54 protein-coding genes, 1 tRNA gene, 1 pseudogene and 1 riboswitch (1 of these 57 cut by a window edge) are annotated in these 55,418 nt (G+C 73.9%); of the genes and pseudogenes, 21 read left to right on the top strand and 35 right to left on the bottom strand.

What is annotated here, in order from left to right:
• Positions 1-53, top strand: partial view of a cryptochrome/photolyase family protein gene (locus ACVMYR_RS03220; protein WP_457121078.1) — the end only. 1,237 nt of this gene lie to the left of the window's left edge; the window shows 53 of its 1,290 coding nt (coding positions 1,238-1,290); the start codon falls outside the window, past its left edge; it ends in the stop codon at positions 51-53.
• Positions 54-113: 60 nt separating this feature from the next.
• Here ACVMYR_RS03220 and ACVMYR_RS03215 read toward each other — a convergent pair whose 3' ends face one another.
• Complete coding sequence (locus ACVMYR_RS03215; RefSeq protein WP_457121077.1) at positions 114-1,214, bottom strand: serine hydrolase domain-containing protein; 1,101 nt, start codon at positions 1,212-1,214, stop codon at positions 114-116.
• 157 nt (positions 1,215-1,371) lie between these two features.
• Here ACVMYR_RS03215 and ACVMYR_RS03210 point away from each other — a divergent pair, with 157 nt between their 5' ends.
• Positions 1,372-2,826 carry a dihydrolipoyl dehydrogenase family protein gene (locus tag ACVMYR_RS03210; RefSeq protein WP_077935532.1) on the top strand — a complete coding sequence of 485 codons (1,455 nt, stop codon included), beginning with the start codon at positions 1,372-1,374 and terminating at the stop codon, positions 2,824-2,826.
• Positions 2,827-2,839: 13 nt separating this feature from the next.
• On the opposite strand, the gene ACVMYR_RS03205 is transcribed toward ACVMYR_RS03210, so the two are convergent.
• Entirely contained in the window at positions 2,840-3,601 is a 762-nt protein-coding gene (locus tag ACVMYR_RS03205) for a crotonase/enoyl-CoA hydratase family protein (protein ID WP_077935533.1), read from the bottom strand.
• 285 nt (positions 3,602-3,886) lie between these two features.
• Here ACVMYR_RS03205 and ACVMYR_RS03200 point away from each other — a divergent pair, with 285 nt between their 5' ends.
• From ACVMYR_RS03200 to ACVMYR_RS03180, 5 genes are all read left to right on the top strand, one after another.
• Complete coding sequence (locus ACVMYR_RS03200) at positions 3,887-4,918, top strand: AraC family transcriptional regulator (protein WP_431895371.1); 1,032 nt, start codon at positions 3,887-3,889, stop codon at positions 4,916-4,918.
• 107 nt (positions 4,919-5,025) lie between these two features.
• Positions 5,026-6,003, top strand: coding sequence for an AraC family transcriptional regulator (locus ACVMYR_RS03195; RefSeq protein WP_158229361.1), 978 nt, complete (start codon positions 5,026-5,028; stop codon positions 6,001-6,003).
• A 17-nt stretch (positions 6,004-6,020) separates the two neighbouring features.
• Positions 6,021-6,219, top strand: a riboswitch (cobalamin riboswitch).
• A gap of 35 nt (positions 6,220-6,254) precedes the next feature.
• Entirely contained in the window at positions 6,255-6,899 is a 645-nt protein-coding gene (gene bluB / locus ACVMYR_RS03190) for a 5,6-dimethylbenzimidazole synthase (RefSeq protein ID WP_457121076.1), read from the top strand.
• Between the two features lie 73 nt (positions 6,900-6,972).
• Positions 6,973-7,299: a hypothetical protein gene (locus ACVMYR_RS03185; protein WP_457121075.1), complete on the top strand. Its 327-nt coding sequence runs from the start codon at positions 6,973-6,975 to the stop codon at positions 7,297-7,299.
• A gap of 99 nt (positions 7,300-7,398) precedes the next feature.
• The gene (locus tag ACVMYR_RS03180; RefSeq protein WP_077935538.1) at positions 7,399-8,250 is read left to right on the top strand and encodes a Rieske 2Fe-2S domain-containing protein; all 852 of its coding nucleotides are present in this window, start codon (positions 7,399-7,401) and stop codon (positions 8,248-8,250) included.
• 250 nt (positions 8,251-8,500) lie between these two features.
• On the opposite strand, the gene ACVMYR_RS03175 is transcribed toward ACVMYR_RS03180, so the two are convergent.
• The 12 genes from ACVMYR_RS03175 to ACVMYR_RS03120 form a co-directional block, all read right to left on the bottom strand.
• Positions 8,501-9,706, bottom strand: a complete 1,206-nt coding sequence (locus ACVMYR_RS03175) for a LysM peptidoglycan-binding domain-containing protein (protein ID WP_457121074.1) — start codon at positions 9,704-9,706, stop codon at positions 8,501-8,503.
• 16 nt (positions 9,707-9,722) lie between these two features.
• Complete coding sequence (locus tag ACVMYR_RS03170) at positions 9,723-10,094, bottom strand: hypothetical protein (protein ID WP_256092041.1); 372 nt, start codon at positions 10,092-10,094, stop codon at positions 9,723-9,725.
• 140 nt (positions 10,095-10,234) lie between these two features.
• Positions 10,235-10,714: a TadE/TadG family type IV pilus assembly protein gene (locus ACVMYR_RS03165; RefSeq protein ID WP_077935545.1), complete on the bottom strand. Its 480-nt coding sequence runs from the start codon at positions 10,712-10,714 to the stop codon at positions 10,235-10,237.
• Positions 10,711-11,304: a TadE/TadG family type IV pilus assembly protein gene (locus ACVMYR_RS03160; protein ID WP_457121073.1), complete on the bottom strand. Its 594-nt coding sequence runs from the start codon at positions 11,302-11,304 to the stop codon at positions 10,711-10,713. The genes ACVMYR_RS03165 and ACVMYR_RS03160 overlap by 4 nt, the downstream gene beginning before the upstream one ends.
• The gene (locus ACVMYR_RS03155) at positions 11,304-11,513 is read right to left on the bottom strand and encodes a hypothetical protein (RefSeq protein ID WP_077935539.1); all 210 of its coding nucleotides are present in this window, start codon (positions 11,511-11,513) and stop codon (positions 11,304-11,306) included. Before ACVMYR_RS03155 ends, ACVMYR_RS03160 begins: the two co-directional genes overlap by 1 nt.
• A gap of 28 nt (positions 11,514-11,541) precedes the next feature.
• Positions 11,542-12,405 (bottom strand): type II secretion system F family protein, encoded by an 864-nt coding sequence (locus ACVMYR_RS03150; RefSeq protein WP_457121290.1) that lies wholly within the window; start codon positions 12,403-12,405, stop codon positions 11,542-11,544.
• Positions 12,405-13,358, bottom strand: a complete 954-nt coding sequence (locus ACVMYR_RS03145) for a type II secretion system F family protein (protein ID WP_457121072.1) — start codon at positions 13,356-13,358, stop codon at positions 12,405-12,407. Before ACVMYR_RS03145 ends, ACVMYR_RS03150 begins: the two co-directional genes overlap by 1 nt.
• Entirely contained in the window at positions 13,307-14,893 is a 1,587-nt protein-coding gene (locus ACVMYR_RS03140; protein ID WP_228986631.1) for a CpaF family protein, read from the bottom strand. Before ACVMYR_RS03140 ends, ACVMYR_RS03145 begins: the two co-directional genes overlap by 52 nt.
• Positions 14,883-15,683 carry a P-loop NTPase family protein gene (locus ACVMYR_RS03135; RefSeq protein ID WP_077935546.1) on the bottom strand — a complete coding sequence of 267 codons (801 nt, stop codon included), beginning with the start codon at positions 15,681-15,683 and terminating at the stop codon, positions 14,883-14,885. Before ACVMYR_RS03135 ends, ACVMYR_RS03140 begins: the two co-directional genes overlap by 11 nt.
• Positions 15,684-15,685: 2 nt before the next feature.
• Positions 15,686-16,345 carry an SAF domain-containing protein gene (locus ACVMYR_RS03130; protein WP_457121071.1) on the bottom strand — a complete coding sequence of 220 codons (660 nt, stop codon included), beginning with the start codon at positions 16,343-16,345 and terminating at the stop codon, positions 15,686-15,688.
• Positions 16,342-17,337 (bottom strand): hypothetical protein, encoded by a 996-nt coding sequence (locus ACVMYR_RS03125; protein WP_457121289.1) that lies wholly within the window; start codon positions 17,335-17,337, stop codon positions 16,342-16,344. Before ACVMYR_RS03125 ends, ACVMYR_RS03130 begins: the two co-directional genes overlap by 4 nt.
• Entirely contained in the window at positions 17,334-17,873 is a 540-nt protein-coding gene (locus tag ACVMYR_RS03120; protein ID WP_228986630.1) for a hypothetical protein, read from the bottom strand. The genes ACVMYR_RS03125 and ACVMYR_RS03120 overlap by 4 nt, the downstream gene beginning before the upstream one ends.
• Before the next feature lie 642 nt (positions 17,874-18,515).
• On the opposite strand from ACVMYR_RS03120, the gene ACVMYR_RS03115 reads away from it, so the two are divergent.
• Positions 18,516-19,262: a prepilin peptidase gene (locus tag ACVMYR_RS03115; RefSeq protein ID WP_457121288.1), complete on the top strand. Its 747-nt coding sequence runs from the start codon at positions 18,516-18,518 to the stop codon at positions 19,260-19,262.
• Positions 19,263-19,277: 15 nt separating this feature from the next.
• Here ACVMYR_RS03115 and ACVMYR_RS03110 read toward each other — a convergent pair whose 3' ends face one another.
• Complete coding sequence (locus tag ACVMYR_RS03110; protein ID WP_091282417.1) at positions 19,278-19,901, bottom strand: phosphatase PAP2 family protein; 624 nt, start codon at positions 19,899-19,901, stop codon at positions 19,278-19,280.
• A gap of 79 nt (positions 19,902-19,980) precedes the next feature.
• A complete protein-coding gene (locus ACVMYR_RS03105; RefSeq protein WP_091282413.1) occupies positions 19,981-20,472 on the bottom strand; it encodes a hypothetical protein in 492 nt (163 codons plus the stop codon).
• 189 nt (positions 20,473-20,661) lie between these two features.
• Here ACVMYR_RS03105 and ACVMYR_RS03100 point away from each other — a divergent pair, with 189 nt between their 5' ends.
• Positions 20,662-21,504: an SAM-dependent methyltransferase gene (locus ACVMYR_RS03100; protein WP_228986629.1), complete on the top strand. Its 843-nt coding sequence runs from the start codon at positions 20,662-20,664 to the stop codon at positions 21,502-21,504.
• Positions 21,505-21,573: 69 nt separating this feature from the next.
• On the opposite strand, the gene ACVMYR_RS03095 is transcribed toward ACVMYR_RS03100, so the two are convergent.
• Complete coding sequence (locus ACVMYR_RS03095) at positions 21,574-21,831, bottom strand: hypothetical protein (RefSeq protein ID WP_077935551.1); 258 nt, start codon at positions 21,829-21,831, stop codon at positions 21,574-21,576.
• A 170-nt stretch (positions 21,832-22,001) separates the two neighbouring features.
• Here ACVMYR_RS03095 and ACVMYR_RS03090 point away from each other — a divergent pair, with 170 nt between their 5' ends.
• The gene (locus ACVMYR_RS03090; RefSeq protein ID WP_431895385.1) at positions 22,002-22,538 is read left to right on the top strand and encodes a hypothetical protein; all 537 of its coding nucleotides are present in this window, start codon (positions 22,002-22,004) and stop codon (positions 22,536-22,538) included.
• Between the two features lie 18 nt (positions 22,539-22,556).
• On the opposite strand, the gene ACVMYR_RS03085 is transcribed toward ACVMYR_RS03090, so the two are convergent.
• The 9 genes from ACVMYR_RS03085 to ACVMYR_RS03045 all read right to left on the bottom strand — a co-directional run bounded on the left by ACVMYR_RS03085 (position 22,557) and on the right by ACVMYR_RS03045 (position 33,249).
• Complete coding sequence (locus tag ACVMYR_RS03085; protein ID WP_457121070.1) at positions 22,557-24,089, bottom strand: serine/threonine protein kinase; 1,533 nt, start codon at positions 24,087-24,089, stop codon at positions 22,557-22,559.
• A 244-nt stretch (positions 24,090-24,333) separates the two neighbouring features.
• Positions 24,334-26,106 (bottom strand): hypothetical protein, encoded by a 1,773-nt coding sequence (locus tag ACVMYR_RS03080; protein ID WP_144082513.1) that lies wholly within the window; start codon positions 26,104-26,106, stop codon positions 24,334-24,336.
• A gap of 184 nt (positions 26,107-26,290) precedes the next feature.
• Positions 26,291-27,010, bottom strand: coding sequence for a cupin domain-containing protein (locus tag ACVMYR_RS03075; protein ID WP_091282400.1), 720 nt, complete (start codon positions 27,008-27,010; stop codon positions 26,291-26,293).
• Positions 27,004-27,924 carry a DUF6807 domain-containing protein gene (locus ACVMYR_RS03070; RefSeq protein WP_457121069.1) on the bottom strand — a complete coding sequence of 307 codons (921 nt, stop codon included), beginning with the start codon at positions 27,922-27,924 and terminating at the stop codon, positions 27,004-27,006. The genes ACVMYR_RS03075 and ACVMYR_RS03070 overlap by 7 nt, the downstream gene beginning before the upstream one ends.
• Positions 27,921-29,036 (bottom strand): Gfo/Idh/MocA family protein, encoded by a 1,116-nt coding sequence (locus ACVMYR_RS03065; protein WP_457121068.1) that lies wholly within the window; start codon positions 29,034-29,036, stop codon positions 27,921-27,923. The genes ACVMYR_RS03070 and ACVMYR_RS03065 overlap by 4 nt, the downstream gene beginning before the upstream one ends.
• A gap of 67 nt (positions 29,037-29,103) precedes the next feature.
• Complete coding sequence (locus ACVMYR_RS03060) at positions 29,104-29,994, bottom strand: ABC transporter permease (protein ID WP_077935557.1); 891 nt, start codon at positions 29,992-29,994, stop codon at positions 29,104-29,106.
• Positions 29,991-30,932: an ABC transporter permease gene (locus ACVMYR_RS03055; protein ID WP_457121067.1), complete on the bottom strand. Its 942-nt coding sequence runs from the start codon at positions 30,930-30,932 to the stop codon at positions 29,991-29,993. Before ACVMYR_RS03055 ends, ACVMYR_RS03060 begins: the two co-directional genes overlap by 4 nt.
• The gene (locus ACVMYR_RS03050) at positions 30,929-32,053 is read right to left on the bottom strand and encodes an ABC transporter ATP-binding protein (RefSeq protein WP_077935558.1); all 1,125 of its coding nucleotides are present in this window, start codon (positions 32,051-32,053) and stop codon (positions 30,929-30,931) included. The genes ACVMYR_RS03055 and ACVMYR_RS03050 overlap by 4 nt, the downstream gene beginning before the upstream one ends.
• Positions 32,050-33,249, bottom strand: a complete 1,200-nt coding sequence (locus ACVMYR_RS03045; RefSeq protein ID WP_431895388.1) for an extracellular solute-binding protein — start codon at positions 33,247-33,249, stop codon at positions 32,050-32,052. Before ACVMYR_RS03045 ends, ACVMYR_RS03050 begins: the two co-directional genes overlap by 4 nt.
• A gap of 442 nt (positions 33,250-33,691) precedes the next feature.
• Here ACVMYR_RS03045 and ACVMYR_RS03040 point away from each other — a divergent pair, with 442 nt between their 5' ends.
• A complete protein-coding gene (locus ACVMYR_RS03040) occupies positions 33,692-34,735 on the top strand; it encodes a LacI family DNA-binding transcriptional regulator (RefSeq protein WP_457121066.1) in 1,044 nt (347 codons plus the stop codon).
• 81 nt (positions 34,736-34,816) lie between these two features.
• Here the strand turns inward: ACVMYR_RS03040 and ACVMYR_RS03035 are convergent, their stop codons facing one another.
• The gene (locus ACVMYR_RS03035; RefSeq protein ID WP_158229363.1) at positions 34,817-35,209 is read right to left on the bottom strand and encodes a helix-turn-helix domain-containing protein; all 393 of its coding nucleotides are present in this window, start codon (positions 35,207-35,209) and stop codon (positions 34,817-34,819) included.
• A gap of 169 nt (positions 35,210-35,378) precedes the next feature.
• Between ACVMYR_RS03035 and ACVMYR_RS03030 the strand changes: the two genes are divergently transcribed.
• Entirely contained in the window at positions 35,379-35,669 is a 291-nt protein-coding gene (locus ACVMYR_RS03030; protein WP_457121065.1) for a helix-turn-helix domain-containing protein, read from the top strand.
• Between the two features lie 1,199 nt (positions 35,670-36,868).
• Here the strand turns inward: ACVMYR_RS03030 and ACVMYR_RS03025 are convergent.
• Positions 36,869-36,940: transfer RNA gene (locus ACVMYR_RS03025), tRNA-Lys, on the bottom strand.
• 483 nt (positions 36,941-37,423) lie between these two features.
• On the bottom strand, positions 37,424-37,951 hold the full coding sequence (locus tag ACVMYR_RS03020) for a DUF6244 family protein (protein ID WP_396788651.1): 528 nt from the start codon (positions 37,949-37,951) through the stop codon (positions 37,424-37,426).
• A 672-nt stretch (positions 37,952-38,623) separates the two neighbouring features.
• Between ACVMYR_RS03020 and ACVMYR_RS03015 the strand changes: the two genes are divergently transcribed.
• Together ACVMYR_RS03015 and ACVMYR_RS03010 are read left to right on the top strand one after the other, a co-directional pair.
• Complete coding sequence (locus ACVMYR_RS03015) at positions 38,624-39,004, top strand: hypothetical protein (protein ID WP_052503584.1); 381 nt, start codon at positions 38,624-38,626, stop codon at positions 39,002-39,004.
• A gap of 371 nt (positions 39,005-39,375) precedes the next feature.
• Positions 39,376-41,217, top strand: a complete 1,842-nt coding sequence (locus ACVMYR_RS03010; protein WP_396788652.1) for a hypothetical protein — start codon at positions 39,376-39,378, stop codon at positions 41,215-41,217.
• Positions 41,218-41,552: 335 nt separating this feature from the next.
• Here ACVMYR_RS03010 and ACVMYR_RS03005 read toward each other — a convergent pair whose 3' ends face one another.
• Positions 41,553-42,767: a hypothetical protein gene (locus ACVMYR_RS03005; RefSeq protein WP_457121064.1), complete on the bottom strand. Its 1,215-nt coding sequence runs from the start codon at positions 42,765-42,767 to the stop codon at positions 41,553-41,555.
• Between the two features lie 215 nt (positions 42,768-42,982).
• Between ACVMYR_RS03005 and ACVMYR_RS03000 the strand changes: the two are divergent.
• Positions 42,983-43,642, top strand: a pseudogene (locus tag ACVMYR_RS03000) (AfsR/SARP family transcriptional regulator); the annotation flags it as partial.
• A 21-nt stretch (positions 43,643-43,663) separates the two neighbouring features.
• Positions 43,664-45,895: an ATP-binding protein gene (locus ACVMYR_RS02995; protein ID WP_457121287.1), complete on the top strand. Its 2,232-nt coding sequence runs from the start codon at positions 43,664-43,666 to the stop codon at positions 45,893-45,895.
• Between the two features lie 106 nt (positions 45,896-46,001).
• On the opposite strand, the gene ACVMYR_RS02990 is transcribed toward ACVMYR_RS02995, so the two are convergent.
• Genes ACVMYR_RS02990 through ACVMYR_RS02980 form a run of 3 tightly spaced genes read right to left on the bottom strand, consistent with a single transcriptional unit; the run spans position 46,002 to position 48,908 of the window.
• Positions 46,002-46,823: an ABC transporter ATP-binding protein gene (locus tag ACVMYR_RS02990; RefSeq protein ID WP_457121063.1), complete on the bottom strand. Its 822-nt coding sequence runs from the start codon at positions 46,821-46,823 to the stop codon at positions 46,002-46,004.
• Between the two features lie 43 nt (positions 46,824-46,866).
• Positions 46,867-47,889: a FecCD family ABC transporter permease gene (locus ACVMYR_RS02985; RefSeq protein WP_457121062.1), complete on the bottom strand. Its 1,023-nt coding sequence runs from the start codon at positions 47,887-47,889 to the stop codon at positions 46,867-46,869.
• On the bottom strand, positions 47,886-48,908 hold the full coding sequence (locus tag ACVMYR_RS02980; RefSeq protein WP_457121061.1) for a FecCD family ABC transporter permease: 1,023 nt from the start codon (positions 48,906-48,908) through the stop codon (positions 47,886-47,888). Before ACVMYR_RS02980 ends, ACVMYR_RS02985 begins: the two co-directional genes overlap by 4 nt.
• Positions 48,909-49,010: 102 nt before the next feature.
• Between ACVMYR_RS02980 and ACVMYR_RS02975 the strand changes: the two genes are divergently transcribed.
• Together ACVMYR_RS02975 and ACVMYR_RS02970 are read left to right on the top strand one after the other, a co-directional pair.
• Entirely contained in the window at positions 49,011-50,057 is a 1,047-nt protein-coding gene (locus ACVMYR_RS02975; RefSeq protein WP_396788656.1) for an ABC transporter substrate-binding protein, read from the top strand.
• Positions 50,054-50,965, top strand: a complete 912-nt coding sequence (locus ACVMYR_RS02970) for a siderophore-interacting protein (RefSeq protein WP_457121060.1) — start codon at positions 50,054-50,056, stop codon at positions 50,963-50,965. Before ACVMYR_RS02975 ends, ACVMYR_RS02970 begins: the two co-directional genes overlap by 4 nt.
• On the opposite strand, the gene ACVMYR_RS02965 is transcribed toward ACVMYR_RS02970, so the two are convergent.
• A complete protein-coding gene (locus ACVMYR_RS02965; protein WP_457121059.1) occupies positions 50,907-51,944 on the bottom strand; it encodes a LacI family DNA-binding transcriptional regulator in 1,038 nt (345 codons plus the stop codon). The genes ACVMYR_RS02970 and ACVMYR_RS02965 overlap by 59 nt on opposite strands.
• Positions 51,945-52,018: 74 nt before the next feature.
• On the opposite strand from ACVMYR_RS02965, the gene ACVMYR_RS02960 reads away from it, so the two are divergent.
• The 3 genes from ACVMYR_RS02960 to ACVMYR_RS02950 are packed head-to-tail and all read left to right on the top strand — an operon-like array spanning position 52,019 to position 54,511.
• The gene (locus ACVMYR_RS02960; protein WP_457121058.1) at positions 52,019-53,050 is read left to right on the top strand and encodes a P1 family peptidase; all 1,032 of its coding nucleotides are present in this window, start codon (positions 52,019-52,021) and stop codon (positions 53,048-53,050) included.
• A gap of 27 nt (positions 53,051-53,077) precedes the next feature.
• Complete coding sequence (locus ACVMYR_RS02955) at positions 53,078-53,383, top strand: hypothetical protein (protein ID WP_077935575.1); 306 nt, start codon at positions 53,078-53,080, stop codon at positions 53,381-53,383.
• A gap of 45 nt (positions 53,384-53,428) precedes the next feature.
• Complete coding sequence (locus tag ACVMYR_RS02950; RefSeq protein ID WP_457121057.1) at positions 53,429-54,511, top strand: NAD-dependent epimerase/dehydratase family protein; 1,083 nt, start codon at positions 53,429-53,431, stop codon at positions 54,509-54,511.
• Positions 54,512-54,536: 25 nt separating this feature from the next.
• On the opposite strand, the gene ACVMYR_RS02945 is transcribed toward ACVMYR_RS02950, so the two are convergent.
• Positions 54,537-55,283, bottom strand: a complete 747-nt coding sequence (locus tag ACVMYR_RS02945) for a ZIP family metal transporter (RefSeq protein WP_043961283.1) — start codon at positions 55,281-55,283, stop codon at positions 54,537-54,539.
• Between the last annotated feature and the right edge of the window lie 135 nt (positions 55,284-55,418).

Genomic DNA, 55,418 nt, shown 5'->3' with positions numbered 1-55,418 from the left:
ACCCCGACGGCGCGTACGTCCGCCGCTGGGTGAAAGGAGGGGCCCCTGCTTAACGCATTCTGTTGTACAAGGGCCCCCTCCTAACACCCCGGACCCGGCAGCGCAGCGCGCGGTCAGAGGCAGGAGTGCAGGGCCTCGACCAGCTCGTCGACGCGGTCGTGGTCGGCCAGCCGCGCGGTCGCGTACGCGAACACGTAGCCCCGCCCCGGGTCGGCCCAGGCGCTGCTGCCACCGATCCCGCCCATGCCCCAGCTGCCGTCCGGCTCCCGCTGCATGCCCAGCGTCCAGCACGCCCGGCGGTCGAGCACCAGGTCCGGCCCGTCGTACTGGGCCCGGGTCGCCTCGGCGACCAGCTCCGGGCTGAACAGCCGTACCCCGTCCAGGGTGCCCCCGGCGAGCAGGCCGGCATAGCAGCGGGCCAGCCCGGCGGCCGTGGCGTGCAGGTTCACCGCCGGCACCTGCGCGCCCCGCCACAGCGGGCCGTTCAGCACCGCCACGTCCAGGCCGCCCGCCGGGTTGCCCAGCGCCGCCGCCCGCAGGGACCCCGGCTCGCCGAGCGTGCGGACCGGCCAGCCCGGATCGGCGTACGACAGGTCGGCGCACCGCCGCCGGTCGGCCGCGCCGAGCCCGAAGCCCAGGTCGAGCCGCCACGGGCCGGCGATCTCCTCGGCCAGGAACCGGCCCACCGACCGCCCGTCCACCCGGCGCACCAGCTCGCCCACGAGGTGCCCGTACGTCCAGGCGTGCTCGCCCGCGACGGTCCCCGGCTCCCACCGCGGCTCGGCGGCGGCCAGGTCGGCGCAGAGCAGGTCCCAGTCCGCGATCGCGTCGGCCCGCCGGGGCACCGGGAACGCCGGCAGCCCGGCCGTGTGGCTGAGCACCTGGCGGACCGTGGCCGGCGCGCGGAACGCCGGCCAGTGGTCGACGACCGGGTCGTCCAGGTCGAGCCGCCCCCGGTCGACGAGCAGGAGCAGGCAGAGCGCGGCCACCGGCTTGCCCACCGAGTAGACGTTGACCAGCGTGTCCGGCCGCCACGGGTCGCCGCCCCCGGCCGGCGGCACCGACCGGCCCGGCGGGACGGTGGCCCGGGAACCGGCGACGAGGTCGACGACCGGCGTGCCGTCGTACCAGATGGCGAGGCCGGCCCCGGTCTCCCGGCCGGCGGCGAACAGGTCGTGGAAGCAGTCCCGGACGGGGGCGAAGCGTGCGCGCATCCGGCCACGGTAGGGGCCCGGCGAGCCCGCGGCGCGGGAATTCCGGGAGGCGGGCGAGGGCGGCCAGCGCTGGGCTTCCGGGAGGCGGCGACGGCCCGCAGCACCGGAACTCCACCTTGCGGTGGCCCACGGTCCTCCGGTGCGGAATGCTGGTCCGATGGCGGAACCGGAACTGGTGGACGTGGACGTGGTCGTGCTCGGGCTCGGGGTCGGCGGCGAGGAGGTGGCCGGCCGGCTCGCCGAGGCCGGCCTGAGCGTCGTCGGCATCGAGCGGCGGCTGGTCGGCGGCGAGTGCCCGTACTGGGGGTGCATCCCGAGCAAGATGATGATCCGGGCGGCGAACGCGGTCGCCGAGGCCCGGCGGGTCGCCGAGTTCGCGGGCGAGGCCGACGTACGCCCCGACTGGGCCCCGGTGGCGAAGCGCATCCGCGAGGAGGCGACCGACAACTGGGACGACCGGGTCGCCGTGGAGCGGTTCACCGGCAAGGGCGGCCGGTTCGTGCGGGGCAGCGGGGCGCTCGACGGGCCCGGTCGGGTCCGCGTCGGCGACCGGGTCTTCCGGGCCCGGCACGGCATCGTGCTCGGCACCGGCACCCGGCCCTTCGTGCCGCCGCTGCCCGGGCTGGCCGACACGCCGTACTGGACGAACCAGCAGGCCATCGAGGTCGAGGAGCTGCCGGCCAGTCTGCTGGTGCTCGGCGGCGGCGCGATCGGGCTGGAGCTGGCCCAGGTCTTCGCCCGGTTCGGCGTCGAGGTGACCGTGCTGGAGGCGTCGGGCCGGGTGCTCGCCGTCGAGGAGCCCGAGTCCTCCGAGGTGGCCGCCGCCGCCCTGCGCGCCGACGGGGTGCGGATCGCCACCGAGGTACGCGCGGAGCGGGTCGACCACGACGGGCGGGCGTTCACCCTGCGGGCGGTGGGCGGGGCCGAGTTCACCGCCGAGCGGCTGCTCGTGGTCACCGGCCGCCGGGCGCACCTCGACGAGCTGGGCCTCGACACCGTCGGCGTCGACCCGGGCCAGCGGTTCCTCGCCGTGGACGACCGGATGCGCGCCGCCGACGGGATCTGGGGCGTCGGCGACCTGACCGGGGAGGGCGCGTTCACCCACATCGCCATGTACCAGGCGGCCATCGTGGTCGCCGACGTGCTCGACCACGTCCGGCGGGCGCGGGCCGGCGCGGACGCGAGCGGTGCCGCCAGCGCGGTCGGCGGCGCGGCGCGCACGGAGGGCACCGGGATCGCCGGCGGGGTGCCGCACGCCGACTACCGGGCGCTGCCCCGGGTCACCTTCACCGATCCCGAGATCGGCGCGGTCGGGCTCACCGAACGGCAGGCCCGCGAGCGGGGCATCAACGTGCAGGTCGGGGTGAGCCGGCTCGACTCGTCCACCCGGGGCTGGATCCACCGGGGCGACGGGTTCGTCAAGCTGGTCGCGGACGCCGACCGGGGGGTGCTGGTCGGGGCCACCTCGGTCGGCCCGGCCGGCGGCGAGGTGCTGTCGGGCCTGGTGGTGGCGGTGCACGCGGAGGTGCCGCTGAGCCGGCTCCGGCACATGATCTACGCGTACCCGACGTTCCACCGCGCCATCGAGACCGCCGTGCGCGACCTGAGTTAGCCGATCGACATCCTCAGGCGGGGGTGCCGTGGCGGCCCGCGCCGGCCGCGAAGCGGGCCGCCCCCGCCGTCGCGTCGGCCGCGAGGGACGCCGCGCCGTAGGCCAGCTCCACCGCGAGGGCGTCCGGCTCGGGCAGGTTCGCGCCGGCCAGCACGGCCGCCCGGTCGTTGCGCAGGCACGCCTGCGGGTGCCGGGCGATCTCGGCGGCCAGCCGCTCGGCCTCCGCGCGGGCCGCACCCGGCGCGACCAGCCGGTTCACCAACCCCATCGCGTACGCCTCCTCGGCCGGGACCGGCCGGCCCGTGAGGATCAGGTCCATCGCCCGGCTCTCGCCGATCAGCCTCGGCAGGCGGACGGTGCCGCCGTCGACCAGTGGCACGCCCCAGCGCCGGCAGAACACGCCGAGCACCGCGTCGGACTCGGCGACCCGCAGGTCGCACCAGAGCGCCAGCTCCAGCCCGCCGGCCACGGCGTACCCGGAGATCGCGGCGATCACCGGCTTGGACAGCCGCAGCCGCGTCGGGCCCATCGGGCCGTCGCCGTCCGGCTCGACCCGGTTGCCGCTCGGCGTGCCGATCGCCTTGAGGTCCGCCCCGGCGCAGAACGTGCCGCCGGCCCCCCACAGCACGGCGACCGCTGCCGCCGGGTCGGCCTCGAAGGCGCGGAATGCGTCGGCCAGGGCCCGGGCGGTGGGACCGTCGACGGCGTTGCGGGACGCCGGCCGGTCCAGGATCACCGTGGTCACCGCGGCGGCGTGCTCGACCCGTACCCCCATCGGGACAGCATGCCCTGCCCGGACGCCGACGCACCAGCGCGGGCGTGACCACCCTGCCGGACGGCCACCGGTGTTCGTACTCCGTACATCGGCTTCGCACGGCGGACAGCCCGGCCCGTGGCGGCTTCTCTCGCCTTTCGTCGGCCGTCAGAATGCGCGCTGAAGGGCCACCGAACGTGGCGACGCGTACTCGTGCGGTGTCCGTCGCCCGTCGCCGTGGGCCCCGGGTGAGGTGAGGGTGAGGGACGCCGGTCGGCGCCGCCGCCGGCGATGCGGGGAGATGTCGTGACAGGACGTACCGGGGCGGGGCCGTCCGCGACGAAGCGGGTCGACTGTGGCGACGAGGCGGCCACCGACCAGTCGGGGCTGTGGTCGCGGCTCGTCACGGACGACCCGGACGAGGCGCACCGCTGGCTGTTGGCGGCCTACCCCGAGCATCGGCTCCGCGCCTTCGACCGCCGCGGTGGGGTCGTCTTCCGGGCCGCCCACGCGCGGTTTGGCTCGGCCAGCGTGGCCCGGGTGCGCTATCCGATGAACGCGGACAACGACGTGTTCACCCGGGACGTCGTCGGGGTGGCGGAGGTGCTCTCCGGCGGCTGGGGGGTCGACGTCGGGGCCGGGGAGGTGATGGCCGGCGCGGGTGACCTGCTGCTGGTGCCGCCTGGGCGGACCAGGGCGATCCTGCACCGCGACATGGAGGTCCTCGCCGTGGAGCTTCCCCTGGCCGACGTGCGGCGGGTGGCGCAGGAGCGGTGCGGCCTCGCGCCGGTCGACCTGCGGTTCCAGGGGCTGTCGCCGGTGTCCCCGTCCGCCGCCCAGCTCTGGCGCAACACCACGCGCTATCTCACCCAGGTGGCGCTGCCGGGCGCCGCGTTCGGGTCCAACGCGCTGGTGCAGGCGGAGGCGACGGGCCTGCTGGTGGCCGTCGCGCTGGCCACGTTTCCCAACACGACGATGACCGAGGCGCCGACGCGCGGCGCGGGGGGCGTCGCGCCGGCCGCGGTCCGTCGTGCGGTCGCCTACATCGAGCAGTACGCGGACCAGGCCCTGACCGTGACCGACGTGGCGGTCGCGGCCGGGCTGGGCGCGCGGGCGCTCCAGCAGGCATTCCGCAAGCACCTCGACACCACCCCGACGCGCTATCTGCGACGGGTACGCCTGGAACGGGTGCACACCGAACTCCAGGCCGCCGAGCCCGGCGCGGGCCTCACCGTGGCCGCCGTCGCCGCCCGGTGGGGCTTCGCTCACCTGGGCCGGTTCGCCACCGAGTACCGCCGGGCCTACGGGCGGCCGCCCAGCCAGACCCTGCGGAGCTGACCGGCGGCGAGAATCCCTCGGGCCTGGGAGGTGGCGCTCCGGCGTGCCGTTGCACTGTCCGCCCGCGCGGGTAGCTAGGCTCCCTCGTGACCCAGGGGGGTGAATTGGTGACTTCGGGTAATCACGGCCCGCCCACGCTCACCCGGTTCTCGACCAGCGACCCGGCGGAGGCGGCGCACGTCTACGAGACCGCGTACGGACGCAGCGTGCGGCTGGCCGCCGTGCCGACCGGGCTTCCGCTCCGCCACGACCGGTGGAACGCCGGTGCGTTCTGCATCGACGACGTCAGCATCGCCCTCGACCTGCGGGTGCAGGCGGAACCCCTCGGGTACGTCCTGCTCGCCGCCCCCCGCCGGGGGTGCTTCGGGCGCCGCTGCGACGGTGTCGACGAGATGGTCGGGCCCGGCGAGGTCGCCGTGCTGTACCAGCCCGACCTGCCCGGCTCCTCGTGGTCCAGCGACCTGGACGTGACCTGCGTCCTGCTGGACCTCTCGCTGATCGACCAGGTCGCCCGCGCCGATCCGGACCGGCCGCTGGCACCCCTGCGGTTCGTCAGCTTCCGGCCGATCCGCGCCGAGGCGGAGTGGCGGTGGCGGCAGACCGTCCGGTACGCGGAGTCCGTCATGGCCGCCGGCGGCGCGCCGGGCGCGTCCCCGCTCGTCCTCGGTGGCCTCGGCCGCCTGCTCGCCGCGGCGACGCTCGCCGCGTTTCCCAGCAACGCCCTCCGGGAGGACCGGCCGTGCGACCGGGCCGACGCCCACGCGGGGACCCTGCGCCGGGCGATCGCCTTCATCGAGTCCGCCGCCGGGACCGACATCGGCCTCGTCGACATCGCCCGCGCCGCCGGCGCCACCCCCCGCGCCGTGCAGCTCGCGTTCCGCAGTCAGCTCGGCATGACCCCCCTGGCCTACCTGCGTCGGGTGCGACTCGACCTGGCCCGCCAGGAACTGTCCCGGGCCACGCCCGGCGACGGCACCTCCGTGGCCGCGACCGCCGCGCGCTGGGGATTCGCCGACCCGCGCCGCTTCGCCGCCCGTTACCTCACCACGTACGGGGAACTGCCCGGCCGGACGCTGCACCGCTGACACGGGTTAGCATCGCCGGCGGCACGATCATGCGAGGTGCCCCGCGGGTGCGGGGAGAATCGGGAAGCCGGTGTGAATCCGGCACGGGCCCGCCGCGGTGACCGGGGAGCCACCGTCCACGCGCGAGGAGCGCAGCCACTGGCCGTGCGGCTGGGAAGGCGGACGGGCAGGCGTCGATCCGGGAGTCCGAAGACCGGCCTCGCGTCGACCGCCCACCCGCTGGGTGGGCCGAGCGCAGCGGGAGCCTGCCTGTGGAACTCTACGACGCCATCCACCGCCGCCGGGACGTCCGGGCCCAGTTCACCGGGGAGCCGGTGCCGGCCGACACCCTGCACCGGATCCTCGACGCCGCGCACGCCGCGCCCAGCGTCGGGTACTCGCAGCCGTGGGACTTCGTCCTGGTCCGGGACGCCGCCGTCCGCCGCCGGTTCCACCGGCACGTGCAGGCCGAGCGGGCCACGTTCGCCGCCACCCTGGACGGCGCGGCGGCCGAGCGGTTCGCGCGTATCAAGATCGACGGGGTGCTGGAGTCGACGCTGGCGGTCGTCGTCACGTACGACCCGGAGCGCGGCGGCCCGGCCGTGCTCGGGCGGCACGCCATCGCCGACGCCGGCCTCTACTCGGTCTGCCTGGCCATCCAGAACCTCTGGCTCGCCGCCACCGCCGAGGGGCTGGGCGTCGGGTGGGTCTCCTTCTACCGGGAGCCGTTCCTCGCCGAGCTGCTGGGCGTGCCGGCCGGCATCCGGCCGGTGGCCTGGCTCTGCGTCGGGCCGGTCACGCACCTGGAGGCCGTGCCCGACCTGGAGCGGCACGGGTGGCGGCGACGCCGGCCCCTCGCCGAGGCGGTGCACCACGACCGCTGGCCGCAACGGGTGACCGACCGACCAAACGGCTAATTCAGGTACGTCTATGCGGTGGCTAGGCTGGCGTGGCGCTGAGTCATCACTTAGCTACGTTGGGAGGAGTTCCATGCGTACCACCGTCAAGGTCCTGGCCGCGTCCGCCCTCGCCGCCCTGGGCCTCGCCGCCGGTGCCACCCCGGCCCTCGCCGCCGCCCCGGCACCCTTCTGCGAGTCCATGGCGTCTCAGTTCTACTGCGACGCCAGCAGCGCCGGCACGACGACCTGGAGCATCACCTGGTACTCCGGCAGCGTCGGCACCTTCACGACCGCCGGGTCGACCCTCTTCGCCACCTGCCCGGCCAGCAACCTCGGCCACCCGGTGCGGGCCAGCTACAGCTACTTCGACGGCAGCACGACCCAGTACAGCGGCACCACCCAGTTCATCTGCCGGTAGCCGGGGTCCCGCGTCCGGCGTACGCGCGACCCGTGCGTACGCCGGACACCCGGCACGGCTGCCCGGTTTGCGACCGCTTCTGCCGGGAAGTCGGACGGAATGCGGGCACTCTTGACGAAACTCGAACAGGCTTCGGCCCTGGACCAGGCCGGCGACCGGCTGCAGCGCGGCGTCCAGGCCACTCTGCGCCCGCAGCGGGTCCGCGACCTGCTGCACGGCGTCTTCATCGGCCATCCGCTGCACCCGGCGCTGGTGCAGGTGCCGGTCGGCTCCTGGATCAGCGCGGCCGTACTCGACCTGATGCCCGGCCAGCGCCGGGCGGCCACCGCCCTGGTGGGGCTGGGCACCGTCAGCGCCGTCCCGGCGGCGATCGCCGGCCTGAACGACTGGGCGGCCCTCTCCCGGGAGCAGCGCCGCGTCGGGCTGGTGCACGCCGCCGCCAACGCCGTCGGCCTGACCCTGTACGCGGGCTCGCTGGCGGCCCGGCTGCGCGGGCGGCACGGGACGGGGCGGGCGCTGGCCTACCTCGGGCTGGGCGCGGCGAGCGCGGGGGCGTACCTCGGCGGGCACCTCGCGTACAAGCAGGGGGCGCAGGTCAACCAGAGCATCTCCGAACTGCACCGGATCGGCGAGGGCTGGCACCCGCTGGCGGACATGGCCAACCTGCCCCAGCGGAAGCTGGTCACCCGCGAGGTGGACGACGTCTCGGTGATCCTCTACCGGCACGGCGACGAGGTCACGGTGATGCTGGAGCGCTGCCCGCACCAGAGCGGCCCGCTCGGCGAGGGCGAGGTCACCGAGATCGACGGACATGCCTGCGTCGTCTGCCCGTGGCACGGGAGCGCGTTCCGGCTCAACGGAGGCGAGGTCATGCACGGGCCGTCCGGGAACGACCAGCAGATCCTGCCGACCCGGGTGGTCGACGGGGTCCTGGAGGCGAGGCTGCCCTGAGGCCCGGCCGGCCCAGGCCAGACCTGCGGGCCCGGCCGCCATGTCGGCGACATGGCGGTTTCCCGCACGCCGGATGCCCCCATGTCGGCGACATGAAGTCGATCATTCGCCCCGCCCGGCCCCGCCCGGCTCGGCTCGGCCCCGCTCGGCCCGGCCCGGCCCGGCTCGGCCCGGCCCGGCTCGGCCCCGCCCGGCTCGGCCCGGCCCGGCTTGACCCCGCCCGGCTCGGTGCCGTGCCTCGGCTCGGGGGTCAGTCCCGGCGGTGCCGGCCGGTGACGAGGGCCCGTGCGCTGCTGGTGGCCCTGGCGACCGCCGGCCGGCGGCGTAGCCCGAGGACGGCCCCGATCTGCGCTCCGACGATGCTGGCGACGGCGAGTACCGCGGAGACGGCGAGGGGCCGGTTCATCTGGTCGCCCGCCCCCGCCCGGGACGCTCCGGCGGCCATCGCGGGCTGCGGCCCTGAGGGCGGCTGGGCGACCTGCTGGGTGCCGTGCGACGAGCCCGCCGACGACGAGCCGGCCGGCGGCTGGGCGGCGGAGGGGCCGGGGGCGGGGCGGGTGGCCCGTGGCGAGGTGGGCGAGGGCGGCGTGGGCGAGGGCTGGGCCGCACCTGGTGCGGCCGGCGCGTCGGCGGCGGGCGGGGTGGCGGGTGCCGACGGCGGCCGGGGGGTGACCGTACCGCCGGGGGTGGGCGTCGTGGGCCGGACCACCAGCTTCCCGGTCGCGTGCCTGCGGGCCCCGGTGTCGTGGACGCCGTCGGGCAGCGTGATCAGCTGCCCGGGGCGGATGCGGTCGGGGTCGCCCAGCCGGTTCAGCTTCGCCACGTCCCGGTAGCGGTCGAAGTCGTCGAGATAGCGCTCGGCGACCTCGCCCAGGTAGTCGCCCTTGGCGACCCGGTACACCGTCGGTTCCGCCTCCTGCCGAAGGTCGGCCGCCGTGGCGGCCGTCGGCATCGTTGCCCGGGCGTCGACCACCGGCAGCGCGGCGACCGGGCGGGCCACCGGTGCCCCGGCGACGGCGGCGGGTGCGGCGGCGGGATACGGGCCGGACAGCACGGTGGCCGCGCTGGCGGCGGCCGGGCTCGCCGCGATGATCAAGGCCACCGAGCCGACCAGCGCCGCGGCGGCGCGCTGCTGCCGGCTCATCCCGGGCAGCCGGGGTGCCGGTCGGCGTAGCGTCTGCGCGCCCAGCTCCACGAGCACGGAGAAGGCGAACGTGGCCCAGCCGAACCAGCCGACCAGGGCCAGCGCCCGCAGGAAGAGCTGACCGTCGTCCCGGCTGGTGAGCGTGGCACCGATCTCGGCGAGGCTGGGCAGGTGGTCGGGCAGCGGGTTCCCGGCGAACGCGAGCAACGCCACCGGCCCCCCGACGAGTACGGCGATCAGCACGACCAGCGCGCCGAACCCGGTGAGTACCTGCCCGACCCGCCGTGCGGCGGAGCGACCCGGTGCGGCCATGGCGTGCCTTCCCTTCCTAGGGGCCCTCGGTGAGGGCGCGTGCGGTTGCCTCGCCGGAGACGGTGACGGCGGCACCGAAGCCGAAGAAGCCGAGCAGGTAGCGGTCGTAGGTGACGGTGACCTGGACGCGGATGAGCTTCTCCCCGTCGACGACGGGGAACTCGACGCTGTGGCCGGTGGCACCGGCGGCGGCGAGGTAACTCGTCACCGCCGCCCTGGCCGCCGCCTCGTCGATCTCCTTGCGGCCGCCCTGGATGGCCTTCGCCCGGTCGATGGACTGGCCGCCGGTGCGGGCCGCCTCGGCGGCCAGGTTGTCGGCCAGTTGCCGGGAGCGGAGCTGCCCGGCGCCGTCGAAGGCCAGGCCGATGATCGCGAGGACGCCGATCATCGCCGCCGCCAGGAACAGGCTGACCCGGCCCTCGTCGCCGCGCCACCGGCGTCCAGGGCCGGCGGCGGGGGTGGTGGCCCGACGCTCGTCCGGACCGTCGGCGGGGGCGGTGTGCACAGCTCCGCCGGGGGCGCGGGCGGTCACGACCGGCTCCGGTAGCGGTCCAGCGGGGAGGTGAAGCTGGCCGAGATCGTCCGGCTGGCCGCCATGTCGGGCAGCAGCGCCAGGTCGATGTCGGTGAAGGAGACGGTGCAGGTGACCTGCACCGTCACGGCGGCCGTCGTGCCGGGGCCGCTGTCGAACGCCTCGGCGAAGCTGGTCGGCGAGCCGCCCACCGAGCCGCGCAGGGTGAGCGTGGGCTGGCCGGCGCAGTTGGCCCGCTGCCAGTCGAGCTGGCTCTGCGCGGCGGCCAGGGCCTGCTCGCGCGCGGTCTTGGCGTCCCGGGAGATGGACGCGGCGCGGGCGGCGTCGTGCGCCGCCGACTGGACCGCCTCCTGCGCGATCGCGGTACGCCCGGCGACGCCGGCCAGCACCATCAGCCCGATGAACGCGGGGGCGAGGACGGCCACCTCGATGGCGACCGAGCCGCGCTCGGCTGCGGGGCGACGGCGGCGGCTCATCCGGTCGTCCACCGTTCGATCGTGCCGTGCGCGGTCTGGCGCACCGGGAAGCTGACGCCGGGGATGACCGACAACGAGTCCCCGCTGACCGTGCAGGTCACCTCGGCGACGTCGGTGACGCAGGCGGGCCCCGGCTGGTCCCAGCCGACCAGCCAGTCCCCGGCGGCGGTGAGGAAGTCGACCGCCCGCGCCTCGCCGGCCCCGGCGGGGGCCTCGTACAGGCGCTGGGCGTTGACCGCGCTCTGCGCGGCGTTGAGCGCGGTGGCGCGGGCGACGAACCAGGCGGCGACCTGGATCGAGGCGAAGAGCAGCACGAGGATCGCCGGCATCACCACCGCCAGCTCCACCGGGTTGGCCCCCCGCTCCGCCCCGCCCCCGGTGAGCCGCCGCCGGGCCGCCCGGCCGAGCCGTGGACCGCTGGTGAGCTGCCGCCGGGCCCGCCAGCCCAGCCGTACGGCGCCGCCGAGCCGCCGCGGGGCCCGCCGGCTGAGGCCGGCCCCTGACCGGGGCGGCCCGTGACGGCGCAGGCCGGCGGGCCGGTCGGCGGGTGCCGACCGGCTCCGGTCCACGCGGGTGGGGCGGTGGGTCATTACGGTGCCGTCGGGTCCTGGTGGGTCGGGATGTTGCTCATCCAGTCGTTGGCCCTGGCGAGGGCGAGCGCGGTTACCGCCATCGCCACGAAGACCAGCCCGAAGATGATCACTGCGGTCGGGACGGGGCTGTCGCCCCGCTCGCCGTCGCGGCGCAGTTCGGCCAGCCGTGTCGTCAGCGCGACGTGCAGATAGGCGATGAGGTGCATGGCGTGCTCCTTCGGAGGGGGAGGGGTTTCACAACCGGGCGAGGAACGGGTAGACGGCGAAGCCGAGCAGCACGAAGACCAGCAGGGAGCCCGGAATGTCCAGCCGGCTGGTGATCGCCTCGGCGCGGGCCAGGTTGTCGGTGCGGATCTGGTCGCGCAGGGAGTCGGCCCGGCTGCGCAGCGTCTCGTGCACCTGCGCGCCCTCGCTGCCCGACGAGCGCATGATCGCCCCGACGTCGCCCAGCTCCGGGATGCCGATCCGGTCGGCCAGCTCGCGCAGCTCGTCCCACGGCGAGTGCATCTGCATCTGGGCGATCCGCAGCGACTCCCGGATCCGGTCGAACACCCAGCCGTCGCAGACCGCCGCGGCCCGCTCCAGGGCCTGCACCGGGCCGTGCGCGGCCGAGAGCTGCAACGCCACCAGGTCCAGGTAGGTGCAGACCGCCTGGCGGAACTCGTCCCGGGCGGCGTCCGCTCGGGTCAGCACGCTGCGGTGCGCGATCAGGGCGGCGACGAACGCCATGCCGAGGCTGCCCAACAGCGGCACGGCCAGCGGCACGGACACGCCGCCGAGGAAGAGCACCGCGCCGAGGAAGGTCGGGGTGGCCAGCCCTACCAGGGCGGAGAGCAGCAGGGACAGGGCGTACTGCTCGGGGGTGCGGTCGAGCAGGGCGAGCTGCCGGTGCGGCGGGCGCAGCCAGCGGGCGAATCCGCCGATCCAGTCGGGCCCGCGCCCCGTGGTGGCCCGGCCGGTGCCCGGCGGCTGGTGCAGCCGGCGCAGGGCGGGGCCGAGCGCCGGTGCGGCCGGCAGGGCCTCCCGGACCACCAGGAACAGCCCGAGGCCCACCGCCGCCCCGCCGACGACGGCCAGGGTGAGGTGCCAGTTGAGGATCATCCGATCGCCTCCGCCGGATCGGGGGCGGGCAGGAAACGCGCCGGCCGGGGCGGCTGGCTCATCGACCGCACCCAGGCCAGCAGCCCGACGAACGCCGCGCCGAGCACGAGCATCACGAGCTGCCCGACCGGCGTACCGTACGGGCGGACGTAGTCGGTGTTGACCAGCCCGTACGCGATGGTCAGCAGGGTCATCCCGGTGAGGAAGCGCACCGCGAAACGCGGCTGGGTGCGCTTGGCCTCGATCTCCCGCCGGGTGGCGACCTCGGCGGCGGCGGCACCCGCGATCGAGCCGAGCACGTCGCCGAGCCGCTCGCCCCGGTCGGACAGGTGCAGGATCAGCGCCGCCACGACCTGGTCGCACACCGGGTCGCCGATCTCGTCGGCGAACGCGAGCAGCGCCGACTTCGCCAGCCAGCCGGCCTGGAGGCGGGCGGCGAGCAGGCGTACCTCCTCCTCGATCTCCGCGGGGGCGGTGGCCAGCGTACCGAGGATGGCCTGCTGGAGGCCCTGACCGGTCGACGAGACGTCCTTGAGTCGGCGGGTCCACTCGCCGACGGCCTCGATCCGGGCGATGGCCCGCTGCTCGGCCCGGCCGACGGAGAACAGCCACGGCGCGCCGGGCACCGCCACGGCGACCAGCAGGCCGACCACCGGCAGCCCGGTGAGCAGGAACGCCAGCGCGCCGGCCAGCACCGCCCCGCCGAGCAGGAGCTGGTGGTTGCGCCGCTGCCGGGGCGTGCCGGAGCCCTGCCAGAGCCGGCTCAGCCCGCCGCCGGGCCCCGCGCCGGGAGCCGGCCCGGCCGGCCGGGTGGTGCCGACCAGCGCCACGACGGCCAGCACCAGGCCGGCCACGCACGCCGCGCCGGAGATCACCGCGATCAGCTCGATGTTGGCGGTCACCGGGCCACCGCCCGCGCACCGAGCCGGGTGTGCCGGGGCCGCCGCCACGCCCCCGTGCCGGCGTCGATCCACCGGCCCAGCAGCCGGGCGTCGTAGCCCACCCGCAGCAACTGGTCGCGGACGCGTTCCGGCAGGTGTCGGGGGACCGCCCGGCCGTCGGGGCCCGGACCGAAGACCGTGGTGGTGGTGATCCGGCTGCCCTCGCCGACGCCGATGACCTCCTCCACGTGGGAGACGAAGCGGTGCTTGCGCCCGCCGATCGCGGTCTCGTCCTCGACGGTGACGTAGACGATCAGGTCGAGGGCATTGCCGGCCATCCGGCGGGCCTGGTCGACGGTCATCTCCCGGCCGTGGGAGAGCGCCAGCTCGACGATCCGCTCGCCCACCCCGCCCGGCGACCGGGCGTGGATGGTGCACATCGACCCCCGGCTGGTGGTCATGGCCTGGAGCATCGGCACGATCTCCCGGGACCGAACCTCGCCGACGATGATCCGCAGCACGCCCATCCGCAGCGAGACGGGGATCAGGTCGGCGATGCTCACCTCGCCGGCCGGGCGGCCGTCCAGCCCGCGCTCGCCGTGCCCCTCGCGGGCCTCGAAGCTCATCACCGCCCGGTGCTTGTGCCCCCGGCGGGTGGGCAGCAGCTCCCGGCTCTCCTCCAGCAGCACGTACGGTTCGTCGGCCGGGATCTCGTCCATCAGCGCCCGGATGACGGTGGTCTTGCCCGCCCCGGCCAGGCCGGCGACCATGATGTTCAGCCCGGCCCGCATGGACGCCCGGAGGAAGTCGCGCAGCAGCGGGTCGATCATCTCGTCCAGGTCGCCCCGGCCGCCGGCGATGTCGTCGAGGCTCACCTCGAGGGTGTTGTGCTTGCGGATCACCGCGTACGGCCGGTGGCTGACCAGGAAGACCGCGGCGAGCCGGCTGCCGTCGGGCAACTGCAGGTCGAGGGTCGGCTTCGAGGTGGACAGCGACCGCTCGGTCGCCCCGGCCCGGCGGGCCGCCGCCTGGAGGATCTCCACCAGCTCGTCGTCGCTGTCGGCGATCGGGTCGGCCCAGTCGACCCCGCCGCCGTGCCGGGTGATGCGCACCTGGTCGCAGCCGAGGATGTGCACCTCCTCGATGGTGCCGTCGACCAGCAGCGTCTGCAGCCGCCCCAGGCCGACCAGCTCGGCGGTCACCTGGTCGAGCAGCAGCCGCTCCTCCCCGGCGGCCATCGGGGTGCCGGCCCGGCGGACCGCGTCCGCGTACTCGGCGACCACCGCGACGGCGAGCCGGGCCCGCTCGACGTCCTCGGCGTCGGCGTCGAACTCCCGACCGCGCTGCCACAGGGTGAGCCGCTCGCTGAGCTCGCGGCGCAGCTCGCGTACCACGGCGAAGTCGACCCGGGGTCGGGGCGGGGCCGGCGCGACGGGCGGGGCCGGCGCGGCCCCCGCCGGCGGCGCGGGCTGCGGGTGGCCGCCGCCGGTCGGCGCGGGTGGCGGGTGGGGGCCGCCCGACGCGGGGGCGAGCGGCGGGGCGATGGAGGTCGCGGCGGGCTGCCGCGCCACCCGGGGGTCGTGCGACACCGGCTCAAACCGCACCCGGCACCCCCTGGGTGACGGGCCAGGTCAGCCGCGCCCGGCGGCGGTCCAGCAGCGCCCGTACCGGCACCTCCAGGGCGCCGGCCGCGCGCATCAGCGGCCGTCCGGCCCGCAGGGTCCCGCCGAGGGTCAACACCTCCGCGGTACGCGGGTCGTCCGGCAGCCGCGCGATCACCGGCAGCCGCAGCGCCTTGCTGATCTCGCCCCGACCGTGGCCGTCGCCGACCGGCAGCAGCCGCAGCGTGCCCGGCGGCACCCGGTGCTCGGTGAAGTCCCGCTCGATCGCCCGGACCATGGCCTGGGTGGCGGAGAGGTCGGGCAGCCGCGCCCGGGTGACCAGGAGGACCACGGCGGCGGCGCGCAGGATCGGCCACGGCGGGCCGGCGACCTGGAGCCGGCCGCAGTCGACAAGCACGTCGTACGGGGGGTCGCCGCGCTCCAGGTCGAGGAAGAAGTCGGTGAACCGCTGCCAGAGCGGGGCGACGCTGCCGGCCTGGGCCGGGTCGACGACGCCGGGCAGCAACAGCCGCTCCCGGCGCGGGGCGTCCAGGTCGACCAGTTGCGACCAGAACGCCGTCTCCAGGCTGCCGTCGCGCAGCTCCCCGACGGCCAGCTCGCCGATGCCCCGGGGCCCGTCCAGCGCACCGCCGAGGTAGCCGGCGAGGATCGAGCCGCCGGCCGGGTCGCACTCGGCGAGGATCAGCCGCCGGTGCCAGGTCAGGGCGCAGGCGAGCGCGGACGCGGTGACGCCCGGCGAGCCCTTGGCCGAGACCAGCGCGATGATCGCCATGCTCAGGCCGCCCGGGTCAGCACGACCGCGATCCGGCTCTGGGCGGCGAGCGCCACCACGGCGGGCACGTCCCGGGCGGTGAGCGCGACGTAGACCACCACGCTGCTGGTGCTCGGGGTGGCCGTGTCGATGACGGTCGCCTCGAACCGGGTGCTGGAGGCGGACTGCCCGCCGGAGCTGCGGTCCGGGGTGCTGACCAGCAGCACCCGGTCGCCGGGGTGCAGCCGCTTCGCCGGCACCCGGCCCGGGGCGAGGTCGAGCGCGAGCTGCTGCTGGCCGGGGCCGAGCAGCGGGTCGTCGGTGAGCTGGCCGAGGGTCAGCAGGGTGCCCGGGGTGAGGGCGACGGCCGCCCGCATGCCGACCACGTCGTCGAGTTGGGCGGCCGGCACCGGCCGCAGCCCCTGGCCGCCGGCCACCTGCACGGTGACCAGGTCGTCCGCGCCGAGCGTCCGGCCCACCTCGACGGGGCGGGCGACCGCCAGGTAGCTGCCGGTGGCCCGCACGGAGGTGACCGCGAACGCCGCGCCGAGGCCGCCGAGGGCGATCAGCAGCACGGCGAGGCCGAGCAGGCCGGGCCGGACCCGCCGCTGCCGGACGACCCGAGGTGGTGCGACGGGAGCGTCCACCGGCTGCCCGGTCCCGTTGCGCGTAGCGAGACTCACCGCGTCACCACCTGAAGTTCGTCGATCTGGACCTGGATGATGCCGCTGGTGCGGGTCTGCGGGATGTCACCGCTCTGGTTGCCACCGGTCCAGTGGACGTTCCAGTGGGTCGTGGCGAAGACCTCGTACGTGTCGGCCTTCGCGTAGCCGGCGTAGCCGCAGTCCGGCGAGGGGCCGCCGGCACCCGGGCCCTGCGGGTCGTACGGGGTGCCGGGGCCGTCGCAGGTGACCTTGTCGCCGTTGTCCATGTCCCACACGATCTTGTCGACCTTCGCGGTGATGCTCACCGTCAGGCCCCGGTCGGACGCCGAAGCGCGCAGCGTGCCGAAGTAGCTCTCGCCGGGGCTCGCCCACATCCATACCGGGAGGCCGACCAGCCCGGAGCCGATGCGCTTGCGGGGCGCGACGGTCGCCCGGGGCGGCAGCAGCGAGATCGAGGCGAGCGCCCGGCGGGCCAGTTCCTCCGGGTCGGGCGGGGTGCCGTAGCCGGGCGGCGGCGCGTCCAGCAGGACCGGGTGCTGGGCACCGAGGTCTCCGCCGTTGCAGGTGGCCACGTACCACTGCTTGCCCTCGGGAGTGCCCTCCCGCTGCGGCTCCTCCAGCTTGTAGTAGCAGCCGTCGCCGTTGTTGAACCAGCCGAGGAGGTCGTCGTAGCAGGGGAGGACCTCGCCTAGATACTGGCACGTGCCGCTGCCGCCGCTCGATCCGTCGCCGTCGCCGGGGTTCCCGCCGCCGGGGTTGCCGGGGTTGCCCGGGTCGTCGTCCCAGACGTCGCAGTCGTTCTGGCCGATGGGGCACTCGATGCCGCCCTCGCGGGCCGCCGCGACGGTGACGGTCGGCGGTGCCGCCACGACGGCGAGCGCGAGGACCAGGCCGATCGCGGCCAGCAGCCGTGCGGGGCGGGTCGCGGCCAGCAGCCGCCCGGGATGGGTGGCGGGCAGCCGTACCCTGCCGTCGGCGGTGTGGGCCGCGCGGCGGCCCCACGGGGTCAGCACGGCTGGTCCTCGTGGCCGGCGCCGTAGTTGATCAACCAGCGGCCGTGGTACCGGGTGGCCGTGGCGGTGGCCAGGTGCCGGCCGCCGCCCGAGCCGGGCACCACCCGTTTGGTCTTGGCGTCGACCAGCCGGTAGCCGGTGGTGTCCAGGCAGTCCTGGATCTCCACGGTGGCGGGGACGGAGTCCAGGCTCACCGAGGTGACGGTGGGATCGGAAACGAAAGTTCCGGTACGCACGGCACCGTGCTCCTTAGCTTCGCGAATTGCCAGTCGAACCCTGGTCAACAACGGGTCGGCCAGGAATTTGGCCAGTTCCGGGTGGCGCGGATCGCTGCGTCGGCTCGCCGCCCGTGATGCCGCGAGATATCCGGAATAGGCGGCGAGCGCCGCCTCCCGGGCCGCCCGTTCCTCCGCCGCGGAATGGGTCGCGGTGGCGCTCGGCCCTGCCGTCGCATGGGGCCGAGCGGCGGCTTCCGGCTTCGCGCCGCAGGCAGCCACCGGCGTGGCGGTCAGGGCCGTGACCAGTAAGATCATCCATCGGCCGGGGCGCCGTGTTCGCAACGCCGTGCCTCCTCGCTGGCGACCCGGGGCGGGCGGTGCAGCGACCGTCTCCGGGCGTGCGGCAGCGCGGCCGGATCAACTCATCCGGGCCCCTCGGTTCACCGCCGCATTTACCTGTGCTGATCTTCCAAGAGCCGTGCACCGATGTCTTCTGTGGCCTCCGACGCCTCATGCTGGGGTTGCGTCGTACTCAAGGGGCGAGCATAAGCTGACGCTAGGCGATGCAACAGAGGCAATCTGTTCGAATACTCTGGGTGATGGATGGCGGTGATCACGGATGGCGGGCGTCGATGCCCCGGGTCGCGCTCCGCTGCTGTGCGGTGACCGCCGTCACGGTGTCGGGGTGTCTACGGCGGTTGGTCCGTTCGGCTCGAATGCGGGCCCGCTCCAGGCGGGTAGGCCCGAATTGCCCCCCGGCCGGCGGGGGATCGCCGCCGGGCGGGCGTCCCACCTGACCGGCGGCCCGGCGGGACGCGTGGCCGCCGGATTCCGCACCATCCGCTACACGTCGGCCAACCGAGAACTACTCACCGTGTCGCCCCGCCCGGGGGCGTCCAGGTGTGGGAGTCGGTCGTGACCGGGGAACGGCTCCGCCGACCGTCCGCCCCGACCCTCGTGTCGCCCGCGCCGGGCCGGCCTTCTCGCGTACGCCTGACGGCCCTGCTGGTCGGCACGCCGCTGCTCCGCCTCGCGGTCGCCCGGTACGCCGTACCGCCGGGGGAGCCGGACCGGGTCGCCTGCCCGCGCTGCGGCACGCCGCTCGGCCTCGACCGGCCCTGGCCCGCGCTGGGCCCGACGGCGCGGTGCGGCGGCTGCCGGGCCCGGGTCGGCGCACCGGCCGGCGCGGTCGAGCTGGCCGCCCTCGCGGCGCTGGCGGTGCTCGTGGCGGTGCCCGCCGCGCCGGCCGAACGGGCGGCCCTCGCCTGGTGGCTCTGCTGCGCGGTGCCCCTGGTGCTGGTCGACGCGGCCGTGCACCGGCTGCCCGACCGGCTCACCTGGCCGGCCGCCGCCGGAGTCCTGGCCCTCTACGGCGTGGCCGCCGCGACCTCGGCGGGGAGCGCCCCCTGGCTGCGCGCCGCGCTCGCCGGGGCCGGGCTGGCGCTGGCCTTCGCCGCCACCACCCTGCTGCTCGGGCGGCGTGGCTTCGGCCTCGGCGACGCCAAGCTGGCGCTCGGGGTGGGCGCGCTGCTCGGCTGGTACGGCTGGCCCGTCCTCGTCCTCGGCCTGCTGGTGACGTTCACCCTGTCCGCGCTGACCAGCCTGGTGCTGCTGCTGGCCCGCCGGGTCCGCTGGTCCAGCCACCTGCCGTTCGGCCCGTTCCTCGCCCTCGGCGCGGTCGCCGCCCTGCTGCTGGCCCGCTGACCGAGCCGCCTCCCGCTACGCGCCCGCGCTACGCGCGGGCCCTCCCTTCACCGGGCGGGACAGCCGGCGCAGCAGTTCGGCCGCCGGCCGCGCCAGCAGCGGGGCGCCGACGCCGGTGACCAGCGCGCCGAGCAGCAGGCCGGCGAGCACGTCGTGCGGGTAGTGCACCCCGACGAAGACGCGGGAGAACGCGGCGAGCACGGCCAGCGGAACCGCGTACCAGGCGAGCCGGGGGGAGAGCAGGACGATCGCCGTCGCCAGCGCCCCGGCGATCGTGGAGTGGTTGCTCGGGAAGGACCAGTCCCCCACGGGCGGGCACCGCTCGGCGATGATCAACAGGTCGGTCGGTACGCGGCAGGGGCGGTCCTGGTCCACGACGGTCTTGAGCAGCTCGCTGCCGCCGTACGCGAGGACCACGGTGGCCGGGGCGGCCACGGCGAGGGCCAGGTTGCGCGGCCCGGCACCCAGCTTGGGCAGGGCGGCGGCCACGAGGAGCAGGCCGAGCAGGACGATCGACCACTCGGTGAAGTGCGCGGCGAACCACTGGACCGGCTCGGGCGTGCCGTCGGCGAAGCTGACGACGCCGTGGTACAGACCATCGCTGAAGGGCGGAATCGATGACAAACCAGCGTTGATCATGATTCACCCTACCAAAAGTTCACCTGCTGTTCACCCGACCCCGGGTCGGTGAACCGACCGGGCCACGGGGCGAGGCGGCTCACGCCGGGGGTGCGGCCGGGCCGGGGACGGGGTGCTGCACCACGCCGGACATCCGCTCGACGACGTCCTGGAGCGCCTCGAAGGCGTACGCCCAGTTGTGGCACTTGAAACTGCGCAGCCCGTCGATCGGGGTCCGGCAGTCGACGCAGTGCACGCCGGGGATCGCGTCCGGGACCTCGGTGTTGACGTACCGACGGTCGCCGAGGATCACCCGGGCGATCATCGCGGGGTCGTGCACCCCGTGCAGGGCCGACGAGACGATGTCCAGCCAGGTCATCCGCCGACCGCACTTCGGGCAGTCCGGCTCGTCGCCGCTGACCCACAGCGGCGCGCCGATGCTGCGCGCCGGCATGCCGAGCAGCTTCTCGATCCGGCGTACGTCGTGCTCGGGGGTGACCCAGCGGTGTCGGCCGGGCAGCGAGGCCGGTGAGTCGTACACGGCGCGGAACAGGACCGGATCGACCTCGACGGTCTCCCGCTGGCGGGTCATGGCGACCTCCTCGACCTCGCGGCGCCGGCCTGGCCGGCACCCGCAGCCCACCGTCGCCCGGGTGGCCGACGGACACAACCGGATCAACGACACGACGGGCCTGCGGGCAGCCACGCGGGGTGCTAGACATTCAGGGCGCGTTCGCGGCGGGCTGCCGCGCGGCGGGCGCGGACCCCCGTGGAGGACACCGTGACCAGCGAGCCGGCACCGACCGCACCGACCTCCGGGCCGACGACCCCGCAGCCCGCGACCTCGTCCGCCGGGGGCGTCGAGAGCAGGCCGAACGTCGCCCGGATGTACGACTACTACCTCGGCGGCTGCCACAACTTCGCCGTCGACCGGGCCGCCGCCCGTCAGGTCCTGGAGATCTTCCCCGACACCGGTGTCGCCGCCCAGACCAACCGCGCGTTCCTGCGCCGCGCCGTGCGGTACGCCGCCGAGCGGGGGGTACGGCAGTTCCTCGACATCGGCGCGGGGCTGCCCACCCAGGGCAACGTGCACGAGGTGGTGCAGGCGGTGGCCCCCGACTCCAAGGTCGTCTACGTCGACTACGACGAGGTCGCCGTCGCGTACGCCCGGCGGTTGCTCGGCGACGCGGCCCGCACGGTCGTCGTCGAGGGTGACCTGCGTCGGCCCGACGAGTTGCTCGCCCACCCCGACGTGACGGCGTCGATCGACCTCACCCGGCCGGTGGCCGTGCTCCTGGTGGCGGTGCTGCACTTCGTGCCCGACGCGGAGGATCCCTACGCGGCCGTCGCCCGGCTGCGCGACGCCACCGCCCCCGGCAGCCAGCTGCTGCTGTCCCACCTGACCCTCGACGGCGCCCCACCGCTGCCCGCCCAGCAGGGTCGCGCCGTCTACCAGCAGAGCAGCGCCCCGCTGGTGCCCCGCACCCGCGCCGACATCCTGCGCTTCTTCGACGGGTACGAGCTGGTGGAGCCGGGCCTGTCCTGGCTTGCCGACTGGCGTCCGGACGGCGAGCCGCGAGCGGGGGTGTCGCACGGCTTCGGCGGGGTGGGCGTCCGCCGCTGAGCCGCCCGGCCGGGCCGGAGGGCTGCCGTCGGGTGGGGCCCGGCTCGTCGTCGGGCCCCACCCGAGCCCCTACAGGTTCCTGGGGCAGGTGGTGCGGTTGATGGTCGAGTAGGCGGTGCGGATGCCGTACTCGAAGTCGTCGAGGCAGTTTCCGTAGACGAGCATTCCGACTTCCACGGTCCTGCTGGCGTCGGAGTAGTAGACGATGGTGATGCTCTCGTTGTCCTTCGGGTACGGGATGGCGTGGGCCGGGCTGGCCACGACCGCCGTGGTGCCGGCGACCGTCAGCAGGGTGGCCACCACGGCGTTCCGCACGAGCTTCTTCACTGAGGCACCTCTCGATCGAGCGGGCTGGATGCGCTGATGATAGTCGTCCGTCGATCAATGGCGTAGGTGTGGCGGCGGTGGCTATCGTGCGGGGATGCCGATGACGGACGAGCCGTGACCGGGCGACCCGCCGCCGCGGACCACGACGGTGCAGCGGTGGGCCGGGCCCGATGAGCGACCCAGACGACGGAGCGCGCCTGGCCGGGGACCTGTCCGACCGGCTCGCCGCCCTCACCTTCGTCGACCTCACCACCGAGCGGGTCACCGAGCTGCTCGTCGACACGATCGCCGACTGGGGTGCGGCACAGGGGTGGCGGGTCTACCGGCGGGCGGCGAGCGTCGTGCCGCTGCCGCCCCCGATGTCCGGGCAGCAGTCGGTCGTGGACGTCGCCTGCGCCCGGCCGGCCGCGCCGCCGGTGGTGATCGAGGTCGACCACACCGACCGGCGTCGTACGGTCGAGAAGCTGCTCGCCGAGGCCGCCGCCGGGCGGGTGCCGATCTGGGTGCGGTGGGGCTCCCGGGGCTTCACCGCACCGCCGGAGCCGGTGCGGATGGCCACCCTCACCGTTGCCGCACGGCGCGGGGAGGCGGGCGTGCGCCTGCACTCCCGCCAGCCGGCGAGGCAGCTCCCGCCGCCGGAGCACCACGCCGAGCCGGTCACCGCCGGCCCGGCGGATCCCCTCTTCGGCCCTACGATCGCGGGCTGAGCCGGCCGCGTCCCCTGGTCAGGCCGCGCCTCGGTCGACCAGGCTGAACGTCGTGCCGATCGGGGCGTCGCCGAGGACCTCCACGTAGATCTTCTTCTGGCTGGGGCTCCACTGCACCACCCCGTACTTCTCGTTGATGATGGAGTAGGAGGTGCGCCCCTTGTCGTCCTTGCCCTCGCGGGTGATCCCGAACAGGGTGGCGTCGGTCGGGTAGCACTCGGCTCCCACCAGCGACGCGTACCCTGCGGAATCGATCTTGACGCCGAGGCACGGCTGGTGCGCGATCTCCGGGTTCAGCGACCTGATCATGTAGTCGACGCCGACGGGTTCGAGCACGAAGACGGCGTCCTTGCCGGTGCCGTCGCCGACGTGGACCTTGCCGTCGTACGGCAGCGAGAGGTCACGGTCGATCTCCACGACGTGCAGCAGGACGCGCCGCTGGCCGGCCAGCATGGCCCGGGTGCGGTCGGCCCCGGCGGACGACGGCGACCCGGTCGGCGTACCCGACGCGGGTGTCGGCGTGGTGGAGGCCGGCCCGGTCGTCGCCGGCCCGCCGACCGCGGTCGACCCGGTGGGGTCCGGGTCGGCCGGGCCCAGCAGCCGCGGGCCGAACAGGACGGCGGGCACCAGCACCGCGATCGCCGCGGCGGTCACGCCCAGCCCGGTGAGCCAACCACGCCGTTTCGAGCCCGTGCGCCCGGCCGTGCCCGACCCCGACGGCAACGCCCCCTGATCCGCTGCGGTCAGCAGCGCGTCGAGCAGTTCCCGGGCGGTGGGCCGGGCGGCGGGGTCCTTCGCCAGCGCCCGGGAGACCAGCTCCCGCAGCGGCCCGCCGAGGCCCGCCAGGTCCGGAGGCTGGGTGAGGATCCGCATCGCGATGGAGGTGGCGGAGTCACCGCCGAACGGGTTGCGACCGGTCGCGGCATGGGCGACCAGGGCGCCCCAGGCGAAGATGTCGGCGGCCGGGCCGGCCGGCTTGCCGGACGAGGTGTCCAGCCGCTCGGGAGCCATGTACGACACCGTCCCGACCAGCTGGTTGGTCCGGGTGTGCTGGCTGGTCGCCTCGAACGCGCGGGCGATGCCGAAGTCGATGACCCGGATCCCGCCCGGCGCGACCAGGACGTTCGCCGGCTTCAGGTCCCGGTGGATCACCCCGGCGCCGTGGATCGCGGTGAGCGCGGTGGCCACCCCGACCGCGATGCTGTGCAGTTGCGCCGCGCCCAGCGGCCCGTGTTCCCGGAGCAGCTGGGCCAGGCTGGGACCCTCGACGTACTCCACCACCAGGTAGGGCGGGTCGTGGTCCGGGTCGGCGTCCAGGACCTCGGCCGTGCAGAACGGCGGGACCTGGCGGGCCCGGTTCACCTCGCTGCGGAACCGGGCCCGGAACACGTCGTCGTGCGCGAGCTCAGGACGGACGACCTTGACCGCCACCCGCCGCCCCTGCGGCGACCGGGCGAGGAAGACGCTGCCCATGCCACCGTCGCCGAGCCGGCCGAGGAGCTCGTACCCACCGAGTCGGGCCGGGTCGCCGGGACGCAGCCCGTCGTTCACGCCGGATGCCCGCAGGCCGCGACCACTGCGCGAACCATGTTGCCAACCACCCGTTCTCCTCAGGCCGCTCGGACGCCGCCCGCAGCCTATCGTTCGCCCACGCAGCGGCGTCGATGCCGTCCGCGCCCGGGCGGGCCGCGACGCCGCCCGCGGATGCGCCCCGGCCCCGGATCGGACGGTGGGTCGACCGGAGCACCCTCTCGACCCGCCGTCCGCCACCCGTATCCGGTGCCGGGGCAGCGCCCTAGCCGACCCTGACCAGGTCGAACCGGTCGAAGACCATGCTGTAGCCGGTGGAACCCGCGTTCTTCCCGACCACCACGGCCCGCACGGTGTGGTTGCCGGCGGACAGCGACAGCGTGCCGAAGTCGGTCGGGTAGTAGGCCGCGCCCCCGTACTGGTCCTGCGGCGGGCCGACCATGGCGCCGTCGACGTAGAGGGCCAGGAACGCCCGGTTGCCGTTGCGCTTGCCGATCGCGCGCAGGTCGTAGACGCCGGAGGCGGCCACCGGGAGCGTGAACTGGAGGTACTGCCCCTTCGCGGTCCCGTCCAGGGCGGTGGCCGCACCGCCGCTGGCCCCGGCCTCGGTGAAGACCCGGCCGGTCAGGCCGGGCGAGGCCGTGGTCGACAGGGACTCCGCCTCGACCCTGGTGACCGGTGCGCTCGCCGTGGCCGGGGTGACCAGCACCTTGTACACGGCGTTGCCGGGCAGCGTGCCGAGCGCGACGGTGGCGCCGCCCGAGGACAGCGTCACGTCCGAGTCGAGCACGACCTGCGGCGCGGACAGGGTCGACGCGTTGCTGATCCGTTCCGCCCGGACGTGGACGGCGTTGGACAGCGACAGCGCCGACGCGTTGTTCAGCCGCAGCGACACCCCCTGGTCGCTGGCGGTCTGGTTGCCGATGAGCAGGACGCCACGGCGCTGGCCGGTGTCCAGCGAACCGAGCGCGTCGACCGTGGTCGCGGACGACGAGGTGACGTTCACCATGCGGCCGGTCATCGTCTTGTAGGTGTTGTAGTTCCACCAGACGCCCTTGGGCAGGGTGCCGGTCGCCTTGTCGGCGGAGTTGCCCAGCGTGGCGATGAAGTTGTTGTCGCTGCCGATGTAGTCCCAGTCCGAGGTCAACGCGTCCTCCAGACCGTTGGGGACGCTGCGTTCGAACTGCGCCAGCCAGCGGACGTTCGGCCCCGCCGCCCAGGCGTCCGCGTTGCCGTAGCTGCTGCCCTGGTACTCGGTGATCGCGATCGGCATCGGGGTGATGCCGTTGGCCTGCATCCAGCTCCTGATCTGGGCCGTGTGGCCGGGCACGTCCGTCGTGGTCGGGTTCAGTTCGTGCCAGGACAGGACGTCGGGCAGGCAGCGGTTGTCGCGGCAGTAGATGAGGAACTGCTGCAGCTTGGTGAAGTTGTAGGCGCTCAGCTCCGGAGCCTCGACCCGGTACGACGAGTTGCGGGCCTTCACCGCGTCGTAGGCCACCTTGTGCGCCTGGAAGTACGTGGTGGTGTAGAGGTTCCCCCACTGCGCTTCCGGCTCGTTCCAGGGGATCCAGGCGTTGACCCGGTAGCCCTTCTGCTCCGCCTCCGACACGACGCCGTTGACGATGGTCGTCCACGTGCTGAAGTTGCCGTTGTCCCCCGGGCGGTAGTTGCGGTACGGGCTGTTCGGGTTCGCCGTGTAGTAGTAGAGGCCGACCCGCAGGTTCGCGCCGGTCGCCGAGACCCGCTGGTACGTGGCGGGGTCGTAGAGGCTCGGCAGGTTGGGGTGGTAGTCGGCGCCGCGCTGCGACCTGACCTTCACCCCGTCCACGAGATACTGCGCGGGCGAGGCCGCCGAGATGCCGTGCAGGAAGCCGCTGGCGACCTGGGTGGCCGCGCCCCGGTCGGCGCCGTAGTCGACCGTGATCGTGCTGGTGGCCGCCGCCTGCGCCGCGGGGGCCTCGACCGCGACGATGCCGGCGGCCACGAGGATGCCGGCGGCGACGGCGGTGAACGTTCGTCCTGTTCTGACGGATGTCATCGATCTCCTCCTGGGAAGATCCGGGGACGGGAGCCGCGCGCGCCGGACGTCCGGCGCGCGGGCGGGACGCGCACCGTGCGGCGGTGCACGGCGCGGGTGGTGCGTGGTGCGGTGGTGCGTGGTGCGGGCGGTGGCCCGCACCGGTGGTGGTGGTGCTGGTGGGCCGGCTGGCCGGCGACCGCGTTCAGGTCGCCCGGTAGGGGCTGAGCCGGCCGCACATGCCGAACGGCCGCTGGTCGGGCTCGGGTGCCGTCCGCACGCGGACGTTCGCCTCGGCCAGGTGCGCGCCCGAGCCGTCGGCCAGGGAGCGCAGGCGACGCCGGACCTCCCGCAGGGAGGCGGCGGGACCGGCGTCGAGGATGCGGTGCCAGGCCGCGGTCCGGGGCGCGGTCAGGGACACCGCCGCCCGGTACAGCTCCCGCAGCGACGAGGTGTCACCGGCGGCCAGGTCGCGCCTGATCGCGAGGTAGCCCCGCACCGCGAGGTCGCGCCGGTGGCGGGCGCGGCGCTCGGCCGCCGGGGAGTCGGCGGGCTCCGGCCCGAGGCTGGCGGCCTCGGCGTACGCCGCCGGGTCCGCGAGGATCTCCGGCGGGAAGGTGAGTACGGCGTCCCCGGCCTCCGGCAGCCCGGAGTTCTCCATGATGACGACCACCCTGAGGCCGCCGAGGTTGACCGCCCGGTGCACGGTCCCGGGTGTGAACCAGGCGACGGTGCCGGGCAGCAGCGGGGTCGTGGCGGGACCGGCGGGGGTCAGGGTGTGCAGCTCGCCGCGCCCGCCGACGACGACGTACGCCTCGGTGCACGCCGTGTGCAGGTGCGGCGAGCCGCCGTGGCAGCCGTCCGACGCCGCCCAGGGGTAGACCTCCAGCCCGGAGACGCCGACGCCGTTGGGCAGGTTCACCACGGGTGCTCCTTCAGGTACTCCTCGACGCGGTCGGCGTCCCACGCGCCGTCGGCGACGACGAGGCGGTAACGCCGCCGCAGGGTCGCCCCGGCGGCCAGCGCCACCTCCTCGGCGAACGCCAGCGACGGGTTGACCGCCGGGAAGGGCTCGTTGCGGACGAACCAGACGGGCGGGCTGTCGTCGGCGGCGGGGTCGGGCACCACGACCACGGTCGAGGCCGCGTCGACGACGTCGTGCGGACCCGTGTACGCGAGCCAGGCCGCGCGGCGGCCCATCACGCCGGGCCCTTCCAGGCCGCCGGCGGCGAGGATGGTGCCGCCGGTCAGATCCCGGGGCCCACGCCAGAAGAAGCCGCTGTAGCCGGCCGCCTCCCGGCCGAAGACGGTGGGACTGCCGATCTCCAGCCGCCCCCCGCTGACGTTGGTGAGCGCGGTGGCGACGGTGAGCTCCCACGTGCCGGCCGGCCCGTCGACGTCGTGCACCGCGATGTCGCGCTGCTCGGAGATCCAGTGCCGGCCCCCGGCGCTGCGCCAGCACACCCGCTCGGTCAGGTCGATCCGGTCGTCGCCGACGTCGAACCGGGAGAACGCGTCGTGCCGCAGCGACCCGACGTTGTCCAGCCGCTGGTAGCCCTCGCCGCGCACGTAGCTGTAGCCGCCCCAGAAGTTGTCCCCGGACAGGTGGGAGATCGTCATCGCGACGCCCTTGTGCCAGCGGTGGTCGTGCGGGCGGTGCGCCGAGACGAGGTTGCCGGCGGTGGTGCGTACCGGGTGGAAGAAGGGTGCCGGGCACTCCCACGGGTCCGGCTCCGCGCCGTACACGTAGGACACCAGGTCCCGGTCCCGCACGCCGACCGTGACGGCCGTGCCGATGTCGTGCCGGACCCGCAGGCGGGCCGGGCTGCCGGGGGTCATGCGGTGCTCCGCGCGGGCGCCCAGCCGGCCGTGTCGCCGTGCAGCGCGTGGTAGAACGGGTTCTGCGGGACGAGTTCGGCCCGCCGCACCGACCGGCCGGTCAAGGCCGACTGGTACAGGGCGGTGACGAGTTCGAGGGTGCGACGCCCGCTCGCCCCGCTGGCCGGCGGGCGCACGCCGGCCCGCATCGCGGCCAGCAGCAGCGAGAACTGGGCGGTGTGCGAACTGGGCAGGTCGGGCTCCGGCAGCCGCCACCGCCGCTGGCGGTCGTCGGCCACGCCCGGGGCGGCGGTGTACGTCCAGTGGCTGTTGCGGTAGCCGTACAGGTGGGTGAGTTCGACGGTCGCGTCGGACAGGTCGATCCGCAGGTAGCTCTCCTCGCGGGGCGACAGGATGCTGTTGGTGATGCTGGCCAGCGCGCCGTTGGTGAAGCGGACGAGGGCGAGCGAGACGTCCTCGGTCTCGACGTCGCGGTCGAGCCGCCCGGCGATCGCGGTCACCTCCTCCCAGGGCCCGAGCAGGGTCAGCAGCAGGTCCATCTGGTGGATTCCGTGTCCCATGGTCGGGCCGCCGCCCTCGGACGCCCAGCTGCCGCGCCAGGGAACGGCGAAGTAGGCGGGCGGGCGGTACCAGGCGGTCGTGCACTGCGCCAGCAGCGGACGGCCCAGCTCACCGGCGGCGAGCAGCGCGGCGGTGTGCCGCGCGGCGGAGCCGAACCGGTGCTGGAACACCACCGACGCGTACGCCCCGCTGGCCTGTTCGGCGGCGGTGATCCGGTCGAACTCGGCCAGCGTGCGGCACGGGGGCTTCTCCACCCAGGCCCAGCTCCCGGCCGACAGCACCGCTTCGATCTGCCCGACGTGTTCGGCCGGCGGCGTGCACACGTGCACCAGGTCCGGCTGTCGCGCGGCGAGCATCTCGTCGAGGTCGGTGTAGCCGGCGGTGATGCCGGCGAGCTCGCAGAACCGTGCGACCCGGGACGGGTCAACGTCGACGGCGGCGACGAGTTCGACCCGGTCCCCGTGGGCCTGGACGGCGGGCAGGTGACTGCTGGTGGCGATTCCGCCGGTGCCCACGACGGCCACCCGGATGCGTTCGTCTCGACGGGTCACGCGGTTGCTCCTTCGGCGGTCGGTGCGACGGCGGTTCGGTCCTGCGGTTGGGGTGCGGCGGACGGGTTCATCGGCGGGACCGCCGGTCCCGGGCGGCCACCGCGGTCGGATCGACGAGCCGCAGGGCGGCGAGCAGCAGCACGAGGGTGGTCAGCATGTAGACCACCGCCATGGCGTTGATCTCCTGCGAGGCGAGTTCGCCGGCCTGGACCGCCGCGCCGTACAGCGCGACGACCAGCGTCTGGCTGTCCGGTCCCGAGACGAGGAACGTCAGCTCGAACTGGCCCACGACCCGCACCAGCGTCAGGACCCCGGCCGCGAGCAGGCCGGGCACCAGCAGCGGCCCGAGGACGTGGACGAAGACGCGTCGGTTCGTCGCCCCGCAGACCCGGGCCGCCTGCTCGATGCGGGGATCGATCTGCTCCACGAACGGAACGAGCACCAGCACGGCGAAGGGAATGGCGGGGACCAGGTTGACCAGCACGATCCCCGCGAGGGTGTCGTTGAGTCTCAGCCGGTAGACCAGGGTCGCCAGCGGCACGGCGTACGTCATGACGGGCACCACCTGCGGCACGAGGATCAGCAGCAGGAGCAGCCTGCGGCCCGGGAAGGTCAGCCGGGCCAGCACGTAGGCGGTCGGCAGCGCCACCGCCAGCGTGACCGCGACGACGGCGACCCCGACCCCGACCGTGGTCGCCAGCAGGTGCCCGAGGTCGAAGGTGGCCCACGACTGGGCGTACCAACGGGTGGTGTACCCGCGCGGCAGCCAGCCGTCGGTGAACTGCGTGGTGAGCGAGGCGAGCAGGACGGTGGCCACGGCCAGCAGCAGGCCCCCGACGAACACCCACAGCCCGCCCCAGGTCACCGCTCCGGTGAGGGTGTGCCGGAGCGGCCGGCGGCCGGGCCCGGGGAGCGTCGGGGCGGTCTCCTCGGCGGGCGGGGCGGCGACGCCGGTCATCCCTTGCCCCCGGTGGTGGGCCCCCGGTGGAGCAGGCCGCGTCCCCAGAGCACGAGGCCGAGGACCGCCAGTTGGACGACCGCCATGACCACGGCGGCGGCGGACGCGGTCGGGTAGCGCCCGTAGCTGTACTCGGTGTAGGCGATCTTCGACAGCACGCGGGTCGGCCCGGCGTCGTTGCCCACCAGGGTGGCGGAGGGGAACACCCCGAACGCCAGCACGAACGACAGGCAGAACGTGATCGTCATCCCGGGCAGCAGCAGCGGGAACGTCACCAGCCAGAACCGCTGGGCGGGACGCGCGCCGCAGACCGCGGCGGCCTGCTCCAGGCTGGGGTCGATGCCGGAGGTGTACCCGACCATCAGCAGGAACGCGAAGGGCAGCCCGGTGAACACCAGCGACAGCAGCACCCCGGTGAAGTTCCCGACCAGTTGCAGGGGCTGGTCGACGACGCCGGTGTACAGCAACGCCCGGTTGAGCCAGCCGGACGGGCCGAGGAACTCCTTCATCGCCGAGGCGACGAAGACGGTGCCCAGCGTCATGGGCACCAGGACGACCGCCATGATGGTGCGCTTGGCCCGGACCGTTCCCCGCATCCGGTACGCGACCGGCACCGCCAGCGCGACGTTGACGATCGAGGCGGCGAGCGCCAGTTCCAGCGTGATCAGGATCGACTCGCGGCTGCCGTGGTCGTTGACCAGCCGGTTGGCGAAGAAGTCACGGTAGGCCGAGAACCAGCCGCCCGTGCCCTGCAGCGACAGCCCGACGCCGTAGCACAGCGGATAGACGAAGAACACGATCATGAACACCACGCCCGGCGCGACCAGCCACAGCGTGGGCGTGAGGCCCCGCTGGCGGGCCCGGTCCCGCCAGGTGAGCCGGTACGCCTCCGGGTGGTCGAGGTCGCTGGTGGCCCCGGCGGGCCCGGCCGCCCTCACGACGGCTCCCGACCGGCCAGCAGGGCGGCCCCGCCGGCCCGCGCGCCCTCCTCGGGGGCGGCGAAGACCCGGATCCGGTCCGGCGCGACGACGGCCACCGCCCGCTCGCCGGGCCGGACCGGCTGGTCCGAGCGGCCGTGCAGGACGCGCCCACCGGGGCCGGTCCCCTCGACGGCGAAGCTCCGGCCCTGGTACTCGCACACCCGCACGTCGACGGGCACCTCGTTGCCGGCGCCCGTCGCGGGTTCCCGGGTGATCAGCAGGTCCTCGGGCCGGATCATCGCCACGACGCGACCACCGTCCGGCGGGGTGCTCCCGGTGCCGCCCACCCGGAGCACGAGGGGACCCGCGTCGAACACCCCGGCGGCCAGTTCCCCCGGCACGCTGTTGCGGTAGCCCACGAACCCGGCCACGAACGCGTTGGCCGGCCGCTCGTACACCTCGGCGGGCGTGCCGACCTGTTGGACCGCGCCGTCGCGGAGCACCACCAGCCGGTCGGCCAGCGACAGCGCCTCGGCCTGGTCGTGGGTCACGTAGATGGTGGTCAGGCCGAGCTGCTGGTGCAGCGCCCGGATCTCCGTACGCAGGTCCAGCCGCAGGCTCGCGTCGAGGTTGGACAGGGGCTCGTCCATCAGGACCAGGCGCGGTTCGACCACCACGGCGCGGGCGATCGCCACCCGCTGCTGCTGGCCACCGGAGAGCTGGCGCGGATACCGGTCGGCCTGGGCCCGCAGCCGTACGAGGTCGAGGGCCCGCCGCACCCGCTCGGCCCGTTCGGGCTTCGGGCAGCCGCGCATGCGCAGGCCGAAGGCGATGTTGTCGGCCACGGTCAGGTGCGGGAAGAGCGCGTAGTTCTGGAAGACCATCCCGATGCCGCGCTTCTCCGGCGGCAGCCGGTCGATGCGCCGGCCGTCCAGGCTGACGGTGCCGGTCGTCGGTTCGAGGAGCCCGGCCAGCAGGTTCAACGCCGTCGACTTCCCGCAGCCGGACGGGCCCAGCAGCGCCACGAACTCGCCGGCGGGCACGTCGAGGTCGAGGCCCTCCAGCGCGGCGAAGGAGCCGAACTCCCGGCGCAGTGCGCGGATCCGCAGCGCGCCGCCGCCGCTTCCCCGGCCGGTCACCTCTTCGCGCCGATCGACCGGTTCCAGATGTCGTACTTCACCTGCACGTGGTCGCCGACCACGGGGTTCTGCACCTGCGCGGTCGCCAGGAGCCGCTCGTTGAAGTCCGGGCTGCCGAACCGCTGGTACCGCGCCCGCGCGTCGGCGGAGGCCATCGACAGCTCCACGCCCTGCACCGGGAAGGCGGCGCGGAACGGGATCGTCAGCGCCTGCTGACGGGGTTGCAACAGATACTTGATCAGGGCCAGGCAGACGGCCAGCCTGTCCGGGGCGACGCCCCTCGGTACGGCGGCCCACTGGGCGACCTCGATCGTGACGGGATCGTCGAACGCCTGCAGCGCGAACTGGTCGCCGAGCACGCCCTTGGCCTTCATCTGGACGTCGAAGCCGGTCTCGGTCAGCACGATGTCGAGCGAGCCCCGGGCGAGCGCGTCGAAGGTGTCGACGGTCTTGGTGGCGTACGGCGCCGTGTACCTGTTCAGCTCCGCCAGGTACGCCCAGGTCCTCGTCCAGGTCGCCGGGTCGGCCGGGTTGCTGTCGCCGAGCATGTGGGGCAGCGCGTCGGTGAACTGGTTCGCCGGCCCGCTGCCGGTGGGCACGGCGGCGTACCCGAACCGCCCCGGGTGGGCCTTCGCCCAGGCCAGCAGCTCCTGCGGGGTCTTCGGCGGGTGCGCGACCGTCCGGGTGTCGTACGCGAGCACCGGGCCGTCCGGCTGGCCCGAGATGATCATGCCGGTGCCGTCGAGGGCGGTCTGCAACTGCCGTGCCGCCGGGGTCATCACGGCGGCGGGGTCGGGCAGGGCGGTGGCGTAGCCCGGCAGCAGCGGTACGACGGTCTGCTGCTTGGCGAGCAGGGACAGCCCCTCGGTGCCGGTGAGCACCAGGTCGTCCGTGACGTTGCCCGACTGCTGCTGGGCGTAGAGCTTCCCGACGACGTCGGTCGGTGTGCCGCTTTCGTACCGCACCGAGGACACGAGCTGCGGGTGTTCCCTGGCGAAGTTCTCGATGATCGGCTTGGTCAGGGCGAGGACGCCGGACACGTCCAGGATGCGTAACGCGACCGGCCTCGTCGGTAGGTCCGGCACCGTCGTCGGCGGTGCCGCGACCGGGGTACGGTCCGGGGCGGCGCACCCGGCGGCGACCGCGACGAGCAGGGCGAGGGCTGTCGCGAGCGCGTTCGGACGGGATCTCGTCATCGACGATCCTCCTGGTCAGGATGGTGCGGAGGCCGACACCGGCGGCGGTCACCGATCGGGCGTCAGCGCACGACGAGCTGGCGGACGCCCGGCCCGCTCGTGCGGGCCGGTCCCGTTGGTCATCGCTTGCGACGTGAACTGCGCGGACCTGGCCAGGGCCCCGCCTGTGGCGGCACGTACGGTGCCCGGGCCAGGGCATGGCACGAGGGCGGCGGGAACTCGCCCGGCGGGGACCGGGCGGGACCCGGCCGGGGCGCGCCCGAACACCGAGCGAAGTACCCTGCGAACGGACGGCAACCGTCGCCGCCGGTCAGCTGGTTCGGATCCGCCGCGGACCCGCACTGTAATTAGACGTACATCTATGCTTTTCGCCTACGATAGTGATCGATCACTTTTCTGTCAACGCTCATCGATCAATGCTGCCGACCAGGGGGGATGAGACATGGCAACCGGGTATCCAGAGCCGGCCGGCCGCACCGGGAAGGCTGCCACGATCCACGAGGTGGCCCGTGCCGCCGGCGTCTCCCACCAGACGGTGTCGCGGTTCCTCAGAGGCCAGGGAGGGCTCAAGCCCCAGACGTTGCAGAAGGTCACCCAGGCCATCGAGAAGCTCAACTACCGGCCGAACCTCGCCGCGAGGTCCATGCGGACCCGGCGGTCCGGCCGCGTCGCCGTCGTGCTGCCCGGCCCCACCGACTTCGTGCCCACGCGGCTGCTGAACGGTGCCGCCGACGCGGCCCACGAGTCCGGCTACCTGCTGGACGTCGTGGGGCTCGAAGGCGACGCTTCCGCCAGGGCCGACCGGATGCACACACTGCTGCATCCCGACAACATCGACGGCATCCTGGCCTTCGCCCCGCTCGCCACCCGCATGGCGGGCCTCGACCTCACGTCCTTTCCCGTGCCGGTGCTGGTCGAGGGCGAGTACGACGACAACATGCGGGCCCAGGGCCTGCTCGCGGACGCCGCGCCGATGGCCGAGATCGTGCGCCGACTCGCCGCCGACGGCCACCGCCGCTTCGTGCACGTGGCCGGCTCCGACCTGTGGGCCTCCGCGCGAAACCGCCGCAAGGTCTACGAGGCGACCGTCGCGGAACTCGGCCTCACCTCCTGCGCGGTCGTCGACGGCGACTGGACCGTACGGTCCGGCTGGGAGGCGGCCACTACGGTGATAGCCGGGTGCGGAGCCACCGCCGTGCTGGCCGCCAACGACCGGGTCGCGTTCGGGGTCATCCAGGGGCTACAGAGCCTGCACATCGACGTGCCCGGCCAGATCAGCGTCGTCGGCTGGGACGACGAGGAGATCGGCCGGTACATGCGGCCCGCGCTGTCGACCGTCAGGGTCGACCGGGAACGGCAGGGCCGGGAGGCGATGCTGCGGCTCCTCGCCCTCCTGAGAGGCGAGGAGCCGGAAAGCCTGGCACACCCGTCCGGCCTCAACCACCTCGTGCTGCGCCAATCGACCGGCCCGGCGCCGGGGGCGTGAGCCGCCCACCCGCCCACCAGGCGACCGACGGGGCGGCGGGCGTCGTCCCCGCCCGCCCGGCCGTGCTCAGGCCGGCCGTGCTCAGGGCCGGCGGCTGCGATTGGCCTGCTCGAAGATGTCGAGCAGCTCCAGCATCGCCCTGCGCTGTTGGTCGGTGTAGGCCGGATCCCGCAGGATCGCCTCACGGGCGCTCACCCGGGGCGCGCCCTCCCCGTCGATGGAGGCGGCCGGCGGGGCGGGCGCGCGACCGGCGAGCCGGTGCGCCTCGGTCAGGTCGATGTCGAGGGCGTCCGCGAGGGCATTGACGACGCGGGCGGTGGGTGGCCGCTTCCCACCCCGGAGGCGGTCGACCGTCGTGCGGGCGACGCCGGTCCGGGCGCGTAGCTCCTCGTCCGTCCAGCCGCGTGCGCCCTGCTCGTGGCGCACGCGCCACCAGAGGTCGTACGCCACGCCCGTCTCGGGCCCCCGAGTCACGTGCATGTTGTAGCACGACTGCATGATCCGGACATAGTCCCAGCCGCGATGGTGCAGGCCACGGGGCCTTGCTGCGTGTTCGTCCTGCATCGCTTTGCGTCGGCTTCGTGCGTCGACTAGCATCTTGTGACGCACGGATACGCTGCGATTCGATGCAAGGTGGTCTTCGATGACGGAGCTGGATACAGACCGCTTCCTGACCGTCCAGGAGGTCGCGGACGTCCTCCGGGTCTCCCGATGGAGCGTCGGGCGTTACATCGGGGCCGGCGCACTGGAGGCGATCAAGGGCGACGGGCCGAACGGCAGCATCCGCATCCCGCTCCGAAGTCTGCATGCCTACATCGAGGCCCACACCGTCGCCGGCTCTGAAAGGGGGCGAGGCGATCCACCCGTGCCGGCGGCGCAGGTCCGGTGCGAGGTCCGGGTGCACATCGCGCGCGAACGCCGTCCTGACCCATGACACAGTGCCGCCTCCGACAGGTGTGGCCCGGAGGTGACTGCGCGCTATGCCCGATCGACGGGCGGCCATCTGGTTCACAGTCAGATGTTTTCGCACGTCAGCGCATATTTGTGAGAGTGCCGCGTCGTTATTGAAGCGTCCTCGTTGGATGCTGAGAATGGTGCGGGGCCGGCATGCGCCGGCCCCGCACCGGGAGCGGCTACCTCTGATCGTTGAACTTTGCGAGTGCGGCGATCAGACGTAGCAGATGGGCGGTGGCCCTGGCTGCGTCAGCAGGGCCACCGTTTCCCCGGGCCTCCAGCACTACTGCTGCAAGCTCGAACGCGGTGGCCAGCGCCTCCACTGCTCGGACCGTGCCGTCTCGGGGTGCTGGCTGCCTCCCGGGACGGGCGGGGCTTGTTTCGTTGGGGCCTTCAGGCCTTTCAGTTTCTTCGGACACCGGTGACCCGAAGAAGGTCTACGTACTCCCCTCCGCGTTCGACTCAACGCTCAGCAGGGGCGGGAGTGACGGACGTTGCGACGGAAACGCGGGCGCCGCCCCAGGGGTCGCCGGTCGCCGTGACTATTCCCTCACCGTCTTGCCACACGGTTTGTACGTTGACATTCGGGTCGAATCCTGCTTTCCGCCCCCGCAAAACGTCTCATATTCCTTGTAACGGACACGTTTGGCGAAATGCAGCGACGCGCTTGTCGCTAGTTGCAATTTGCACCATGCAACGCCGTGTGACATTGCCCACGATCGAAGGGTCGTGCCGTGGCGGTGACCTGTCATCATGCGCCGCCAGGCAATCGACGTCCGCGACGCCGCCTTGTCCACATTCGACTGCACTACCCAGGGCGCTGCGCCAGACCCGGCGAGTGCCGGCGGGCGTTGCGGCAGAGGGTAAGGACCGGGTGAGAGCCCGCCGAGAGCGGGCCGACGGCCGGCTCGCCGCTCTCTCCCGCCGCGCCAGTGGTCTCCTCGACTAAGGGTCCGGACCGGCTAGGCGGCGTAGGCGACTGCTGGCAGTGCAGCCGACGTCGAAGGTGAGCCCAACGCTTGCTGACGACACCGGGGGAGACTGTCGCCCCCCGGTGTCGCCTACTCCAGCCTGGCGAGAGTGCTCGGCGGGCGGTCGCACGGCAAGACTCGAAGTCCGACAGCAACCCGTAAGAGGGTGGTCGCAGAAGGTGGTTCTCGGGCTGCTTTTCGGTTCAGGTGGGCCGCCTGGGACTCGAACCCAGAACCTAAGGATTAAAAGTCCTCAGCTCTGCCATTGAGCTAACGGCCCGCTGAGCCACAGATTACCCGAATGCCTCCCCCGGGTCGGGTCCGCCTGCGGGCGGCCCTGCGGCCCGACGCGGCCAGCCGTGCTGGAAGCCACTGACGGATTCCGGTCCTACCCTGACGATCGCCTACAGCGGCTCGCGGGAACCAACGCCAGGGTCTACGACTGCTTCGCCCCCGCGCTGTACCTGTCCAGGGGGCGTCCGGCAGATGATGATGATCGCGCTCGAGGAAACCCCAGCTACCAGTGGACGGCGTACCCCGTCACGTCGCTCGCTGGATGGCCCCGAGGGGAGCCCGTCAGGGTCACACGATTCGGATCAAGAACGATGTTGGCCAGGTGTCTGCCCTGCCGGGCACCAGAACGAGCGCATCCATCGCTGCGGAGGAACTCCGACATCGCCGCCCAGGGGCCTCGACCGGGGGAGTTGGACCTCTGGGCGGCCATGTGGCCGGGCTGGTCGCCGTGCGGGGCCGCCAGCCCCGGTCAGTTTCCCGAGGAGCCGAGCTGTCGCGCCTCGGTGATCGCCGCCTCGACGTGTTGCCGGGCGGTGCCGGTGCGCTGGACCACCAGGACCAGGACCTGCTTGATGCTGTCGAGGGCCTGGAGCAGTGGGCCCGGCTGCCCACCCTGCAGGATCATGGCGACGAGCTGCTGTGTCTCATTGACTTGGCTGATGGTGCCGGTCGTGGCGTCGCGGGCGCTGTCCACCGCGGCCTGAACGGGGGCCAACCCCGCGATCGTCTCCTGCGGGGTGGCCTCGTGCGGCACGGCCGCAGTGGCCTTCGTCGCGTCGCCGATCGAACCGGAAAGCCCGGCCAGGCTGCCCTGGATCTCCGTGATGGCGCTGCCGACCCGGGTCATGCCCGCCGCGACCGCGACGAAGCCGGCCCCTGCGGCCCGCAGCGCCACTTCGTGCGCCTGGTTGCGGGCAGCGGCCACCAGACCCTGCGCACGCTCGACGCCCGCCATCAGCGCACGCAACTCACCGGTGATCTTCTCGATGTGCGACACGGAGCCGACTTTCCGATCGAAGACAGAGGCGACGTTCGACCACCGAAACTACCGGGGCGTTCCCGCGACCACCAGAACTCGCACGGTGGGTGGCAGGTGCTCCAAGAGTGCTCATCATCGGTGTAGAGGCGCCTCCTTCGAGGGCTCCGGTGAGAGTGTGCGCCGCTGGCAGATGCTGGCAGCGCACACGTAACGCGATCGGATCAGCTGCGTTAGGTAGTCGGTGGCTCCTTTCTCAGGCTTAGTCCACCGTGAACTGGAACGAATTTGCCACAAGGGAAGCGAGCCACTTCACCCAGTTCACCCAGAACTGGAACGTGTGCAGTGCGAGATTGACAAGTAACTCAGCGTGAGAATCCAGTGATTCGGCGAGGAGGCATGCGGTGGCCACCGCGCTCAATAGGGGTGCAATCACGAGGAGGACGCTATCGCCTTCTGGGTGATAAGTCGATCTATCAAGGTGGTCAGGGGAAATCATGACTGATATGCACCTTTGGTGCAGATTATCGGGTTATGAAGTGCTATTTAGGTTGTGAATGCTGTCGAGGAATGGCCCCCATTTGGCCGTTTTGCGCTGACTGCGGGAAGTCTGGAGCCATTGACTGATTGCGTTAGGCTGATCGAAACCTGAAACGCCAAACGTCTATGTGAATCCTGATTCGGGGGGCGCGTGTGGAGGATCAGGTAGTCCTTGCTGTCGCCACGGCGCTGTCGACCAAGGGGGCGGAGGCGCTCGCGGCCGGTGCCCGCAGTGCGATCGGCTCGCTGTTCCAACTGGTCCGTGCCCGGTTCGGGGCGGGAACGCAGGAATCGGCTGTTCTCGAAGCCGCGATCGAGCACCCACAGGAGCGTTGGCGACAGGCCGCTCTCGCCTCGGCGTTGGCTGACGTGATGGCTCGGGACCCCGACTTCGCCACTGCCCTCGACGAAGAGTGGCGCAGGTTGTCGAGGGCGGGCGTCGTCGCTGTTCAGGGCCAGGTGGTGAACCACTTCAGCGGGACGGCCGAGAGGGTCGTCCAGGCGCGTGACGTGCAGGGAGACATCATCTTCTAGGGCCTGCCGGAATGGGGCGCGCGGCGAGGCGTATGGGGGTGCGGCGATTGGGGACAGATTTCCGCGGGGCCGGGGACAAGGTGCCGTTCGCTGCGTCGAACGAGCAGTCGGGTTATGTGTCCGGGTCGAGCATCCAGGCTGGCGTAATTCACGGCGGTGTGCATTTCAACGGCGTTCCCGCTGATCGTTATCCAATTCCCCGGCAACTGCCTGCCCCGTCGCCGAACTTTTCCGCTCGGCTGAGTGAGTTGTCAGCCCTGGACGGCCTTCTCGATGAGGGCGGAAACAGCGTCGCGGTGCTGTGCGGGCCCGGCGGCGTGGGCAAGTCGGCGCTGGCGAGACAATGGGCCCACGGCAGGCGGAACCAATTCGTGGATGGTCAGCTCTATGCCGATCTGCGGGGTTTCAGCGGCGATCGGCCGCTGGACCCGGGGGTCGCGCTGGCGGCCTTCCTCCGGGCCCTCGGGGTAGCGCCGGACCGCATCCCTGTGGACCTCGCCGAGCAGGTCGCCCTCTATCGCTCGGTGACCGCGAACAGGTCCCTGTTGGTGCTGCTCGACGACGCGTTCTCGGCAGGCCAGGTCAGGCACCTGCTGCCGGCCTCGACGTCCACGGCGGTGGTGGTGACCAGCCGGCGTCGGTTGACCGGTTTGTTGCCCGACGGGGCGCGCCTGTTCGACGTGGGTCCGTTGCCGACCACGCAGGCGGTGGAGTTGCTGGGGCGGGCGGTGGGCCCCGAGCGGATCCTGCGGGAGTCCGGGCCGGCCGAGGAACTGGCGGGGATCTGCGGCGGGTTGCCCATCGCGCTCGTCGTGGCGGCGGGCCGGCTGGTCTCCCGTCCCAAGCTGACACTCCGACGGATGGTCGCGGAGCTGGCCGACGAGGCGCAGCGGCTGGCCCGGCTCTCGACGGTGGACGGTTTGTCGGTCAGGACGACGTTCCAGTTCTCGTACCAGGCGCTGACGCCGGAGGCTTCGGTGTTGTACCGCAGGCTGGCCCTGCACCCGGGGACGGAGTTCGGGGTGGATCTGGTCGCGGCGGTGGCCGGCGCGGGGTCCGGCGACGCGGCCCGGGTGGCTGCGTTGGTGGGTGAGCTGCTGGACGCGAGCCTGCTGGACGAGGTGTCCGAGGACCGCTTCCGTTACCACGACCTCCTTCGGCTTTGCGCCCGCGAGGTGGCGGAGCAGCACGACCCGGAGGACGACCGGCAGACGGTGGTACGAACGATGCTGGAGTTCTACCTCGCCGCCGCGCGCCGGGCGGACCTGGTGGTGACCCCCTACCGGCGGCGGCTGCCGTACACCTTCCTGCGGCCCCTGGAGGGGCCACCCGAGTTCGCCGACCGCGCCGCCGCCCTCGCCTGGCTGGATCAGGAGCGGGGCAACCTGATGGCGGCCGGCCGGGTCGCCTTCGGCCTGGGGCACCACGAGCTGGCCTGGCAGCTCAGCGACGTGATGTGGCCCCTGCTCCTCTACGTGAAGAGCTACCGGGACCGACTCGAGATCGATGATCTTGGCGTGCGGGCGGCCCGCGCCTGGGGAAACGTGTGGGCCGAGGCGGACATGCTCAAGCGGCTGGCCCGGGCCTGCAGCCGGGTCGGCGCCTACGAGGCGGCCGAGCGGCACGGGCGGGCGGCGGTCGACCGGTACCGCCAGGCGGGCGACGCCCAGGGGGTCGTCGACGCCGAGGAGGGTCTGGCCACCCTCTACGCCGACACCGGCCGGGAAGAACAGGCGGCGGAGGCGTACGCCCGGGTGCTCGCCGGGCGGCGGGCACTACCGGACGTACGGAGCGTGGGCCTGTCCTGCCTCAACCTGGGCATGCTGCTGACCAGGACCGGACGACCCGCCGACGCGCTACCGCTGTTGGTGGAAGCCGGGGAGATCTTCGCCGGGCTCTCCGAGGTCGACCCGTACAACGCCGCGCGGGTGCTGTCCGGGCTGGCCGACGCCCACCTCGGGCTCGGTGACCTGGCCGCCGCAGAGAGCTGCGCCGCCGAGGCGGTGTGCCGGATGGCCGACCTCGGGTCGGACAGCGAGCGGGCAGAGGCGGTGGTGCTGCTCGGCCGCATCGCCCGGCGGCGCGGCGACGACGAGGCCGCACGGCAGCAGTACCGGGAGGCCGCCGACGTCTTCACCCGGATCGGCTCTCCCCGGCTGCCCGACGTGCTCCGCCTGCTCGACGAGGCGGGCGGCGGCGCGGGCGAGCCGTAGCGCGTCCGGTGGGGTCCGCCGGTGGTGGAGGGTTCCGGCGATCCAGCGGGTGTGCAGCAGCCCGGCCGTCGCGGCGAGTAGTCCGACGGTCAGCAGGCCGGGCGGGGTCACCTGGCCGAGATCCAGCGGCGGGCCGTTGCGTACGCCGACGGTGACGTCGCCTGCCGGGGTGCCGACGACGGCGAGGGCGATCCCGGGGCAGGCCGTGAGCAGGCTCGCGCCGACCCGGGTCGGATCGCCGCCGGTGATGGTCACCACGACGTCGGCGAGCCGTGCCGCGCGGGGCAGCGGGCCACCCGGCAGCAGCGCGACGACGACGGGCTCGGCGGCGGCGCTCATGCCCGGCCGTCCAGCGGAGCCGGCATCGGCACCGGGGAAGTCTGCCGGTGCCGGCCCGGCTCGGCAAGCTGGAGCAGCCGGTACATGGTGCGCCGCAGTAGCCCGCCGGCTTCCCCCGGCCGGGCGGTCAGGGCTGCCATCACCGCCTGCGGGTCGATCGTCGCGGCCAGGGCGAGCTGGGGTGGCAGCGGCCGGTGCGGGTCCAGGTGGGTCGCGTTGGTGGCGAGCAGGTGCTGGGCCGTGCCGGCGGCGGGCATCGACCGGGGGGCGGGCAGCAGCAGGGTCGGGCGTCCGATGGCGGCAGCGTAGGCGGTGACGGAGCCGTGGTCGCCGATGACGTGGTCGGCGGCGACCACCGGGCCGCGCCAGTCGACGGTCGGATCGGGCAGCAGCAGCCCGCCGTCGCGGCAGTCCCGGAGCCAGGAGCGGATCTGGCGGTGCCCGTGTGCGTCCCACACCGCCGGGTGCAGCAGCGCGGCGATCCGGTACCGCTGCGCCGGGAGCTGCGTCATCAGCTGCGGAAGAAGGTCCGGCCAGCGGCCGAAGACGCCGTCCCTGCCCCAGGTGGAGGAGACCACGACGAGCTCCTGCTGCTCGTCCAGACCCATCTCCCGCCGGTAGTCCGGGCGTCGGGGGAGGCTGGCGACGAGCCGGTCGACGCAGGGGTCGCCGACGACCACCGCGGCCTCGACCGCCTCGGGGCACTGCCGGCGCAGCACCTCCAGCTCGCCGTCGTGGGAGAGGGCGAGGGCCGTCGGGAGCACCCGCCCGCCGTGGGTCAGTCGCTGGGCGTCGAGCCCGTACACGGGCGGCTCCGCGAGCACCGGTCCGCCGTACGACGCTGGTCGCACCCGCTTGCTGTGCCCCGCCCCGTGGGCCATCAGCAGCAGGGGCGCGTGCAGCTGGTGCAGCCCGCCGTAGGCGGCGGCGAGGCCGAGGTCGAACCGCTCCCGGACGGCCTGGTGCCAGGGCAGCACGAGCGCGCCGAGCCGGTCGAGGAACCGCCTCACGTGCGGGTTGAAGACGTCCGGCGCCACCGTGAAGACCAGCTGGACCCGGGGGTCGCTCTCGACGTACTCGATCACGTCCAGCAGCCGCTGGCAGCTCGTGATGGTGTGGGCGACGACGAGCACCGTACGACAGCCCGACCGGCTCACCCAACGGCTGGCGTCGATGCCGATCGGGCTGGCCGACCATTCCAATGACGTCATTTTGCGTCCCTTCCGGCGTTCTGTGCGGATGGGAATCAGCGTCGAGTGGGCGGCTGCGGATCACCTTGCCGGTCGCCTTGCAGTGGGCTTGCAGGGCGCTGGGAAGTGGAATGTCCGATCTTGGACTCTGCGGAGAAAGGTTTGTGACTATCGGTCTGTCGGATCAAGAATAAATAGGTGAACGTCGATCAAGATCTAGTGGGGGGCGAGAGCTGATGGAGTTCACGATTCTGGGTCCCACCGAACTTACGGTCGGGGGGCGGGCGATCCCGCTGGGAGCGGCGAAACAGCGCGGCCTGCTCGCTGTCCTGCTCTATCACGCCGGTGATCCCGTGCGGGTCGAGACGATCGTGGAGTTCCTGTGGCAGGATTCCGCCGTCCATGCCCGCCGACCGCTGCTCTATACGCTGGCCAGCAGGTTGCGGTCGGCCCTGCGGCTGGTTGGTCTTGAGGATGCCCTGGTGCGGGTGCCCGGCGCCGGCGCCTACCGGCTGGTGGTGGATCCGGAGCTGGTCGATTACCACCGGTTCCTGCGATTGACCGCCGAGGCGCGGCAGGCAATTGACCGACATCATCATGATCGGGGAATTGATCTGCTCACCAGGGCAATCGAGCTGTGGCGGGATGATCCGCTCGCCGAGCTGCGCGGCGCGCGTGGTGAACACCTCCGGCGGGATATGCGGGAGAAGCAATTCAGGGCGGAGAAACTTCTGGCGGAAAGCGAGTTGGCCATCGGCCGACACGAGCGGGTGTTGACCCGGCTCGAACCGTTGCTGATCGAGAACCAACTCGACGAGGGGCTGGCCCGACTGTGGGCCACCGCACTGCACGCGGCCGGTCGTACCCACGATGCGCGGGATTTTGTCGCCGCCTACCGGCGACGCTATCGCCGAGCGATGCGAACTGATCCGGTGCTGGACCTGGCGGCTCTCCAACCCGGCGTGCCGGCGAGGAGCCAACTCGCCGGCACGGACGGAACCGTGCCGATGCCCCGGCAGCTGCCGCACGACGTACCCGATTACACCGGGCACACCGCACTGCTCGACGAGCTGGACGCTCTCGCCGCCGGCGACGGCATCGCGAAGGTGGTCGTGCTGACCGGGATGCCGGGGGTGGGCAAGACGACCCTCGCCGGGCACTGGGGGCATCGCCGGCAGAGCTGGTTCCCGGACGGGCAGCTCTACCTGAACGCAGAGGCACACGGACCGGCCCCGCCGGTACGTCCGCAGGAGGCGTTGCACCGCTTCCTCGTCGCCCTCGGTGTCCCGGCCGACCGGGTGCCCGCCGACGCGGAACGACGCCTCGAGCTGTACCACCGGCTGATGAGCGGGCGGCGAATGCTCGTCGTGCTCGACAACGTCGTCGACTCCGACCACGCGCGGCAGCTCCTGCCCCGCTCCGACACCGGTTTCACGGTCGTGATCAGTCGCAACCGGCTCCCTGGGCTGAGTGTCCGGCACGGCATCCGCAGCCTCACCGTCACGCCGTTGTCGTACCTCGAACGACAGCGCATGCTCGGCCGCATCGTAGGAGGGAGACGCGCCGGCGCCGAGCCCGCGGCGCTGGAGACGCTGGCCCGGCTGTCGGACGGCCTGCCGCTCGCGCTGCGGGTCATCGGCGAGCACGTGGGTTCCCGGCCCGATGCGCGGCTCGGCGACCTGGCCGACGAACTGGCCGGTCGGCTGCTCGACATCGAGGGCGACGACACCGACGAGATGACCCTGCGGACCGTCTTCGCCTGGTCGGTCAACGCGCTCGACCCGCTGCCCGCCCGGCTCTTCCTGGCGCTCGGCCTCTTTCCGGGCAGCACCATCGGGGCCGAGGCCGCCGCGGCGATGCTGGCGGTGGACGTCGCCGGAGCCGAGCGGGCCCTCGACCGGCTCGCCCGCGCCCACCTGGTCGACCACGACACCTTCCGCCGCTACCGGATGCACGACCTGTTGCGCCAGTACGCCGCCGACCGGGCCGGGGAGGACGCGCCATCCGAGCAGCACCGGGCGGCGTTGCGCCGGCTGTTGGACTGGTACCTGCACACGGCCGTCAACGCCGTCGGTCTGCTGGAGCCGGGCCGGCAGGTCGTTCCCGACCTGCCCGAGCCCGGCGAGGTGACGCCGATGACGTTCGCCTCGGACTGTGCCGCCCTGCGCTGGTGCGAGGCGGAACGGACCAACCTGCTCACCATGGTCCGCCGCGCAGCGGCGGAGGGCTTCCACCGGCACGCCTGGCAGATCGTCGACACCGTCCACGAGGTCTTCGACCGGTCCGGCGACCAGGAGGACATGCGGGAGATGTTGCGGATCGCCCTCGACACCGCGACCGCCGACGGTCATGACCTGGGCCGGGTCGGCACCCTCGCCAACCTTGGCGGCAGCTACTTCACGACCCACGACTACCACCGCGCGGGCCGCCTGCTCACCGAGGCCCTGCGCCTCGCCCGGCAGCACGGCTACGCCGACATGCAGCGAATCTGCCGGCACAACCTCGCCTCCGTACAACTGCGCACCGGGGCGACCCTCACCGCCATCGACACCCTCCGCGAGGTGCTGGCCGACTGCCGCGCGGTCGGGGAGGCCACCGGGGAGGCGTACGCCCTCCATAACCTCGGCGATGCGCACCACCGGCTCGGGCACCGCGACGAGGCGTGCGCGTTCTACCGACAGGCTCTTGTCGTCTGGGACCGGATCGGCTCGCTGCGTGGACGAAGCCTCACCCACGTCCGGCTCGCCGAACTCAGCCTCGACGCGGGCCAGCCCGAGGTCGCCCTTGCCCAGGGCCGCGTCGCACTCGGCCTGCACGACCGGGTCACCGACGACACCATCCGGTGCGACGCCCTCACCATCTCGGCCGAGGCCCAGTTGCGCCTCGGCCGGCACCGCGACGCGCTGGCCGACGCCGCCCTGGCCCGGGCCGTCGGCGACGAACTGGCCGACCCGCTGCGGCAGGCGCGCGCCCTGGTCGTGTCGGCGGAGGCACTCAGCGCGGTCGGCGACCACGACGGCGCCCTCGTCCGGGGCCGGGAAGCCCTCGGTCTCCTCGACGACACGGACCACCCGCAGCAGCAGGTCGTGCGGGACCGACTCGCCACCTACCACGACCACCCGCAACGGAGGGAGGAACGGTCGGCGTGAGCCCCCTGGCGGCCCGGATGCCGTCGATCGAGCGCTTCGACCCGGCCCGGCGACGTCCAGGCCGGGGAGCACGCCGGCGGCAGCGGCTGCCGTACCGGTCGCCTGTTCACCCACCCGCCGGTGCGGAACCGGTCGGGTGGGGTCGGGAGGGCTCGGGGAACACCGCAGGCGTGCCGGTCACCGGATCGGGCACGATCCGGCAGCGCAGCCCGAACACGTCGGCGACGAGGTCCGGGGTGAGCACCGTCGACGGGTGACCGGTCTCGGCGACGTGGCCGTCGCGCAGCACCACCAGGTCGGTGGCGTAGCGGGCCGCCTGGTTGAGGTCGTGCAGGACGGCGACCACGGTCCGGCCGCCGACGTGCAGGTCGGCGAGCAGGTCGAGGACCTCGTACTGGTGGGCGATGTCGAGGTAGGTGGTCGGTTCGTCGAGCAGCAGGATCGGGGTGTCCTGCGCCAGCAGCATGGCCAGCCAGGCGCGTTGCCGCTGACCACCGGAGAGTTCCGCGAGCACCCGGTCGCCGAACCCGGCGGTCCCGGTGACGTCCAGGGCCGCGCTGACCGCCCGTTCGTCCTGCGCCGTCCACCGGCTCAGCGGCGATCGGTGTGGGTGTCGTCCGCGCAGCACCAGGTCGGTGACGGTCATCCCGGCCGGTGCCTCGATGCCCTGGGGGAGCAGCCCGACGGTGCGGGCGTACTGCCGCCGGCTGTAGCCGCGGACGTCGCGGCCGAGGACGGCGACGCGGCCCTCGGTCGGCCGCAACACGCGGGCGACGGTGCGCAACAGGGTGGACTTGCCGCATCCGTTCGGTCCGATGAAGACGGTGAAGCTTCCCGCGGTGACCCGCAGGGAGACGTCGCGGCAGACGGTTCGGCGGTCGTAGCCGACGGTGACCGAGTCCAGCTCGATCGCGGGCGGGGCGGTCATGGTTGCCTCCGGGGCGGCGGGTGCGGTGCGGGACGGGGGCGGCTCACCTGGGCCTCCCCCGCCAGGTCCAGGCCAGGACGAGAGCGAGGTAGCCGCCGCCGAGGACGCCGGTGACCGCGCCGACGGGCAGTTGTTGCCCGGGGACGAGTCGTTGGGTCAGCTGGTCGGCGGCGAGCAGCAGGGCGGCGCCGAGCGCCGCGCTCGTGGTCACCAGGGGGGCGGCGACCCGGGTGAGCCGGCGGGCCAGGTGGGGGGCGGCCAGTGCGACGAAGCCGACCGGTCCGGCACCGGCGACACCGACGGCGGTGAGCGCGACCGCCAGGGCCGTCGCGGTGAGGCGTTGCCGGCGTACGGGTACGCCGAGGCTCCGTGCCTTGTCCCCACCGTTCTCGATGAGCCGCAGCCCCCGGGCCGCCAGCACGGAGAGCGGCAGCAGCGCGCCGAGCGCGCCGAGCAGCAGCGGCAGGTGGTGACCGCTGCCGTTGAGGCTGCCGACGAGCCAGACGGCGGCGTTCTGCGCGTCGGTCACCTCGGCGCGGGTCAGCAGGTAGGCGTTGACGGAGGTGAGCAGGGCGGACAGGCCGATTCCGACGAGGATGAGGCGCTGCCCGGTCCCGCCGAGCAGCAGCGCCGCCGCGGCGACGACGGCACCGCCGAGCACCGCGCCCACCGCCGGGGTGAGCCGGGTGTCGTGCAGGACCAGCAGGACGACGAGCGCGCCGGTGGCCGCGCCGACGGTGAAGCCGACGATGTCGGGGCTGCCGAGGGGGTTTCGGCTGGCGCTCTGGAAGAGGGCGCCGGCCGCGCCGAGGGCCGCCCCGACGGCGAGCGCGGTGCCGATCCGGGGCAGCCGCAGCTCGAACAGGACGAACCGCAGGCCGGGGTCGCCGCCCCCGGTCAGCGCCGGCCACAGGTCGTGCAGCGGGGTGGCGTACCGGCCGCTGGCCAGGGCGGCGACGGCCAGGCCGGCGCTGAGCGCGAGCACGACGACGCAGGCGAGGGTGGCGCGGCGGGTCTGCCGACGGAGCGTGCGTCGGCCCGGACCGCTGGTGGGGGCGGTGGTCATGGTCGGGGGATCCTCCGGGCGCGGACCAGGGCGATGAACACGGGGGCGCCGATGGCGCCCATGACGATCGCGACCTCGATCTCTCCGGGGCGGGCCAGGAGCCGGCCGAGCACGTCGGCGGTGATCAGCAGGATCGGGCCGAGCAGACCGCTGTAGGCGACGATCCACCCGAGCCGGGGGCCGCAGATCGCGCGGGCGGCATGGGGGACGGCGAGTCCGAGGAAGCCGATGGGGCCGGCCACGGCGGTCGCGCCGCCGCAGAGCAGGGTGGTGGCGACCAACGCGAGCAGCCGGGTGCGGCCGGGGTTGACGCCGAGGGCGGTGCCGCCGTCGTCGCCGAAGCGCAGCACGTCCAGCGGCCGGATCACGGCCACGGTGACGACCAGGCCGACGACCAGCGCGGGTGCGGCCGTGAGCAGGGCGGACAGCGGCTGGTCGGCGAGGCTGCCGACGGCCCAGAAGCGGTACCGGTCGAACGCGGTCTGGTCCAGCAGGGTGACTCCGGCGACGGCGCCCGTCAGGCAGGCGCCGACGGCCGCGCCGGCCAGGACCAGCCGGCCGTCCTCGGCCGTACCCGGGCCCCGGGTGCCGCCGATGACGGTGACCAGGCCGGCGGCGACGCCCGCGCCGAGCAGGGCGAGCAGGAGGTGACCGCGCTGGCCGGCCACCCCGGCGAGGATGCCGGCCACCACGGCGGCGGCGGCACCGGCGTTGACGCCCAGCAGCCCGGGGTCGGCGAGGGGGTTGCGGGTCAGCGCCTGCATGAGGACGCCGGCCAGCGCCAGGGCCGCTCCGACGCAGATCGCGATCGCCGTACGGGGTAGCCGGACCTCCCAGACGATCAGGCTCGCCTCGCTGTCGCCGTGGGCGACGAGTTCCCGCAGCACGGTGCCGGGCGTCAGGGGCAGGGCGCCGACGACGAGGCTGGCCGCGATCGATGCCAGCAGGGCGAGGGCGCAGGCGAGCAGCCCGGCGGCGAGCAGGCGGGGGCGGCGTAAGCCGGTGGGGGTGGCCGACACTGTGACTCACTTCATGGTGGAACGTTCCATCGCTGGCTAAGGTAAACCTACCCTAAGCCCCATGGGAATCTCGTTTCGCCGCCCCTCAGAGGATCGAATGCCATGTCACACACCCGCCCACGCCGGCTGAGCACACTCCTGACCGCCGCACTGATCCTCGTTACGCTCGTGGCCGGCGGTTGCGCCGCAGGCGAGGCGGGCCCGGCCGACACGGCGTCCGGATCGTCCAGCGCCGCGTTCCCCACCACGCTCACCCACGCCTTCGGCACGACCACCATCGCCGCCAAGCCCGAGCGGATCGTGGTGGTGGGCCTCAAGGAGCAGGACTACTTCCTCGCCCTCGGCGAGGTGCCCGTCGCGATCCGCGACTGGTACGGCAACATGCCCAACGCGACCTGGCCGTGGGCCCGGGAGCGGCTCGGCGAGGCCAGGCCGGAGGTGCTGGCCCGCGCCGAACTCGACTACGAACAGATCGCCGCGCTGCGCCCCGACGTCATCGTCGGGCTCTCCTCCGGCATGTCCCGCCAGGAATACGACCTGCTCGCGAAGATCGCCCCCACCGTCGCCCAGCCGGCGGGGGACGGCAGCTGGGCGGTGACGTGGCAGCAGATGACCCGGGCCGCCGGGCAGATCACCGGCCGCAGCGCCGAGGCCGAGACGCTCGTCGCCGACCTGGAGAAGCGGATCGCCTCCGTCGCCGGGGCGCAGCCCCGCCTCAAGGGCGCCCGCACCGTGTTCGCCTCCACGTACGAAGGCCAGTACTACCTGTTCAGCCCCGAGACCACCGCCTCGAAGGTCCTGCTCGACCTCGGCCTGACCATGTCACCCGAGGTCACCACGCTCACCGACAACGCCAACCAGTCCGCCACCATCAGCCGCGAACGGTTCGACCTGACGGACGTGGACGTCGCCGTCTGGTCCGAGGCGGCCACCGACCCCGGCGTGGCCACCCTGCTCGGCGACCCGCTCTACACCCGGCTCGACGTGCACACCCAACGCCGCGAGGTCTTCCTCGGCACCGAGGCCAACGGCGCGCTGGCGTTCTCCTCCGTGCTGAGCCTGCCGTACGTGCTCGACAGGATCGTCCCCGCGCTCGCCGCCGCCGCCGACGGCGACCCCGCCACCGACTCGGAGTACAGCGCGAAATGACCGACACGCTCACCCGGCCCGGCTTCTGGACCGCCACCGTGCACGAGACCCGGCGACTGACCCCGCACCTGCAGCGGGTCGTCCTCGGCGGCCCCGACCTGGCCCGCTTCCCCGCCCTGGGCGTGCCGGACGAGTCGGTGACGCTCTACTTCCCCCGCCCCGGCGAGCCGGCCCCGCCGCCGATGACCCTGCGCGGCGAGGTGTGGGGCTACCACGACGAGCCGCACCCGCCCACCGGCCGCAACTACTCCATCCGGGCCGTCGACCCGGTCGCGGCGCGGCTGACCGTCGACTTCGCCCTGCACGACCACGGCCCCGCCACGTCCTGGGCACGCCGGGCCGAAACCGGCGCCGGTCTCCTGCTGTGGCGCTGCCGCGCCTGGTTCCGCCCACCGACGGACACCCGGTGGCTCGTGCTGGCAACCGACCTGGCCGGGCTGCCGGCCGCCACCCGCATCGTCGCGGAACGGACGCCCGGCGTCCCGGTGCTGGTGCTGGTGGACCTGCCGGACATGGCCGACGCCCGGGACCTGTTCAGCGCCGCCGCTGACGATCCCGCGGTGCAGATCGACGTACGGGTCGGGGTGGGCAACGGCCACGGCCCGGGTAGCCTCGTCGACCGGCTGCGGGAGACGAACCTTCCCGACGGCCCCGGCTACGTCTGGGTCGCGGGGGAGGCCGGCGAGTGCCGCCAGGCCCGGTCCGTGCTGCGTACCGTGCACCGCCTGCCCCGCGATCGCGCCGTCTGCGTGGGCTACTGGCGCACCGACGCGGCCGACTGGGAACACCGCTACGCCCGCTTCCGTCCCCTCCTCGACCAGGTCTACCAGGACGCCCTCGCGGCCGGGCTCAACCCGGTGGAGGCCGGTGACCGGATGGAGGAGGCACTGGAACGGATGACCCGGTGACCGGCTCCGACCCCCGGGTGGAGTCCCGCCACCACAGGTGGACCGGGTGCTCGTAGACCCCACCCGGGCCGCCACCGATCAGTTCGTCGAGCAGGTCGGCGCAGCGGCGTCCGGCGTCCAACGGCGACAGGTCGAGCGCGGTGATCGGCGGTTGTCCCAGCCGCAGGGCGCTCGACTCGGTGGCGCTCGCCAGCAGGACGTCCCGCCCGACCTGGCGGCCGAGCCGGTGCAGCACCTGCACGGCCAGCGGAGCGGTGTCCACCGAGGCGCACACCAGGGCGTCCACCCCCGGCTGGGCGAGCACCTGTGCGACCGCCCGGGACACCTCCGCCGGCGAGGGCACCCACGGGTGCTGCGCCACCACGGTGGCGACGCCGTGCCGGGCGCACCAGTCGCGGTATCCCGCCGCGAGCTGGGCCGCCCAGTCGCCGGTCTCCGGCGGCACCACCAGGGCGGGACGCCGGGCGCCGGCGGCGGTCATCCGGTCCAGCAGCCCGGTGAGCGCCCGGTGGTGGTCCGCCCAGAGCACCACCTCCGGGCGCATGCCGTCCGGGGGCCGTTCGAAGCACACGACCGGCATGCCGCCCTGCATCAGGACCGCCACGAACTCGTCGTCCTGGTGCGGGTCGGCCACGATCACCCCGTCGAGCGCCCGCGGCGACCGGTGCTCGGAGGCGGTCAGGATGGTGACGTCCCGGTCGCGGGCGGCGGCGCGCTCCATGATGCCGAAGACGAACCGCATGTAGAACTCCGAAGTGGACGGCACGCCGGGAACGTAGACCCCGATGATGCCGGTGCGGCCACCCCGCAACTGCCGGGCCGCGCGGTTGGGGACGTAACCCAGCTCCGCCATCGCCGCGCGGACCCGCTCCCGGGTCGCCTCGGAGACCCGGCCGGAACGCGACAGCACATTGGAAACCGTGGACTTGCCGACTCCCGCCCGGCGCGCGACGTCGTGCAGCGTGACCGGACGGGGCATCAGCCCAGTCTAGGGAACCGGGCACCGGCCGGGACACGGCACCACCACACCCCCCACGGAAGACGGTGACCCTCATGTCCGAGCACCATCCCGCCCCGCCGCGTACGACGTCGCCCGTCGGCAACGACCACCGGCAGCGACCCGCCGTGCTCGGCGCGGCCGGCGACGGTTGGGTCGAGTTCGACCTGCCCGGCGTCGGGATCGGCACCGCCGAGTATCCCGACGGGCCGACCGGCGTCACCGTGCTCAGCATCCCCGGCGGCGCGCGTACGGCCGTGGACAAGCGGGGCGGGGCCGTCGGGGTCAGCGGCGGGTTCCCGTACCACCATGCGTTGTGCTTCGCCGGCGGGTCCAGCTTCGGTCTCGCCGCGGCCTCCGGCGTCTACGACGAACTGCTCCGCCGCGCCGGCTACGCGACCGACTTCGGCAGCCTGCCGGTGGTGTCCGGGGCCGTCGTCTACGACTTCACCCCCCGGGACAACGCCGTCTATCCGGATGCCCAGCTCGGCGCCGACGGACTGCGCGCGGTACGCACCGACGGGGTGGCCGTGGGCAGGGTCGGCGCCGGGGTCGGCGCGACCGTCGGCAAGGTCGACAACGCCCGCGCCGAGTGGGGCGGGCAGGGTGCCGCCTTCGCCCGCATCGGCGCGGCCCGGCTGCTGGTGCTGACGGTGGTGAACGCGATGGGCGTGATCGTCGACCGGGACGGCGGCATCGTGCGGGGCAACCTCGACCCGGCGACCGGCCGGCGTCGCCACCCGGCCGAGGACTACGCCGAGCTGCTCGCGGCAGCCACGCCGGACCCCGCGCCGGCCGGCGGCAACACCACCCTGACCGCCGTGGTCACCAACGTCCGGATGACCGACACCGAGCTCGCCCAGTTCGCCACCCAGGTGCACAGCTCCATGCACCGGGCGATCCAGCCCTTCCACACCATCGCCGACGGCGACACCCTGTTCGCCCTGACGACCGACGAGGTGACGGTGCCCTCCCCGTCGCTCCGGCTGGGCACGGTCGCCGCCGAACTGGCCTGGGACGCCGTCCTCGCCAGCGTCGAAACCCCGCGGCGGGCACCCGTCGCAACGGCCGGGGTCGCGGCGGGATAGTTCGCGACGGGTGGGGAACCTGGGGACATGCGGATCAGCAGCGCCCCGGCGGTGGCGGCGTCGAGCGAGGAGACCGGCCCCGACGGGGTGCGCCGGCCCGGCGGCGAGGTGCACGCCTGGCTGCCCGGGCAGAACCAGACCCTGTGCGGGCTGCCCCTGAGTCGGACCAGGCTGCGCCGCTTCCCGCACGTCCGCTTCGACTACTCCTCGACCGACGTGCTCACCGAGGCCGACACCGTGGGTCACGTCTGCCCGCGCTGCCTGGCCGCCACCGGCGGCAGCCGGGACCGCCGGCAGCGGCAGAGCTGGGTACGCACCTCCCCCCGCCCCTGACATCCCGCGTGATTCGGCCCCCGCCCAGCGGGTACGGGGCCAGGCATGCGGATCGTGGTGGTGGGGGCGAGCGGGAACGCCGGAACGGCGCTGCTGCGGCGGCTGCGCCGGGAACGGGGCCTGGACCTGGTCGGGGTGGCCCGCCGCCCACCCGGCCCGGACGCCGGTGAGCCGTACGACGGGCTGACGTGGCACCCCTGCGACGTCGGGGCGCCGGGTGCCGCCGCCCGGCTGGCGGAGGTCTTCGCCGGGGCGGACGCGGTGGTCCACCTGGCCTGGCAGATCCAGCCCAGCCACGACCAGCGGGTGCTGCGCCGCACCAATGTCGACGGCAGCCGGGCCGTGGTCGACGCGGTGCTCCGCGCGCGGGTGCCCGCCCTGGTGTACGCGTCGTCCGTCGGCGCGTACGCGCCCGGCCCGAAGGACCACCCGGTCAGCGAGCGGTGGCCGGCGACCGGGGTGCCCGGGTCGTCGTACAGTCGGGACAAGGCCGACGTGGAGGCGCTGCTCGACGGGGTCGAGCGGCAGCACCCGGGGCTGCGGGTGGTGCGGATGCGCCCCGGGCTGATCTTCCAGCGGGACGCCGGCACCGAGATCACCCGTTACTTCCTCGGGCCGCTGGCCCCGGTGCGGCTGCTGCGGTACGGCCGCCTCCCGCTGGTGCCCACGCATCGCCGCCTGCGGATGCAGGCCGTGCACGCCGACGACGTGGCCGACGCGTACGCCCGGGCGGTGCTGGGCGACGCGCGGGGCGCGTTCAACCTGGCGGCCGACCCGGTGCTCACCCCGGAGCTGGTGGCCCGGCACTTCCACGGCTGGACGGTGCCGGTGGCGGCTCCGCTGCTGCGCGGCGCGGCGGCGCTGACCTGGCGGGCCCGGCTGCAACCCGTGGACGCCGGCTGGGTGGAGCTGGCGCTGAACGCCCCGCTGATGTCCAGCGAGCGGGCCGAGGCCGAGCTGGGCTGGCGGCCGGGGACGGACGCGCTGGCCGCCCTGCGGGACCTCTTCGCCGGGATGGCGCACGGCGGGCACACCGCCAGCCCGCCGATGTCCGCCGCCCCGGACCGGCCGGGCCGCCCGGCGGCCCTGCTGCGCGCCCGCCCGCCGGGCCAGACCAACCCCTACTGACTCCGCCCGCGCGCCGGGGACATCCTCAGGCGTGGGAGAGCGCGAAGGCGGTCAGGAAGCCGGCGACCGTGATCAGGCCGACCAGCAGGTGCGCGTCCTCGAACGCCTCGGGGACCATGGTGTCGGTGATCATCGCGAGGATCGCGCCGGCCGCCAGGGCGGTGATCGAGGCCAGCACCTCCGGCGGCGCACCGCCCAGCAGCGTGTAGCCGGCGAGCGCCGCGAGGCCGCTGACCAGCGCGATCCCGGCCCACAGGGCGAAGACGTACCGGCTGCTCCGGCCCGCCCGGCGCATCCCGGCCGCGCTGGACAGGCCCTCCGGCACGTTGCTGAGGAAGACCGCGACGACCGTGACCAGGCTGACCGGGCCGCCGGTGAGCAGGCTCGCGCCGATCACCACCGACTCGGGGATCCCGTCGAGCAGCGCGCCCACCGCGATCGCCGACCCGGAACCGGGCGCCTCCTGCTCCGACGGCTGCGCCCCGGAGCGCTTGCGGTGCCGCGCGCCCCGCCGGGCCAGCAGGACGTTCGCCCCCGTGTACGCGAGCGCGCCGCCGGCCGCCCCGACCGCGGTGGGCAACAGCCCGCCCTGCTCGTGCGCCTCGGCGATCAGCTCGAAGGAGACGGCGGAGAGCAGCACCCCGGCCCCGAAGGCCATGATCGACGCGATGACCCGGCGCGGGACGGGCACGAACCAGCCCAGCGCCGCCCCGAGCAGCAGCGCCGACCCGGCCAGCAGCCCCCAGCCACCCGCTTGCGACCACTCCGGCACCCGCAGGACGCTACCCGCGCCCCGGGATCGCGAAACAGGGTCAGAAGTCCGCGTACAGCTCTACTCGTTTGCCGCCCACCAGCTCAGAGCCTCGATGGAGGTTCTGAGCTGGTCCTATGTCTGGGCGTCGATGGT

This window comes from Micromonospora sp. PTRAS2 (assembly GCF_054052245.1).
The sequence above is the reverse complement of the archived record's forward strand: the minus strand, read 5'-3'. Positions and strand labels throughout refer to the sequence as shown.

Bases quoted from the DNA above. Each gene is read 5' to 3' on its own strand.
- ACVMYR_RS03215 (WP_457121077.1), bottom strand. From the start codon at position 1,214: ATGCGCGCACGCTTCGCCCCCGTCCGGGACTGCTTCCACGACCTGTTC.
- ACVMYR_RS03210 (WP_077935532.1), top strand. From the start codon at position 1,372: ATGGCGGAACCGGAACTGGTGGACGTGGACGTGGTCGTGCTCGGGCTC.
- ACVMYR_RS03205 (WP_077935533.1), bottom strand. From the start codon at position 3,601: ATGGGGGTACGGGTCGAGCACGCCGCCGCGGTGACCACGGTGATCCTG.
- ACVMYR_RS03185 (WP_457121075.1), top strand. From the start codon at position 6,973: ATGCGTACCACCGTCAAGGTCCTGGCCGCGTCCGCCCTCGCCGCCCTG.
- ACVMYR_RS03180 (WP_077935538.1), top strand. From the start codon at position 7,399: ATGCGGGCACTCTTGACGAAACTCGAACAGGCTTCGGCCCTGGACCAG.
- ACVMYR_RS03175 (WP_457121074.1), bottom strand. From the start codon at position 9,706: ATGGCCGCACCGGGTCGCTCCGCCGCACGGCGGGTCGGGCAGGTACTC.
- ACVMYR_RS03170 (WP_256092041.1), bottom strand. From the start codon at position 10,094: ATGATCGGCGTCCTCGCGATCATCGGCCTGGCCTTCGACGGCGCCGGG.
- ACVMYR_RS03165 (WP_077935545.1), bottom strand. From the start codon at position 10,714: ATGAGCCGCCGCCGTCGCCCCGCAGCCGAGCGCGGCTCGGTCGCCATC.
- ACVMYR_RS03160 (WP_457121073.1), bottom strand. From the start codon at position 11,304: ATGACCCACCGCCCCACCCGCGTGGACCGGAGCCGGTCGGCACCCGCC.
- ACVMYR_RS03155 (WP_077935539.1), bottom strand. From the start codon at position 11,513: ATGCACCTCATCGCCTATCTGCACGTCGCGCTGACGACACGGCTGGCC.
- ACVMYR_RS03135 (WP_077935546.1), bottom strand. From the start codon at position 15,683: ATGGCGATCATCGCGCTGGTCTCGGCCAAGGGCTCGCCGGGCGTCACC.
- ACVMYR_RS03120 (WP_228986630.1), bottom strand. From the start codon at position 17,873: ATGATCTTACTGGTCACGGCCCTGACCGCCACGCCGGTGGCTGCCTGC.
- ACVMYR_RS03110 (WP_091282417.1), bottom strand. From the start codon at position 19,901: ATGATCAACGCTGGTTTGTCATCGATTCCGCCCTTCAGCGATGGTCTG.
- ACVMYR_RS03105 (WP_091282413.1), bottom strand. From the start codon at position 20,472: ATGACCCGCCAGCGGGAGACCGTCGAGGTCGATCCGGTCCTGTTCCGC.
- ACVMYR_RS03090 (WP_431895385.1), top strand. From the start codon at position 22,002: ATGAGCGACCCAGACGACGGAGCGCGCCTGGCCGGGGACCTGTCCGAC.
- ACVMYR_RS03080 (WP_144082513.1), bottom strand. From the start codon at position 26,106: ATGACATCCGTCAGAACAGGACGAACGTTCACCGCCGTCGCCGCCGGC.
- ACVMYR_RS03070 (WP_457121069.1), bottom strand. From the start codon at position 27,924: ATGACCCCCGGCAGCCCGGCCCGCCTGCGGGTCCGGCACGACATCGGC.
- ACVMYR_RS03060 (WP_077935557.1), bottom strand. From the start codon at position 29,994: ATGACCGGCGTCGCCGCCCCGCCCGCCGAGGAGACCGCCCCGACGCTC.
- ACVMYR_RS03045 (WP_431895388.1), bottom strand. From the start codon at position 33,249: ATGACGAGATCCCGTCCGAACGCGCTCGCGACAGCCCTCGCCCTGCTC.
- ACVMYR_RS03040 (WP_457121066.1), top strand. From the start codon at position 33,692: ATGGCAACCGGGTATCCAGAGCCGGCCGGCCGCACCGGGAAGGCTGCC.
- ACVMYR_RS03030 (WP_457121065.1), top strand. From the start codon at position 35,379: ATGACGGAGCTGGATACAGACCGCTTCCTGACCGTCCAGGAGGTCGCG.
- ACVMYR_RS03005 (WP_457121064.1), bottom strand. From the start codon at position 42,767: ATGACGTCATTGGAATGGTCGGCCAGCCCGATCGGCATCGACGCCAGC.
- ACVMYR_RS02995 (WP_457121287.1), top strand. From the start codon at position 43,664: ATGCGAACTGATCCGGTGCTGGACCTGGCGGCTCTCCAACCCGGCGTG.
- ACVMYR_RS02990 (WP_457121063.1), bottom strand. From the start codon at position 46,823: ATGACCGCCCCGCCCGCGATCGAGCTGGACTCGGTCACCGTCGGCTAC.
- ACVMYR_RS02985 (WP_457121062.1), bottom strand. From the start codon at position 47,889: ATGACCACCGCCCCCACCAGCGGTCCGGGCCGACGCACGCTCCGTCGG.
- ACVMYR_RS02975 (WP_396788656.1), top strand. From the start codon at position 49,011: ATGTCACACACCCGCCCACGCCGGCTGAGCACACTCCTGACCGCCGCA.
- ACVMYR_RS02970 (WP_457121060.1), top strand. From the start codon at position 50,054: ATGACCGACACGCTCACCCGGCCCGGCTTCTGGACCGCCACCGTGCAC.
- ACVMYR_RS02965 (WP_457121059.1), bottom strand. From the start codon at position 51,944: ATGCCCCGTCCGGTCACGCTGCACGACGTCGCGCGCCGGGCGGGAGTC.
- ACVMYR_RS02960 (WP_457121058.1), top strand. From the start codon at position 52,019: ATGTCCGAGCACCATCCCGCCCCGCCGCGTACGACGTCGCCCGTCGGC.
- ACVMYR_RS02955 (WP_077935575.1), top strand. From the start codon at position 53,078: ATGCGGATCAGCAGCGCCCCGGCGGTGGCGGCGTCGAGCGAGGAGACC.
- ACVMYR_RS02950 (WP_457121057.1), top strand. From the start codon at position 53,429: ATGCGGATCGTGGTGGTGGGGGCGAGCGGGAACGCCGGAACGGCGCTG.